This window comes from Azospirillum argentinense (assembly GCF_000632475.1).
Classification (GTDB): Bacteria; Pseudomonadota; Alphaproteobacteria; order Azospirillales; family Azospirillaceae; genus Azospirillum; species Azospirillum baldaniorum.
On the sequence record NZ_CP007794.1, the window covers coordinates 1,472,046 to 1,529,716 of the forward strand.

Sequence of the window (57,671 nt, forward strand, 5' to 3'; positions counted from 1 at the left end):
ACAAGCGGGACGGCTGCATCAAGGTCGTTCTCAAGCCGTAACAGGGAGGCGCACCATGGCGTATTACCGACGGAACTCGTCCGCGGACCGGATGGCCCGTGGTTTGGGCTGGTTCAGCATCGGGCTGGGTGTGGCCGAACTGGTGGCCGGGCGCCGAATCGCCCGCTGGATGGGGATGGAGGAACAGGCCGGGCTGATCCGCTCCTACGGCGCGCGCGAGGTGGCGACCGGCGTCGGCTTGCTGGCGATGGGCGACGCCCGTCCCTGGATGTGGGGACGGATCGCCGGGGACGCGCTGGACCTCGCCACGCTGGCGTCGGCGCACCACGACGGCAACCCGCGCCGGGAGAACGTCGCCACGGCGCTGGGCGCGGTGGCGGCGATGACGGCGCTCGACGTGCTGTGCACGGCGATGCTGCACCGGGAGGAGGCGACGGCCTGGACGCCGCCCCGCGACTACAGCGACCGCAGTGGTCTGCCGCGCCCGCCCGCCGCCATGCGCGGCACCGCCAAGGACGCCCCGATCCCCGCCGACATGCGGACACCGGACATCCTGCGCTTTCAGCTGGCTTGAGCGGCTCGGTCATAGCCCTCTCCCCTCTGGGGAGAGGGTGGCCCGAAGGGCCGGTGAGGGGGTTGCGCGTGACGGTGCGTCCGGCAAAAGCGCAACCCCCTCACCCTAACCCTCTCCCCGGAGGGGAGAGGGGACAACATCCCCTCAACAACACCCCGCCTTGCCGGCGCCGTAACGGGCTTGCAGACGGTTGTCGAGGAACTCGGTGTAGGTCATTGCCGGCTGGTCGGGGTGCCGGGTCCGCATGTGCTCCAGATAGGTGTCGTAATCCGGCACTCCGATCATGAGCTTGGCCGTCTGCTCGAAATAACCGCGGAACCGGCTGAGGTTGCTTTTCAAGCCGCTCATCCGTCGTCCTTTTCCAATAGACCGTACCCTCACTCCCGAAGGGGTGAGGGTACGGTGTGCCCCAACTCAATCCCCGGCCCGCGCGGTGGCGCCGCCGGTCGGGATTTCCCGGGTGGTCGGGCGGTCGCTGCGCAGCGCCTTCAGGCAGGACAGGATGCCGAAGACCAGCACCGCCAGAACCACCAGAACGAACAGCGAGGCCAGCGCCGCGTCCAGGTAATCGTTGAAGATCACCTGCCGCATCTGCTCCATCGAGGTCGCCGGAGCGAGCAGCCGGCCCTCGTTGGCGGCGGTGCTGAACCGCTCGGCGTGGGCGAGGAAGCCGATCGCCGGGTTGCTGTGGAAGACCTTCTGCACGCCCGCGGTCAGGGTGCAGATCAGCAGCCACGCCGCCGGCACCATGGTCACCCAGGCGTAGCGCTCCCGCTTCATCCGGAACAGCACCACCGTCGCCAGGATCAGCGCGATCCCCGCCAGCATCTGGTTGGAGATGCCGAACAGCGGCCAGAAGGTGTTGATGCCACCCAGCGGATCGACCACCCCTTGGTAGAGGATGTAGCCCCAGGCGGCGACGCACAGGCCGGTGGCGATCAGGTTGCCGGCCCAGGACGCCGTGCGCTGCAACGGCTTGAAGAAGACGCCCAGCAGGTCCTGCAGCATGAACCGCCCGGCGCGGGTGCCGGCGTCGACGGCGGTCAGGATGAACAGGGCTTCGAACAGGATGGCGAAATGGTACCAGAAGGCCATCATGCCCTTGCCGCCGAACAGCTCGGAGAAGATCTGCGCCATGCCGACCGCCAGGGTCGGCGCGCCGCCGGCCCGCGACAGGATGCTCACCTCACCGACGTCCTGCGCCGTCTGGGTGATCATCTCCGGCGTGATGACGAAACCCCAGTTGTTGATGACCTGGGCCGCCGACTCCGCCGTGGTGCCGAGCAGCGCGGGCGGGCTGTTCATGGCAAAATAGATGCCCGGCTCGATGCAGGAGGCGGCGACCAGCGCCATGACGGCGACGAAGGACTCCGTCAGCATGCCGCCATAGCCGATGAAGCGGGTGTGAAGTTCGTTCTCCACCATCTTCGGCGTGGTGCCGGAGGAGATCAGGGCGTGGAAGCCCGACACCGCGCCGCAGGCGATGGTGATGAACAGGAACGGGAACAGGCTGCCCGACCACACAGGGCCGGTGCCGTCGATGAAGCGGGTGACGCTGGGCATCTTCATCGGCGGTGCGACGAGCAGGATGCACAGCGCCAGCATCACGATGGTGCCGACCTTGAGGAAGGTCGACAGGTAGTCGCGCGGGGCCAGCAGCAGCCACACCGGCAACACCGACGCCACGAAGCCGTAGCCGATCAGGATCCAGGTGATCTGCACGCCGGTCAGCGTGAAGACCGGCGCCCACGTCTCGCTCTGCGCGACCTGCCCGCCGAGCAGGATGGCGGCGATCAGCAGGAAGAAGCCGATGATGGAGATCTCGCCGATCCGGCCGGGGCGCAGGAAGCGCATGTAGATGCCCATGAACAGGGCGATCGGCACGGTGGCGGCGACCGTGAAGAAGCCCCACGGGCTGTTGGTCAGCGCCTTGACCACGACCAGGGCCAGCACCGCCAGGATGATGACCATGATCATGAAGGTGCCGAACAGCGCGATGACGCCGGGGATGTCCCCCAGCTCGGCCTTGATCAGCTCACCGAGCGACCGCCCGTCGCGGCGCATCGAGACGAACAGGATCATGAAGTCCTGAACCGCCCCGGCGACCACCACGCCGGCCAGAATCCACAGCATGCCCGGCAGATAGCCCATCTGGGCCGCCAGCACCGGGCCGACCAGCGGGCCGGCGCCGGCGATGGCCGCGAAGTGATGGCCGAACAGGACGTACTGGTTGGTCGGAACGTAGTCCAACCCGTCGTTGTGGCGCATCGCCGGAGTCGGGCGCGCCGGGTCCAGCCGCATGACGCGGGTGGCGATGAACAGGCTGTAGTAGCGGTAGGACACCAGATAAGTACAGACGGCGGCCACGACCAGCCAGAGGGCGTTGATGGTCTCGCCGCGCGCCAGGGCGACGGTGCCGAGCGCGAAGGCGCCCAGCACGGCGAGAACCAGCCACGGCGCGTGATTGAGGATGCGGGGCATGCGTACTCCTCCCAAACGATTCGCAATCGTTGAAAAGCACGATGAACCTGATGAAAACGATGGAGAATCATCCTCTCATCACGCCCGAACGGGAAGAGCAAACTCACCGGTCGCGACAAAATGGGTCAAAAATAAGGCGTACCCTCAATTTGGGCGGGCTGCCCACCGCCCTCGGACGATCAGCGCGCCATGGACGACTCCGGCGCCCAGGCTGGTGTGGCCGCTGAACATGACGAGGCCGAGTCCCCAGCCCTGCCACGTCACGAGGAGGCCCAGCGCTCCCAGCAGGGAAGCCGCCCCGCCGACGCGCAGGGCGAGCGTCGCGGGGCCCGGCAGGGACCGTCCGAACAGGTCATGCTGCGGACGGTCCATCGCGACGGCCAGCGCGGCGAACCCGGTCAGGCACAGGATGAAGGACGACAGGTGGATCATGCTCATCCCTCGCGCAGAACGGCGCCACCGGCCGGCTTATTAACGGATTCGCGGGCCGGCTTGCGGGCCGGCCGCGTCTTGGGTTGGTGGCGGAGCGTGCGGACCGCCAGGACGGCGTGGAGCGCCGCCAGCGCCCAGCACATCAGGTCCATGCCGATGAACACCCAATCGCCTTCAGCCAGGCTGCGCCACAGCGGCCGCTGCGTGGTCGCGGCGTTGAGCACGGGCAGCAGCGCCAGCAGCGCCGTGGCCAGCCACAGCTGCTCGATCCAGGCCTTCTTCGCGGGACGCAGCACGCCGTGCAGCAGAGTCAGCGCCCAGACGATGAAGAAGCTGTGGATCTCCCAGTTGGCGCGGTCCGCCAGGGTCTCCGGCAGCAGGCGGTTCGCCCACAGGAAGGCCGCCATGGCGACCGACAGGCCGGCGATGCTGGCGATGTTCAGCCGTTCCACGACGTGGAAGCCGGCATGGGGCCGGGCCGGATCGGGCAGCTTCTGCCGCCGCTTCACCGTCCACATCACCAGACCGGTGCCCACCATGGCGGTGCCGGCGAGGCTGACGAGGAAATACAGCCAGCGCGTCACCGAGTCGCTGAAGCGTCCCAGATGCAGGGCGTAGAGCACGCCGCGGGTCTCCGCCGCCGGCCCCACCCCTTCATGGACGGCCAGCAGTTTGCCGGTGGTCCCTTCGAATTCCAGATACTGCGGGCTCATCGAGACGCGCCCGCCGTCGCCACGCGCCACCGCCACCCGCGCCGCCGCGTCGCCGGGATGCGTGGCGGTGACCCGCCCGACGCCGTCGCGGCCCCAGCGCTCCTGGGCGTGGCGCACCATGTCCTCGATCGAGGCGAGCGGCGCCTTTTCGCCGCTGGGCTTGCCCGGCTGGATGAAGGCGCTGAGTTCGGCGTTCAGCTGCTGGCGATCCGCCGCGGTCTTGATCCCCGCCTGCTGGCCCCAGGGCATGTAGAGCGCCATCAGCGTCACCAGCCCCGTGTAGGTGATCATGGCGTGGAAGGGCAGCCCGAACACCGACAGCGCGTTGTGCGCGTCGAGCCAGGAGCGCTGCCCCTTGCCCCAGCGGAAGGTGAAGAAATCGACGAAGATCTTCTTGTGGGTGATGACCCCGCTGACGATGGCCACCAGCATGAACATGGCCGCGATTCCCGCGATCCAGCGCCCCCATACCACCGGCATGTAATGGAACTGGAAATGGAAGCGGTAGAAGAAGTCGCCGCCCAGCGTCGCGCGCGACGACACCGTCTGACCCGTCGCCGGGTCGAAATTGCCCTCGCCGAAACCGCGCTGGCCGGGGGCCGCCCCGGCGGTGCGCCAGAAGGCGTAGACGCTGTTGTTGCGGGCGTCCGGCAGGCGCAGGCTCCATTGCGGGCTGCCCGGCACCAGGGCGACGAGTTCGTCGGCCACCCGCTGGGCCACCTGGGCCTGATCCGGCACCCCGCTCTGCGCCGGCAGTTCGGGGCGCATCCATTGCGACAGCTCGTCCTTGAAGTAGGACACCGTCCCGGTGAGGAACATCGCGTAGAGCACCCAGCCGAGAAGCAGCCCGACCCACGTGTGCAGGTCGGACATGCTCTGGCGAAGGCCGCGGCCGTCGGGGCGCGCTTGCTGGTCCGTCGTCACGCTCGGCTCCCCATCACCAGACCGACCACGCCGCCAGCAACAGCGGCGCGGCCACGACAAGAAGGCCCGCCCAGGCGCGCAGCGCGCTGCGGACCGCGAAGACCCAGATCACGGCGGCGGCGTAGACGAGGAAACTCGCCATCTCGCCGGTGAGCACCGCCTGCGGCGTGCTCATGGGAAGCGCCAGCACCGCCACGCTGGCGAGTGCGGCCAGCGCATAGCCGCCGAACAGGGCGGCGGCTATGCGCGAGACGAGCGGGCCGACAGAGCGGACCCGTCCGGCCACGGAGGTCATTTGTTGGGCGTCGCCGCCGGGCCGGCGGGAACCGGCGCCAGACCCTCGGGGTGGACGTAGGTCACCGTGGTAACGTAGCTGACACCGTCATACTTCTCGGCGCCGTTGGCGCCCTGGCGCTCGCCGGGGGTGCGCTCGTTCAGGCTGACCTCGGCCACGTAGGTGCCCTTCCACGGCAGGTCGAAGGTGACCAGACCCTGCTCGTCGCTGTGCTCCTCCTTGGCCCAGCCGGACTGGGTGACCAGCATCACCTTGGTCTTGGCCTTGGGCTGGCCCTGGAAGACCAGCTTGAACTGGCCGGGCGTGCCGGTGGGCACCAGATCCAGCGTCAGCTTCGGCGCCTGCTCGGCGAAGCCGGTGATCAGGCGCGCGGCGGGGTGGAACCAGTTGGTGGTCTCCTTATCGCCCTGCTTCCACGTGTAGAGCGGGTAGAGCGTGTCCTCGGCGACGATGCTCTCGCCGTTGGCGGCCTTGAAGGGCAGCGCGAAGCCGTCCGCGGTCTTGGCGGCCTCGGCCTTCTGCTCGCCCTTGGCGGAGAGGAGGGTGCCGGCCGGCTTGCCGAACTTGTCGAGCAGGCCGGGCGAGACCTCACGCAGATTCTCGCCGAACTCCCCGAAGCGGATCGTGGCGTTGCCCTGGTCGGGCTGCTCGATCCAGATCTGGTGGGCCTGGGCGGGCATGGCGAAGCCCAGCGCGGCGATGAAGGCAAGCGACAGTTTGTTCATGACGAAATCCAGGAAGATCGAGAGGTTCAGAAGTCGACGGTGGCGGACAACAGCACCGTCCGCGGCGAACCGACGGTCACGTAGGTGCCGGTGGTCAGCCAGTACTCCTTGTCGAAGAGGTTCTCGACGCTGGCGCGCAGCACGACCGGCCTGCCCGACACGTCGGTGGTGTAGCGGGCACCGATGTCGAAGCGGGTCCAGCCGTCGAAACGCAGCGTGTTGGCGTTGGTCAGGTAGGAGCCGGAGGTGTGGATCACGCGCCCGTTGAGGGCAAGGCCCTCGACCCACGGGGTGTCCCAATCCAGGCTGGCGGAGAAGCTCTTGTCCGGCACGCCGGCGGCGTCGTTGCCCTCTTCCGAGGCGACGGCGGTCTTCGTCAGTTCCGGCTTCAGGAAGGTCGCGCTGGCCATGGCGCGCAGGCCGGGCAGGACCTCGCCGTAGGCGGACAGCTCCAGGCCGCGGTTGCGCTGCTCGCCGTCATAGGCCAGCTCGTTGGACGCGGTACGGATCGAGCTGGGGCGGGTGATCTGGAACACCGCGGCGGTGGTCGTGATGGTCCCCCAGTCGATCTTGACGCCGCCCTCGAGCTGCTTCGACTTGTAGGGTTCGAGCACCGCGCCGGTGTTGGCGTAGCCGGCGCCGACGATGGTGCCGCGCGACAGGCCCTCGGCGTAGTTGCCGTAGACCGCGACGTTCTCCAGCGGCTTGACGACCAGACCGGCGAGCGGCGTCGTGGCGCTGGCGTCGTAATTGCTGGTCTGCGCGCCGGTCGTCGTGCTGAAGCCCTTCACCTTGACCGTCTGGTCGCGCACGCCGAGCGTCAGCAGGACACGGTCGTTGACGAAGGACAGCGTGTCGGCGATGGCGATGCTGCTGAGCGTCGTCTCGGCCGACTTGCGCGGGTCGGTGCGCGGCGCGGTGATGACGGGCAGCGGCGCCGGGTTGTAGATGTTCGACGGGGCCGAGCCGGCGGCCTGGATGTAGGCGTTGCCCTCCTCCCGCTGGAACCCGGTGTAGCCGATGTTGAGTTGGTGGCGGACGGGACCCGTTTCGAAGCGCAGGCGCGCGCCGGCCGTGCCGCTGACCGTCTCGCTGTAGGAATCGTAGTAGGAGTTGCGGACCGTGAAGTTGCCGAGCGCGTTCACGGCGGGGTTGGACTGCGGGAACACCTGATCGTTGGTGCCGTCGCGGTAGCCGATGCCGGCGTAGGCGGTCAGCCACTCCGTGACGTCGAACTCGATGTTCGAGGCGATGGTCTTGTCCTTCTGGACCAGCGTCGTGCCCGGGTACCAGTTGCTCCGCGCGTCGGGCGGCGACGGGATCGCCGTCGTCGTGGACAGGATGCTGATCTGCGGGCGGAAATTGTCGGTGTCGTCGCGCTGGATGATGCCGTCGAGCGACCAGCGCAGCCGCTCGCCCCGGTAATCCACGGCCAGCGAGCCGAGGCCGGTCTTGACGTCTCCGTCCTCGATCGAGGCCTCGCCGCCGCGCAGCAGCCCGTTGAAGCGCACGCCCCAGGCGTTGTTCTCGCCGAAGCGGCGCCCGGTGTCGACATGGACGCCGAAGTTGGCGTCGCTCTGGTACAGCCCGGTCACGCGGGTCAGCGGCTGATCGCCGGCGCGCTTGCTGAGAATGTTGATGCCGCCGCCGATGCTGCCATTGGGGGCGATGCCGTTCATCAGCGCGCCCGGCCCCTTCAGCAGCTCGATCCGCTCGATGATCTGCGACGGCACGCGGTTGGAGGACACCAGCCCGTACATGCCGTTGAAGCCGACGTCACCCGACGGAACGGCGAAGCCGCGGATCTGGAAGGTGTCGTCGAAGCCGTTGCCGCCGGTGGTCGTGCGCACCGACGAATCGTTGATCAGCGTGTCCGCCGCCGTGCGCGCCTGCTGGTTCTCGATCAGTTCGGAGGTGTAGTTCGTCGTGCTGAACGGCGTGTCCAGCGTGTTCTTCGTGCCCAGCAGGCCCAGGGTCCCGCCGCGCGCCACCTGACCGCCGGCGTAGGGCGGCGGCGGCTCGCCCGGCAGCGCGCCGGCGTTGGCCGACACCTGGACGGAGGGCAGCACTGTCGCCCCGGCCGGGGCGTTCACGACCGGCGAAGACCCTTGCGCGACGAGGCCGTACCCCAAGGAGGTGCCCGCGAGCTGATAACCGCTGCCGTCCAGCAGGCGGCGGAAGCCGTCCTCGACCGTCGTCGTTCCGCGCAGCCCCTGGGAGGTCTTGCCCCGGACCTGCGCCGGGTCCACGGCGATGCTCACTCCGGCCTGGGCGGCGAAGCTGCGCAGCGCGGTGTCCAGCGGTCCCGCCGGCACGTTGGCGTCGATCGTGCGCGCCGCCGTCTGGGCCTGCGCGGCCGGCGCGAAGGAAAGGCCGCCCACGAGGACGGCGCTGGCAAAGCAAACGGCCATGGCGACCGGGCGCAGACCCGGTGCGAAGACATCATGCGCGGCGCCGCGGCGGCGGGCGGTCAGGCGCAGAGAGCCCTTGCCGCAAGATTGAGGCATTGTGCCGGTTCCTCTACCAAAAGGTGTATATGTGGCGCAGCGTTAGCGACCGGCACCCTGTCCGTTTCAAAAAAGCCGAACGTCTGCGCTGATCGCCTGAATGCGAATGATTTTCATTCTAAGCATCAGCCGACGGATCGCGCAAGGGGGCAACGTCACCGTTCCGGTGATCGTTTATGTCTTTATGTCCGTGACTTTCTTACGGGAATTCTGGATGCTTCAAGTCCCTTTCCCCCACAGGGGAGAGGGTTATGAAGCCCCCGGCAGGCTTCAGGCGCTGCCCCGTACCAGCAATTCGAACCCCACGTCCTGGGTGCGGTTCTCCACCTCGCCGCCCTGCATCCGCCGCAGCAGGAGGTTGGCGGATTCCATGCCGATCTTGCGGCTGGCGATGGCGATGGTGGTCAGGCCCGGCGTCAGTTGCCCAGCGATGTCGTAATTGCCGAACCCGGTGATCGCCAGATCCTTCGGCACCGAGATCCCTAGGCCGCTGCAGGCCAGCAGGGCGCCCGAGGCCAGCACGTCGCTGACGAACACCACGGCGTCGGTGTCGGGATGCTGCTCCCGGACCAGCTTCAGCAGCTCCACGCCGGTCGCCATCACCATCGGCCCGCTGGCGACGGTGACGACGCGCGGCGTCACGCCCGGGAAATGACGCTCATGGGCGTCCTGGAAGCCCTTCAGACGCTCCTTGGCGCGGTGGTCGCCCGGCTTCATGACGCCCGTGAAGGCCAGCCGGCGATAGCCGCGCCCCACGAGATGGTCGACCACGCTCATCAGGGCGGCGTGGTTGGAGAAGCCGACCAGCATGTCGACGGGGCGGTTCGTCCAACTCCAGCTTTCGACCACCGGAACCCCGGTGCGCTTCAGGAGGGCCGTGGTTTCCTGGGTGTGGCGGGTGCCGATGATGAAGAAGCCGTCGGGGCGCCGCCCGCTGAAGCTGCGGACCAGCGACTCCTCCCGCCCCGCCATGTAGTCGGTGTGGCCGAGGAAGACCTGATAGCCCTCCGGCAACAGGACGTCGGTCAGGCCCTGGATGGTTTCCGCGAAGATCGAGGCGGAGATGGTCGGGATGATCGCCGCCACCGTCATGCTGCGGTTGGAGGCGAGGTGACTCGCCGCCAGATTCTGCACGTAGCGGGTTTCGCGCACCGCCTCCTCGATGCGGGCGAGCGTGTCCGGGCCGACGCTGCGCGGATCGCGGAGCGCGCGCGAGACCGTCTGCGTGGAGACCCCGGCGGCCTGCGCCACATCGGCCATCGTCACCGCGCGGGTCGCGGAGCGCCGCCGTGACTCCGCCTTCCTGAGCGAAAGCTGTCCTTCGTCCGTCACCTGGGATGACCTCTTATCCTGCCTCCGCCGGCCCGCCTTCGGGCACCGACTGGCCGCCTTCTTGTGCATGGCCGCGCCCGCCGTTGCAAGCCGGGCGCGGCCCGTTTCCACAATCCATAGCGCATTTCATGTTAGCGGTCACGTGAACGCTAACGCAATCGCTCACCAAAGATGCTTGATTGCCCCAACCAATCATGTTACCGGTCACGTTAGCGGTCACTCGAAACGAACGCGAAGGCGGACGATCCGGGGGCCGCTGGGAGGGACACCGCGGCGGCCCGATGGCCGCACGGCGGGCAAGCAACAAAGACAAGCAACGAAGCAGGCAAGACATGAGCGTTCTTGCGGACAGCGTCGCCTGGATCACCGGCGGCGGCAGCGGAATCGGGGAGGCCGGCGCGCGGGCGCTGGCGCAGGGCGGCGCCACCGTCGTCCTGTCCGGACGGCGCGAAGACGCGCTCGACCGCGTGGCGGAGTCCATCCGCAACGCCGGCGGCACGGCCGAGACCGCGGTCCTCGACGTGGCCGACGAGGCGGCGGTGCGGCGCGTGGCGGCGGCGATCCTCGACCGCCACGGGCGGATCGACACGCTGGTCGCCAGCGCCGGGATGAACCTGCCCAACCGCAGCTTCCGCGATCTCGGGACGGAGGGCTGGCGGCGGCTGGTCGACGTCAACCTCAACGGCACCATGCACGCCATCCAGGCGGCGCTGCCCGCCATGCGGGAGCGCCGGTCCGGCACCGTCATCATCGTGTCCTCCTGGGTCGGGCGGCACGCGCTCGTCCTCGGCGGCCCCGGATACAACGCGACGAAGCAGGCGCTGGTGACTCTGAGCCACAGCCTGAACATGGAGGAATGGCGCAACGGCCTGCGCTCCTGCGTGGTCATGCCGGGCGAGGTGGCGACCGACCTGCTGGGCCAGCGCCCTTCCCCGCCCCCGGCGGAGGAGATGGCGCGCCTGCTCCAGCCCGAAGACCTGGGCCGCACCATCCGCTTCGTGGCCGAGATGCCGCCCCATGTCTGCGTCAACGAAATCCTCATCAGCCCCGTCTGGAACCGCGCCTTCTTCACCGAAGCCCCGGCGACCAACGGCTGACCATCCATCCCTCCGCCCCATCCTTCCGCGCCATTCCTCCACGTGGCCGGCGGACCCACGGCAACAAGACCCGGACATCATGGACAAGAAACGCAACATCCTCAGCGGTTACCGTGTGCTCGACTGCTCCATCGCCATGGCCGGCCCGCTGGCGGCGCAGCGCCTGGGCGACCTCGGCGCCGACGTGGTGAAGGTGGAGCCGGTGACCGGCGAGTGGCAGCGCCACACGGCGGCCGGCGGCATCACCGGCAACAAGGTGAACGTCTCCTTCCTGTCGCTGAACCGGAACAAGCGCTCCCTCGCTGTCGACCTGAAGAACACCGAGGGCAAGGCCCTGCTGATGGAGCTGGTCAAGACCGCCGACGTCTTCCTCCAGAACTACCGGCCCGGCGTCGCCAAGCGGCTGGGCGTGGACTATGAATCGCTCTCCGCGGTCAACCCGCGCCTGATCTACCTGTCGATTTCCGGCTATGGCGAGACCGGCCCCTACGTCCAGCGTCCGGGCCAGGACCTGCTGTTGCAGGGCATGTCCGGCGCCATGCTGTCGGCGGGCCGCGAGGGCGAGGCCCCGACCCCCGCCGGCCAGTATCTGGTGGACGCGATCACCGGCTACACCGCCTTCGAAGGCGTGCTGGCCGCCCTGCTCCACCGCGAGCGCACCGGCGAAGGGCAGCTCGTCCAGGTCAACATGCTGGACGCCATCACGACGATCCAGATGCAGGAGCTGTCGGTCTTCACGGTCGGCGGCAAGCCGCAGACCCGCTCCGCCGAGCCGCACGCCCACGTCTACATCCGCGCGCCCTACGGCGCCTTCGCGACCAGCGACGGCTTCATCATCGTGGCCTTCCCGCCGCTGAAGCTGCTGGGCGAGCTGATCGGCGAGCCGTCTTTCCTCGACATGGAGGACGAGACCGACAGCTGGTCGCGCCGCGACGAAATCTTCGCCAAGACCCGCGACCGGCTGACCGCGAAGACCTCCGCGGAGTGGCTGGAGCTGTTCAACGCCGCCGGGGTCTGGGCTGGGCCGGTCTACGGCTACGCCGACCTCGTGAACGACCCGCAGATCAAGCACAACGGCACCTTCGTCGAGTACGACCACCCGACCGAGGGCCGCGTCAAGACGCCGGGCTTCCCGATCAAGTTCTCCAAGACCCCCTCGGAGGTCGAGCGCGGTGCCCCCCTGACCGGCGAGCACACCCGCGAGGTTCTGGAGGCCGCCGGCTTCACCGCCGAGGCCGTCGACCGCCTCCTGGCCGCCGGTGTCGTCGCCGCCACCGAGCCGGAGGCGGAGGAAGAGGAGGTTCGGGCATGCGCTACCGCGCGCTGACCTGGGACCACCCGCGCGGCTACAACGCCTTGGCCGCCGCGGCGGCCGGGCTGGACGAGGCGCGCGACGGGCTTGCCCCCGATCTTGCTATCGACTGGGACAAGCAGCCGCTCGAAGGCTTCGAGGCCCATCCGATCGGCGACCTGTGCGCCCGCTACGACCTGATCGTCCTCGACCACCCCCATGTCGGGGAGGCCGTGGCGGAACGCGGCCTGATCCCGCTGGAGGACCTGTTCACCGCCGAGGACATCGCCGGCTGGCAGCGCGACAGCATCGGGCCGAGCCTCGCCAGCTACCGCTTCGCCGACCGGCATTGGGCGCTGCCGCTCGACGCCGCGACGCAGGTCACGGCCTGCCGCGCCGACCTTCTGGACGGGCCGATCCCCGTCACCTGGGCGGAGGTGGCGAGCCTGTCCGAACGGGCGCCGGTCGCCCTGTCGCTGGCCGGGCCGCACGCCTGCCTGACCTTCCTGTCCATGGCGGCGGCCTTCGGCGATCCGCCCGCGGTGGCCGATCCCGACCGGCTGGTCTCGACAGAGGTGGGGACGCAGGTGCTCGACCTCATGGCGACGCTGGCCGGGCGGATGCCGGCGGCGGTGCGCGGGCTGAACCCCATCGGGCTGCTCGGCCACATGGCCCGCACCGACGATGTGGCGCTCTGCCCGCTGGTCTACGGTTACGTCAACTACGCCGCCCCCACCGCTGCGGGCGAGAAACCGGTCACCTTCGCCGACGCGCCGCGCGCCACGGCGGACGGGCGTCCCGGCTCGACGCTGGGCGGCACCGGCATCGGCGTCTCCGTGCGCTGCGAGGTGACGCCCGCCCTGCTCGACCATCTGCGCTGGCTGCTTGGCGCCGAGGCGCAGCGGAGCTTCATCCCGGCCCATGACGGCCAGCCGAGCCGCCGCGACGCCTGGGCGGACGAGGCGGTGAACGCCCGCTGGGGCGGCTTCTACCGCAACACCGCCGCGACGCTGGAGGCCGCCTATGTCCGGCCGCGCCACGCCGGCTACATCGCTTTCCAGGCCGACGCCGCCGCGATGATCCGCGACGCGCTGGCCGACGGCACGCCGCACCCGGCGTTGCTCGACCGTCTGCAACACCGCTACGCCGCCAGCCGCCCGGTTGCCGGCGCCGAACGATAAGGCCCATCCCATGGACTCGCTCAACACCCCCGATCCGGCGCTCGGCGCGGTCACCGTCACGGTGGACGGCTTCGTCGCCACCATCACGCTCGATCGCCCGCAGAAGCTGAACGCGGTAACCCCGGAGATGGCCGCGGAGCTGGTCGCCGCCGTGGCCCGCTGCAACGCCGACGACGACATCCGCTGCGTCGTGCTGACCGGCGCCGGGCCGCGCGCCTTCTGCTGCGGCTCCGACATCCGCGAGCTGGACCGCTACGACACCGCCTGGAACTTCCGCAACCGCGAAGACTATTGCGACGCCATCCGCGGCTTGCGCAAGCCCAGCATCGCCGCGGTCAACGGCTACGCCTTCGGCGGCGGGCTGGAAACGGCGATGAGCTGCGACATCCGCATCGCGTCGGAGAACGCGCAGTTCGGCGCGCCGGAGATCAAGCTCGGCTGGATCGGCGGCGGCGGCGTGGCGGCCTTCCTGTCGCACTCCATCGGCACCTCCAACGCCGCGATGATGATCCTGACCGGCGACCCGATCCCGGCGGACAAGGCACTGGCCTGGGGCCTCGTCAGCGAGGTGGTGCCCGCCGACCGGCTGCTCGCCCGTGCGCAGGAGATCGCCGCCATCGTCGCCAGCCGCGCCCCCATCGCGGCGGAGACGGCGAAGCTGAACCTGAAGGCCGCCCACACCATGCCGGTGGAAAAGGCCATCGAGTACGAGCGCGACCTGCAGACCATCTGCTTCGCCACGGCGGACGCCGCCGAGGGGCGCGCCGCCTTCAAGGAAAAGCGCAGCCCGGTCTTCCGGCGCAAGTAACGACCCGGCGCAAGCAAGAGGAGAGGAAACCATGAGCAAGCGACCCCTTCCCCTCGACCCCGCCGCCGCCCTGCCGGCGGACGAGGGCGCGCTCCTGGTCGGGCGCGCCTGGCGTCCCGGCGTCGGCCCCTCGGTCATCGCCGTGCGCGGCCGGGACGTGTTCGACATCACCAGCCGCGACGCGCCCACCGTGCGCGATCTGGTGGAGACCGGCGCCGCCGCAGCCATCGCCCGCGACCTGCCCGGCGAATGGATCGGCACCGCCGCCGCCATTCTCGCCAATTCCGACGAGGACCGGCGCGACCCGGAGCGGCCCTGGCTGCTGGCCCCCATCGACCTCCAGGCGGTGAAGGCGTCCGGCGTGACCTTCGTGGTCAGCCTGCTGGAGCGCGTCATCGAGGAGCAGGCGCGCGGCGCCCCGAAGAAGGCGCTGGCCATCCGTGCCGACATCGACGCGCTGATCGGGCGCGACCTGTCCAGCCTGAAGCCCGGCTCGCCGGAGGCCATGGAGGTCAAGAAGGCGCTGATCGCCCGCGGGGTGTGGTCGCAGTATCTGGAGGTCGGCATCGGCCCCGACGCCGAGATCTTCACCAAGGGCCAGCCGATGTCGGCGGTCGGCACCGGCGCCCACGTCGGCATCCCGCCCTATTCGGTGTGGAACAACCCGGAGCCGGAAATCGCCGTCCTGGCCTCCAGCCGCGGGGACATCGTCGGCGCCACGCTCGGCAACGACATGAACCTGCGCGACGTCGAGGGGCGCTCCGCCCTGCTGCTCGGCAAGGCCAAGGACAACAACGCCAGCGGCTCCATCGGCCCGTTCATCCGTCTGTTCGACGACCGCTTCACGCTCGACGGTGTGCGCAGCGCCGAGCTTGGGCTGGTGGTCGAGGGCAGCGACGGCTTCCGGCTGGAGGGCTCCAGCTCCATGTCGCAGATCAGCCGCGACCCGGTGGAACTGGTCGAGGCCACCATCGGCGAGAACCACCAGTATCCGGACGGCTTCGTCCTGCTGCTCGGCACTATGTTCGCGCCGGTCGAGGACCGCGACCGTCCGGGCGAGGGCTTCACCCACAAGCTGGACGACGTGGTGACCATCACCGCCCCGGCGCTGGGCAGCCTGACCAACCGGGTCCGCCATTGCGCCGACTGCGCGCCCTGGGACTTCGGCGCCGCCGCGCTGATGCGGAACCTCGCGGGCCGCGGCCTGCTCGGCTGATGCCGCACCAAGACCAAGAGCAGCGCGAACAAGAAAGGACCCGCCCGTGACCCTCACCGGCATGATGCTGATCGGCGCCGAGAGCCACCGCGGCCGCAACGGCGAGATCCACGCCATCGACCCGTCCACCGGGGCAAAGCTGGAACCCGCCTTCGGCGGCGGCGGGACGGCGGAGGTGGACCGCGCCTGCCAGCTCGCCTGGGACGCCTTCGACCGCTTCCGTGAGACCGTACCGGAGGACCGCGCCGTCTTCCTGGAGGCGGTCGCCCGCAACATCCTCGACCTCGGCGACGAGTTGATCGTCCGCGCCATAGCCGAAAGCGGCCTGCCGCGCGCCCGGCTGGAGGGGGAGCGGAGCCGCACCGTCGGCCAGCTCCGCCTGTTCGCCGCGGTGGTGCGGGAAGGAAGCTGGATCGGCGCCCGCATCGATCCGGCCCTGCCGGAGCGGGCTCCCCTGCCCCGCCCCGACCTGCGCCAGCGCCGCATCCCGCTCGGCCCTGTCGCGGTGTTCGGCGCCAGCAACTTCCCACTGGCCTTCTCGGTGGCCGGCGGTGACACCGCCTCGGCCTTCGCCGCCGGCTGCCCGGTGGTGGTCAAGGCCCACTCCGCCCATCCCGGTACGTCGGAGCTGGTCGGCCGCGCCGTCCAGGCGGCCGTCGCCGAATGCGGGCTGCCGGAGGGCGTCTTCTCGCTGATCTTCGGCGCCGGCTCGTCGGTGGGCACGGCGCTGGTCGCCGACCCGCGCATCAAGGCGGTCGGCTTCACCGGGTCGCGCCGCGGCGGCGTGGCGCTGATGGAGGTGGCGGCCAAGCGCCCGGAACCGATCCCCGTCTACGCGGAGATGAGCAGCATCAACCCGGTCTTCCTGCTGCCGGCGGCGCTCGCCGCGCGGGCGGAGGCTCTGGGCCGGGGCTTCGTCGCCTCGCTGACGCTGGGCGCCGGGCAGTTCTGCACCAACCCCGGCATTCTGCTGGCGGTGGACGGGCCGGACCTCGACCGTTTCGTGGCGTCCGCCGTGGAGGCGCTGGGCGGCAGCGCGGCGCCGACCATGCTGACGCCGGGCATCCACGCGGCCTTCGACGCCGGGGTGGCCGCCCTGGCCGACAACGCCCACGTGGCGACGCTGGCCCGCGGGCTGGACGGCGACGGCCCCAACCGGTGCCGGGCGGCGCTGTTCGCCACGACCGCCGACGCCTTCCTCGACGACCCGGCCCTGCGGGAGGAGGTGTTCGGCGCCGCCTCGCTGCTCATCCGCTGCCCGGATCTGGAGTCCTTGCGCGCGGTGGCGGAACGGCTGGACGGCCAGCTCACCGCGACCCTGCAGATGGACGCGGCGGACACCGGAGCGGCGGCGGTCCTGCTGCCGACGCTGGAACGCAAGGCCGGCCGCATCCTGGCCAACGGCTGGCCGACGGGCGTCGAGGTCTGCCACGCCATGGTGCATGGCGGCCCCTTCCCGGCCACGTCGGACGGCCGCACCACCTCGGTCGGCACGGCGGCCATCGAGCGGTTCCTGCGGCCCGTCTGCTACCAGGACATCCCGGCCGACCTGCTGCCGCAAGCCCTGCGCGACGGCAATCCGCTGGGGCTGTGGCGCCGGTTCGACGGAGCGTTGGGCCGGCACTGAACCCCGACCACCGGCCCGCATACTCTGGTATGGTTCCAGGATTGCGGGCCAAACCAACCAAAAAAGACAGTAAACGAACAAATTCAGAGGAGGACGCAGCATGAAGCCGTTTCTGAGCGCAATCACGGGCATCACCCCCCTTCTGGCCGGCGGGCTCGCCGCCGCCTTGGCGCTGGGCACCGCGTCGGTCGCCCTGGCCCAATCGTCGGGCAAGACGGTGGTGACCTTCGCTGCGTCCCACTTCGCCGAGGTCGGCCGCGGCGACCGGCTGAAGGCCTGGGTGGAAAAGTTCAACCAGTCCCAGCCCGACATCGAGGTGAAGCCGGTCACCATCCCCTTCTCCTCCTTCGCCACCACCATCTTCACGCAGATGGGCGGCAACGGCGGCCCCGACGTGATCCGCTTCGACCTGCCGGAGTTCTACGCCGCGGTGGCCGCCAAGTCGGTCCTGCCGATCGACGACATTGTGAAGGACGGCGCCCACAACTTCACCGCCGCCGACCAGTACATGAAGGTCGAGGGCAAGCGCTACGGCTTCGCCTTCGACACCGCCAACTACGCGATGGTCTACAACGCCGCGCTGCTGCCCAACGGCACGCCACCCAAGACCTTCGAGGAGTTCGTGAAGCTCGGCAAGGAGGCGACGAAGGACGGCAACTACGGCTTCGCCTTCCGCGCCACGATGGCCGAGCGCGGCGGCGTCTGGTACGACCTGACCAACTTCGTCTACGGCTTCGGCGGGCGCTGGTCCAAGCCGGACGGCACGCCGACCTTCAACAGCCCGGAGGTCGTGGCGGGCGTCGCCGCCTACAAGACCGTGTACGACGCCGGCATGATCCCCAAGGGCACCGACGCCGCCACCTACCGGCGGATGTTCTGGGAAGGCAAGGTCGCCATGGAGATCGACAACGGCGGCGTCGCCACCATCCTGACCTCGCAGGGCAAGGCGCACCCCATCGCCGCCGCCCCGTCGCCCTTCCCGCACAAGGAACAGGGCATGATCCTGGCTCCGGTGACCATCAACGCCAACACCAAGGTGAAGGACGCCGCCGGCAAGTTCCTGCAATGGGCGCTCCAGCCCCAGCAGCAGCAGGAACTCCAGACCCTGCTCGGCGCCGCCAACGTCGCGACGACGGTGGAGCGCACGCCGGAGGAGCTTCAGGCCATGCCCTGGCTGAAGGTGTACGACGCGCAGACCCCGAACAGCGTGCCGGCCCTGCCGCAGGGGCTTGAGACCAAGGCGCCGGAGATCCAGCAGATCATCGTCCAGCAGCTCCTCAAGGTGCTCCAGGGCGGCGTCGCCCCGCAGACCGCCATGGACGAGGCGCAGCGTCTGATCACCGCCCGCGTGCTCGCCCAAAAGTAACGCCCGCACAATTCCAGGGCGATCGCATTCGTCCATCCTTTTAGCCCTCTCCCCCCTGGGGAGAGGGTGGCCCGAAGGGCCGGTGAGGGGGTTGCGCATAACCGTACGTTCGGCAAAAGCGCAACCCCCTCACCCTAACCCTCTCCCCAGAGGGGAGAGGGAATGTCGGATGCGATCGCCGTGGTCCCAACTCCGGATACCGCATCATGATGAGCAGGACCGTGAGCCAGCCCAGGGCCGCCGCGCGGCGCGCGCCGATCGACCATGGCCGCTGGGTTCCCGCGCTCTTCGTCGCCCCGGTGGCGCTCTACCTCCTGGTCTTCCAGGGCTACCCGCTGGTGCAGGAATTCCTGCTCAGCGTCACCTCCACCTCGCTGCTCTCGCCGGGCCAGCAGACCTACGTCGGGCTGGACAATTACCGCGAACTCGTCTTCGACCCGGAGTTCCATCAGGTCCTGCGCGTCACCGCGGTCTACACGCTGGTCTGCGTGGTCGCCTCCATCGGGCTCGGCCTGCTGGCGGCGCTGCTGCTCGACGGCACCTTCCGGGGGCGCGGCATCGCCCGCGCGCTGGTCACCATTCCGTGGGCCGCCCCGCCGGTCGCCGCGGCGCTGATCTTCGTGTGGATGTTCAACGCGCAGTACGGCCTGTTCAGCCACCTCGCCCAGTTCGTGGGCTTCGCCGAGGGTGGGGTGAACTGGCTGGACGAGCCGTCCTTCGCCCTGCCGGCCATCCTGATCACCACGATCTGGCAGATCTTCCCCTTCTCCTCCGTCGTCATCCTGGCCGCCCTCCAGGGCGTGCCGTCGGAGCTGCGCGAGGCGGCGGTGATCGACGGGGCCGACCGGCTGAGCATCTTCCGCGCCGTCACCTGGCCGACCATCCGCCCGTCGGTGGCCCTGCTGACCCTGCTCATCACCGTGTGGTCGCTGCGCCGCTTCGACGTGATCTGGCTGATGACCCAGGGCGGTCCGCTGGGCGAGACCAACACGCTGGTCATCGACCTCTACCGCCGCGCCTTCGTCTATCTCGACCTCGGCCGGGCGGCGGCGGTGGGCATCATCGGGCTGGTCGTCGCGATCCTGGTGACGCTGGTCTATTTCTGGCTGTCGACGCGGGCGGAAAAGGCCGCCGGGAAACGGTGATCTCATGAAACACAATTCCACGGCCCGCACGCTCGCCGTCCTGGTCCTCCTCGGGGTGGCGGCCTTCCCGCTCTACTGGATGCTGGTGACCTCGCTCACCCCGTCGGAGCGGCTGTTCGACGACACGCCGAACCTGCTGCCGACGCTGTCGCAGATCGGCACCTACGCCGCCGCCTTCACCGAGACCTCGCTGCGCCAATGGCTGGTCAACAGCCTGATCGTCGCGGTCGGCACGACGGTGCTGAGCATCCTTTTGTCGGTGCTGCCGGCCTACGCTCTGTCGCGGCTGACCTTCAACGGCAAGCTGCTGCTCGGCTTCGCGCTGTTCATGACGCAGATGCTGCCGGAAGCGATGCTGGTGGTGCCGCTCTACGACATCTTCACCAAGCTGTCGCTGCTCAACACGCTGCTCGGCCTGATCCTGGCCAACACGGCCTTCACGGTGCCGGTGGTGACCTGGATCCTGAAGGGCGCCATCGACGGCGTGCCGTCGGAGATCGAGGAGGCCGCAAGGGTCGACGGCTGCTCCCGCCTCGGCATCGTGCTGGCGGTGGTGGTGCCGCTGATCGCGCCGACATTGGCCGCCGCGGCGGTGATCGCCTTCTTCCACGGCTGGAACGAGTATGTCTTCGCCCAGACCTTCATCAGCGACGACGCCCTGCGCACCGCCTCGGTCGGCCTCGCCAGCTTCGTGGGCGAGCTGAGCACGCCGGTGCACACGGTCATGGCGGTCGGCTTCATCTACACGCTGCCGGCGGTCGTCTTCTACCTGTTCGTCCAACGCTACGTGGTCGCCGGCATGACGACCGGCGGCGTCAAGGGCTGACCGTGGGCCGATCCCGCCCCCCTTGCACCGACACGCCCGAGAGATAAAAGGGAAAAGCCCATGGCTATCAAACTGCAGAACGTCACGAAGTCCTTCGGTTCGCTGACCGTGATCGACAACGTGAGCCTGGAGGCCGGCGACGACGAGTTCCTGGTGCTGCTCGGCCCGTCGGGCTGCGGCAAGTCCACCATCCTGCGCATGATCGCGGGGCTTGAGACGGTGACCAGCGGCGAGATCCATCTCGGCGGCAAGCGGGTCGACGAACTGCCGCCCAGCGACCGCGACATGGCCTTCGTCTTCCAGTCCTACGCGCTCTACCCGCACATGACGGTGCGGCGGAACATCGCCTTCCCGCTGATCATGCGGCAGTTCCGCTGGTGGTTCCACATCCCCTTCATCGGCGACTACTTCAAGCGCCGCATCGAGAACTCGCCGGAGGTGCGCGAGCTGGTGGAGCGCACCGCCGACACGCTGGCTCTGACCAAGGTGCTGGACCGTCACCCGCGCACCCTGTCGGGCGGCCAGCGCCAGCGCGTGGCGCTCGGCCGCGCCATGGTGCGCGAGCCGTCGGCCTTCCTGATGGACGAACCGCTGTCGAACCTCGACGCCAAGCTGCGCACCGCCATGCGGGCGGAGATCACCCAGCTCCACCAGCGGGTCGGCGGCAACTTCGTCTACGTCACCCACGACCAGATCGAGGCGATGACCATGGGCACCCGCATCGCGCTGATGCGCGACGGGCATCTCCAGCAATACGGCACCCCGCGCGAGATCTACGAGAAGCCGGCCAACACCTACGTCGCCCGTTTCATCGGCACGCCGCCGATGAACCTGATCGACGCCGAGGTCGAGGGCATGACCGTGCGCATCGGCAACAGCGTCCTGCCGCTGCCGGACAAGGCGGAGCGCCCGGGCGGCACCAGCCGCATGAAGGTGTGGCTGGGCCTGCGCCCCGGCGCGCTCGCCGTCGTCCCGCCGGGCCAGGGCAAGAGCCTGCCGGGCACCGTCACCCTGGTCGAGCATGTGGGGGCGGAATCGCTGATCTCGGTGAAGCTGTCCGGAGTCCACACCGCCCACGACGACGACGGCGGCCTGACGGACGAGGTGATGGTCTCCGTCCCCGGCTACAGCGAGCTGCGCGTCGGCGAGGCGGTCGGCATCGACTGCCTGCTGAAGGACTTCTCCCTGTTCGAGAAGGACAGCGGCCTCCGCGTCGGCGGGCGGGCCGCGGAGGACTTCCTGGCCGGCGGGCGCGTCGGCACCATCCGGACGGCCTCCTGACGCGATCCGCACGGACGGCGCCGCCTCTGCATCCCCAGGTGGAATGACAAAGGCGGCGCCGTTCCTGAACACCACTTTTCAGAAAGGCGCCTTCCTCTCTTTTACAACCGAAGTCTCAAATGCATCAATAATCGACAATTTGCTTCTGCATGAGCCAAAATTCATGCAGTAACCATCCCCGCCCTGCGGGGATTTCGTTGTTGTGTGACCACCGATCCGAGAAGAATTAACTTCAGATTGGCCAAAAGACCGGCAGCGTTCAGAATTTCTTTAACAAATCACTTTGTTATTGGCCTTCCCGATACGCGACCGCCGCGATGGCGAGAGGGCCACTATGCCGGACACCCTGGACGCCACCGCCCCGCTCCTGACCATCCCCGATGCCCTGGCGTCCGAAGCGGCGGCGGTGCTGCTGGGTGGCGATCCCGGCGCGCTCAAAGCCGTGCAGGAGAAGCTGGCGGCGGCGCTGACCGGACAGGGCTTGCCGGAAGGCGCCGCGGGCAGCGTGGCGGACGGCTGGATGCGCGACGTCGCGGCGGGGGTCGGCGCCAGCGCCACGCCCGACGACGCCATTGCACAGGCGAGCCGGATCGCCGCCGGCACCGCAGCGCGCATGGCGCAAGCCGCCCAGGAAACCGCGGCTCTGACCGGGGAGCAGCGCTTGGCCGTCGCCCTGGCCCAGGGACAGGGAATCGGGCCGAGCAGCGCGAACGATTCCAAGACGGCGTCCGACCTGTCGGCGGCGCTGTTCAGCGGGGTGATGGACCCGGCGGCCCGCCCGGCGGGCGCCGCCGACCCGATCGCCGCCCTGTCGCAGGCTCTGACCGTTCCCCCCACCGCCCCGGCGATGCCGGACGCCGCTCCCGTCTCGCCGTCCGACAAGCTCGCCGCGGCGCTCGCCTCCGGCGTGGGGGTGCAGGACGCGGTGACGGCGCTCGGCCCTGCTGCGGGCGGTCACTTCGCCGAAGCGCTGGAACACGCCCTGTCCAGCGGCGCCGACGCCGCCGGCGCCATTGCCGAGGCTCAAGCGTTGAGCGCCGCCGGCACGGTCCAGACCAAGTCCGTCGCGGTCGAACAGACCGACGGCGCGCGCCTGCTCGGCGCCCTCGCCGCCGGAAAGACGGACGGTGCAAGCGGCGCTCTGGCCGGCAACCCCGCCTTCACCAGCGTCCTGAACGACGCGCTGGCACAGGGCGCGCAACCCGACGCGGCGCTCGGCGCCTCGGCACGGGCGCAGACGGACATGGCGGCCCGGCAGGAGGCCGCCGCCGTTCCGGCGAAGCCGGCGGACGCGCTGGTCGCCTCGCTGTCGTCCGGCCAGAACGTGGCGGCCACCGTCAAGACCTTCGCCGCCGCCGCCGGGCTCGACGGCGCGGCGGCCGGCGGCTTCGGCGAGGCGCTGGGGCGGGCCCTGTCCAGCGGTCAGGAGATGTCCGGCGCGCTGGGCTCGGCGCGGCAGACCGTGTCCACCGCGCTGGCCCTGTCCGCCGAAACCGCGAAGGGCGTCAAGAGCGACGGGCTGATCGCGGCGCTCGCCAGCGGGCAGAACGTCCAGCAGGCGGTGCAGGCGCTCGGCGGGTCCGGCGCCGCCTTCAACGCCGCGCTCGGGCAGGCGCTGGCGGACGGGCGTGCCCCCGGATCGGCGCTCGCCGCCGCCCGCCAGACGGCGGAGACGGTGCAGCAGAACGCCCAGGGCAGCGAAGTTCCCGTGTCCCCCGAAAACAAGGCGCTGGCCGATCTCGCCAACCCACCACCCGCGGGAGAGACGGCCAAGGACGGCGCCAAAGGAGACGGCGATAAGGGCGGCGACAAGGGCGGCGACAAGGGCGGCGACAAGGGCGGCGGGGAGAAAACCGCCGAGCAGGTTGCCGAAGCCCCGGCCGAGGGCAAGGAGGGCGGCAAGGAAGAGGGCGGCGAGAAGGACGGCGCCAAAGAGGAAGGCACCAAGGAGGACGGGGCCAAGGAGAACGCGAAGGGCGAAGCCGCCGACGCCTCCACCGACGCCTCATCGGCAGAGGGCGAGGCGTCTCCGGCCCCCGCCAAATCCAGCATGGGAAGCGAACCCGCGCTGAAGCCGATCAGCTTCGACGCGGCCGGAACCGCCAAGAGCGCCGACACCGCCGCGCCGAGCGTCACCGCCCCCACGCCCATCACCAGCGCCCCGCCCGCCGCCCCGGCGGTCACCAAGGCGCTGACCAGCGACCCCTTCGCCGTCGCCGCGCAAATCCAGCAGCAGGTGGCCCGCGCCATCGAGGCGGCCGCCGCCACCCTGCCCGCGACGGTGCCGCCGGTGGCGGCCCCCACCCTCTCGGCCGGCTTCGACGCGGCGGCCTTCGCGAAGGCCCTGGCGATCGCCGAGGGCACCGCGGCACCGGCCGGCTTCGCCGTCTTCCACCTGATCGAGGCGATGTTCCGGCCCGGCGAGGCCGGCAGCAGCGTGATCGGCGTCGCCGTGGTGGCGAACCCGGACTCCCCGTCCGGCGTCTGGCAATACAGCGTGGACGGCAGCGTGTGGCTGGCGGTGGGCACGGTCGGCGACGGCTCGGCGCTCGTGCTTCCGGACAGCGCAATGCTGCGCTTCCTGCCGGCCGCCAACTGGAACGGCACCGCACCGTCGCTCGGGCTGCGGGCGGTGAACGGCGAATGGGCCGAAGGCTTCAGCGGCGCCGAGCACCGGCTGTTCACGCTGACCGGCGTCGGCGGCACCACCCCGCTGTCGGGGGATGTCGCCTCCTTGACGCTGGAAGTGACCCCGGTGAACGGCGCCCCGGTGGCGACCGGCGCACAAGCGGTCCTGGCTCCCATCGCGGAAGACAGCGCCGATCCGGCGGGCGCCAGCGTCGCGTCGCTGTTCGGCGGGCTGTTCTCCGACCCCACCGACGCCGTCTTCGGCTCCGCCGGCAACGGCTTCGCCGGTGTGGCGGTGGTCGGCAACGCAGCGACCGCCGCGCAGGGCGTCTGGCAATATTGGACCGGTTCCGCCTGGACCGCCGTGGGCGATGTCGCGGAGGGAACGGCGCTGATCCTCGCCGCCGACGCCAAGCTGCGCTTCCTGCCGGCGGCCAACTGGAACGGCACCACCCCGGCCCTGACCGTCCGGCTGATCGAGGACGGCGGCGCGCCCGTCGTCACCGGTGGCCGCGTCGACCTGACGACCGGCGTCGGCGGCAGCACCGTTTACAGCGCCGGCACCATCGCGCTGACCGGGACCATCACCCCGGTCAACGACGCGCCGGTCGCGACCGGAACGACGACGCTTCTGCCGGCGGTCGCCGAAGACGCCGCCGATCCATCCGGCGCCACCGTCTCCACCCTGTTCGCCCACCTGTTCTCCGACCCGGCGGACGCCGTGGCGGACGGGTCCGCCGCGAACGGCTTCGCCGGCGTGGCGGTGATCGCCAACGGTGCGGACACCGCCCAGGGACAATGGCAATACTGGACCGGCACGGCCTGGACCGCCGTGGGAACGGTGTCGAATGGCGACGCCCTGCTGCTGTCCGCCGGCACCAAGCTGCGCTTCCTGCCCGCCGCCGATTGGAACGGCGTGCCGCCAAGCCTGATGGTCCGCCTGATCGACGATTCGCAAGGCCCGGTCACCAGCGGCGAGCGGGCGGACGTGACGGGCGCCGGCGGGGACAGCCGCTACAGCCTGGGCACCATCGCCCTCAACACAGCGGTCAGCGCGGTCAACGACGCTCCGGTGGCGACCGGCACGACGGCCACCCTGCCGACCATCGCCGAAGACACCGCCAACCCGGCGGGCGCCACGGTCTCCGCCCTGTTCGGTCACCTGTTCTCCGACGCCGCCGACGCGGTCAGCGACGGGTCCACCGCCAACGGCTTCGCCGGCGTCGTGGTGGTCGGCAACGCGGCGACCACGCAAGGCGTCTGGCAGTACTGGACGGGCACCGCCTGGGCCGGCATCGGCTCGGCGAGCGACGCCAACGGGCTGCTGCTGGCCGCCAACACGGCGCTGCGCTTCGTTCCCACCGCCAACTGGAACGGCACCACGCCCGCCCTGACGGTCCGGTTGGTCGAGGACGGCGGCCCGCCGCTGGTCACCGGCACCCGCGTCGACCTGACCGGCGGCGTCGGTGGCAGCACCGTCTACAGCGCTGGGACCATCGCGCTGACCGGAACCGTCACTCCCATCAACGACGCGCCGGTCGCCACCGGAACGACCGCCGTCCTGCCGACGATCGCCGAGGACACCGTCAACCCGGCGGGCGCCACGGTCACCAGCCTGTTCGCCCACCTGTTCTCCGACGCGACGGACGCCGTGAGCGGCGGTTCCGCCGCCAACGGTTTCGCCGGGATTGCCATCGTCGGCAACGCGGCGACCTCGCAAGGCGTCTGGCAGTACTGGACCGGCACGGGCTGGACCGCCGTGGGGGCGACCTCGGACGGCAACGCCCTGCTGCTGGCCGCCAACACGGCGCTGCGCTTCGTTCCCGCGGCCAACTGGAACGGCACCACCCCGGCTTTGACCGTCCGGCTGATCGACGACTCCCAAGGGGCCGTGACCAGCGGTGGGCGGGTCGCCCTGGCGAGTGTGGGCGGCGACAGCCGCTACAGCGCCGGCACCGTCGCCCTGACCACCTCGGTCACCCCCGTCAACGACGCCCCCGTGGCGACGGGCACGGCGGCCACGCTGCCGACCATCGCCGAGGACACCGCCAACCCCACGGGCACCACCGTCGCCAGCCTGTTCGGTCCCCTGTTCTCCGACGCCGCCGACGCGGTGAGCGGCGGGTCGGCGGCCGACACGCTGGCCGGCGTGGTGGTGGTCGGCAACGCCGCCACCCTGGCGCAAGGGGCGTGGCAGTATTGGACCGGGACGGCCTGGGCCGACATCGGCGCGGTCAGCGGCGGCAACGGCCTGCTGCTGGCGGCGAACACGGCGCTGCGCTTCGTTCCCGCCGCCAACTGGAACGGCAACACGCCCGCCCTGACCGTCCGGCTGGTCGACACGTCGCAAGGCCCGATCGCCAGCGGCGCGCGGGTCGACGCGACGAGCGTCGGCGGCAGCACCGCCTACAGCGCCGGCACCATCGCGCTGACGGGCACGGTCATTCCGGTCAACGACGCCCCGGTGGCGACGGGTACGACGGCGACCCTGCCGACGATCGCCGAGGACACCGTCAACCCGGCTGGCACCAGCGTCACCGCCCTGTTCGGCCACCTGTTCTCCGACCCGGCGGACGCCGTGACGGGCGGCTCCTCCGCCAACGGCTTCGCCGGCGTCGCCATCGTCGGCAACACGGCGACCGCCGGGCAGGGCGTCTGGCAGTACTGGTCGGGCTTCGCCTGGATCACCGTAGGCGCGGTGGCGGAAGGCTCGGCCCTGGTCGTCGCCGCCAGCGCAATGCTGCGCTTCCTTCCCGCCGCCGACTGGAACGGTACCACCCCGGCCCTGACCGTCCGGCTGATCGAGGACGGCGGCGCCCCCGTCGTCACCGGCGGCCGCGTGGACCTGACGGCCGGAGTCGGCGGCAGCACCGTCTACAGCGCCGACACCATCGCCCTGACCGGAACCGTCACTCCCGTCAACGACGCGCCGCAGATCACCGCCGGCACGACGGCGCTGGCGACGATGAAGGGCGTGGCGGTGGCGGTCACCGGCCTGTCGGTGTCCGACGTCGACGCCGGCGCGCTGCCGATGCTGGTCACGCTGACCGCCGGCCACGGCACGCTCACTCTGGCCAGCGCCGGGTGGGACGCCGTCATCACCGGCAACGGAACGGACACCGTCACCATCCGCGCGACGCTCGCCACCATCAACGGGCTGCTCGGCGCCGCCAACGGGCTCCTCTACACGGCCAGTACCTACACCGGGGCCGACGCCATCCGGATCGTCGTGAACGATCTCGGCAACGGCGGGGCCGGCGGACCACTGACCGCGACCGTCACCATCGGCGTCACCGTGACGCCGCCGAACGCCTCCCCCGTTCTGATCGACACCAACCTCGACGTGGCCGTGGCGGCGGAGGCCCTGGCCGCCCCCACCGCGGGCACGGTCGGCTTCGCGGTGTCCAAGCTGGTCGGGCTGAACGGCAGCGGCCCCGGCAATGTCACCGACACGGACGCCGGGGCCGTCGTCGGCATCGCCCTGACCGGCACCAACGAGAGCTATGGCCGCTGGTGGTTCTCCACCGACAACGGCGCGACCTGGAGCCTCGTCGGCGCGGTCAACGACAGCGATTCCGCCCTTCTGCTGCGCGCCACCGACCGGCTCTACTTCCAGCCCAACGCCGCGGTGCCGGCCACCGTCAACGGCGCCCTGACCATCCGGGCCTGGGACCAAACCACCGGCAGCGCCGGCTCCAAGGTCGCCGTCACCATCGGCGACGGCAGCGCCTTCTCCACCGCGACGGACACCGTCACCCTGCATCCCGGCGTGCTGATCCCCAACGGCACCTTCGACAAGGGGCTGACCGGCTGGAGCTACACCGGCGGCGCCACGGTGGATGCGACGGGCGACGGGCATGAGGGCACCCTGACCTCCGCGGGCGGCCGGACGCCGACTCAGCTCGAGGACTTCCTCGGCCTTGCCCACGGCTCCATCGCCACGGCGACCGGGACCATTCCGTCCTTCGGCAACGCGATGAAGCTGGCCACCACCGTCACGGTGACGAAGGACACGACGCTGACCTTCGACTGGACCTTCATCTTCTCCGACCCCGGCTATCACGACTTCGCCTTCGTCAGCGTCAACGGCGTGGTCACGCTGCTCGCCAAGGACGCGAGCGCCAGCGGGAAATTCAGCGTCGTCATCCCGGCCAACACCACCCTGTCGCTGGGCTTCGGCACCTCCGACACCAGCGACAACAGCGTCAACCCGATCCTGCGCATCGACAACGTCAAGCTGACCACCGTCGCCAGCGACCCCATCGTGCTGGACATGGCCGGCGACGGGCTGGCGCTGCGGACGCTGACCGACGGCGTCCTGTTCGACGTCAGCGGCGACGGCGTGGCCGACCGGACCGGCTGGGTCGGCAAGGGCAACGCCCTGCTGGTGCGCGACGACAACCACAACGGGCAAATCGACGACGGGCGCGAACTGGTGTCGGAACATTTCGGAAAAGGCTTCAACAGCAGCCTGGAGGCGCTCGCCTCGCTCGACAGCAACCACGACGGGCGCATCGACGCCGCGGACCAGAGCTTCGCCACGCTCCAGGTCTGGCAGGACGCCAACGGCGACGGGGTGAGCCAGCCGGGCGAGCTGCGCACGCTGGCCGACGCCGGCATCCTGTCCATCGCCACCACGGCCACCCCGGCCGGCACGACGCTGGCCGGCAACCACATTCTCGGCACCACCAGCATGTCCATGGCGGACGGCAGCAGCCGCGTGGTAGCCGGCGTCGCCTTCGACGTGCAGGCCACCGTCGCGGCGCAGCTGCACAGCCAGCCGCTGGCCGCGTCGCCAGTGCCAGTGCCAGTGCCTCAGGCCGATCACGGACGCTTCGACTACGCAGCACTTCTCTCCTCCGGCCTGGGCCTGCCGGACACCGTTCCGGTTGTGCAAAACAGTCTTGATGCGCACAGCGGAGACTGGGCTATGGCGCTTCACACCGCGGACACACACCACGCCACAACCCATGCATCGACGATTGTGCCGGTCGCAGAAAATTCATGATCGACCGACAGAATTCGACGCATTTTTAGGTATTTGGATACTGTTTTGTCCTAAATGAGTATGAGAGTTCTCGACTAAGATCATCATCGCTGTAGGCCGAACGGCCTAAACATGCGGCGATCTCCAGGACCCTCATGCACAAGTTTTGTCTTATCGCCACGGTTGCGCTTCCGCTCCTGACCGGAGCGCCACAACCTTCGGTTGCGTCTCCGCGCGACGAGGTGGTGGCGCTGATCGGCAAGGCGACGGAGACCCACGACCGCCTGCGCGGGGCAGAGGCCGCCGCCGACGGGGCGCGCAACGCCCTGCGGGTCAGCCATGGCGGCTGGTTCCCGACGCTGAGCCTGTCGGCCAATGGTGGGCGCGAGAGCACGACCAAGCCGGCGGGCCTGCCCAACACGGACATGAACGCCTCGCAGTTTTCGGCGCGGGCGACGCAGCTGATCTGGGACTTCGACGCGACCAACGCCGACATCCGGCGCGCCCAGGTGACGCTGGTCCGCGCCGACATCGCGGTGGAGCGCACCCGGCAGGAGCTGCTGGTGGAGGGCCTCACCGCCTACGCCAGCCTCGTCCGTGCCCACCAGTTGCTCGCCTTCGCCCGCCAGTCCGAAGACAACATCCGCCGCCAGACCGGGCTTGAGGAGGTGCGGCTTCAGGAGGGCTTCGGCTTCTCCACCGACGTGCTTCAGGCCAAGAGCCAGCTGGCCGGCGCCCAGGCCCGCCGCGTCGCGGCGGAAGAGGCGACGCAGAACGCGCAGAGCCGCTTCCAGGCCTTCTTCGGCCATATCCCCTTCCAAGTCAGCAACGCCCAGGTCCTGGCGATGACGCGCGCCGGCCTGCCCGTCTCGATGGACGCGGCGGTGGAGGAGGCGCGCCGCCACAACCCGCGCCTTCAGGAATTGGCCCTGACCACCGCGGCGGCGCAGGAGGCGGTGACCTCGGTGCGCGGCCGCACCCTCTACCCGCGGATCGATGGCTTCGTGGAACACAACATCAAGCGCGACGTCGCCGGGCAGTCCGGGCGGCAGAACGAGCTGCTGTTCAAGCTCCAGGTCACCTTCTCGCTGAACACCGGCCTGACCGCGCTCAACAGCATCCGGCTGGCCGAGGCCGACCTGCGGGCTGCCGACGCCACCTGGGCCGACCAGGAGCGCACGGTGCTGGAAACCGTCCGCAACAGCTGGAACCGGCTGGAAAGCGCCCGCGCCCAGGTGCAGTTGCTGAACGATCAGGCGAGCCTCGCCGCCGGCTTCCTCGACGTGGCGCGGTCGGAGCGCGAGCTGGGCACGCGGTCGCTGATCGACATCCTGTCGGGGGAGACGACGCTGATCAACGCGCGCAGCGACGCCGCGGCCGCGGAGACGGAGCTGGTGCTGGCCGGCTACCGGCTGCTCGCCGCCATGGGCCGGCTGAACGCCACCGACATCCAGACCAAGCCGATGCCGAAGCTGACCGCGCCGGGCCGCGGCGCTTTCCGCGATCAGGGCCGGCGCGGCACGGGAGACCAGCGATGAGCGGTGGCGCCATCGGTCTGCTGGTGCTTCGGCTGCGCGCCAACCTGCGGCTGACCGCCCGCGTCTTCGCGGCGTCGCTGGCGGCGAACCTGCTGGGGCTGGCCTCCTCCTTCTACACGATGCTGGTGCTGAACCGCTACGTGACGCACGGCGTCGACTCCACGCTGGCGGCGCTGACCGTCGGCGTCGTGCTGTCCATCGCCTTCGAGCATCTGTTCCGCCACGTCCGGCTGGGCATCGCCGGGCGCATCGGGCGGGCCGAGCACGAGCGTCTGACCACCGGGGCTTTCGGCATCCTGATGACCGCGCGCAGCGGCGCCGGATCGGTGGAGGGCGACGCGGCCCGGCGCGAGGCGCTGCGGGCGCCGGAGCAGATCGACTCCGCGCTCGGTTCCGCCAATCTGGCGACGCTGTTCGACCTGCCCTTCGCGCTCGGCTTCATCCTCGTGGTGGCGCTGATCTCCTGGCCGCTGGCGGCGATCTGCCTCGTCTTCACGCTGCTGGCCATCGCCGCCGGGCTGCTCGCCCAGGCGGACATGCGCGCGGTCGGGCGCGACCTCGCCCAGGCCGGCGCCGACGCCCAGGGGCTGGTCACCACCGCCATCGTCGGGCGCGACGCGGTCGCCCTGTTCGGCGGCGCCAAGCCGCTCCTCGGCGACTGGCAGCGCGCGGCCAAGGCCCTGCGCGTGGTCCGCGAGCGCATGTCGATGCGCCAGGGCCGCGCCCAGTCGGCGGCGCAGAGCCTCCAGGCGCTCCAGGGCGTGGCGGTGATCGCCACCGGCGCCGTTCTGGTGGTGCGCGGTGAGCTGGACGTCGGGTCGCTGATCGGCATCAACCTGCTGGTCGGCCGCGCGCTGGCCCCCTTCACCCGGCTGGCCCAGATCGGCGAGTCCCTGGCGATGGCCCGGCAGGCGCAGGCGCGGCTGGAGCAGTTCGCCCGCACCGCGGTCGAGCCGACCGGCGGCACCAGCCTGCCCCGCTACGCCGGCACGCTGGAGCTGCGCGACCTGACCTTCACCCCGCCGGGCGGCGTCACGCCGCTGCTGCGCCGCCTCAGCCTGTCGGTGCCCGCCGGCAACATCCTGGTGCTGAAGGGCCGCAACGGCTCGGGCAAATCGACGCTGATCCGCCTGATCGCCGGACTGGCCGATCCGCAGGAGGGCGCGGTGCTGGCCGACGGGGTGGATATCCGCAAGTTCGCCCCCTCCTGGTGGCGCCAGCAGATCGGGCTGCTGCCGCAGGAGCCGGTGTTCCTCAACCGGACGATCCGCGAGAACCTGCTGCTCGCCAACCCGCGCCTGTCGGAGACGGAGCTTCACGCCGTCCTGCACCGCGCCGGGGCCGACCGCACGGTGGCCGACTGCGCCCAGGGCCTCGACACGCCGCTGCGCAACTTCGGCCACGAGCTGCCGACCGGCCATCGCCGCCGGTTGGCGCTGGCCCGCGCCCTGGCGGTCGGCGGCCGGCTGATCCTGCTCGACGAGCCGACCGACGGGCTGGACTCGGAAGGCACCGCCACCGTCTACCGCACGCTGATCGAGCTGGCACGGAGCGGCCACACGGTGATCATCGCGTCCCACGACCCGCGCATTCTCCAGGGCGCCTCGCTGGTGCTCGACCTCGACCAACCGCCCAATGGACTGTCGACCGGCGCGGCTGTCGTCCGCGAGCCGGCGGGGCTGGTGACGCCATGAAGCCGCTTCCCCTGCTGACCCGCAAGCCCGCCACCGCCACCGCGCCCGTGCCGCCCGCGATTCCGACCGGCATCCCAGCCGCCCTCCCGGCCGCCCTGCTGGGAACACAGGCCGCGGACACGGAAAGCCGCTTCGGCGACGGCCTGTTCGCGGTTAGCATCGCCGCTTTCCTCGCAGCACTCGGCTGGGCGGCCATCGCCGAGCTGAACGTCTCCAGCAGCGCCCCCGGCGACGTGGTGCCGCTGTCCTACAACCAGTCGGTCCAGCATTTCGAAGGCGGCATCGTCCGCGACATCCTGGTGCAGGAAGGCGATTCGGTCACCGCCGGCCAAGCGCTGATCGAGCTGGACCAGACCAAGATCCGCGCCGACCTGGAGGAGCTGAAGCTGCGCCTCGGCTCGCTGTCCGCCGACACCGCGCGGCTGGAGGCGGAGGTCGGGCGCCGCGAGGCCATCGACTTCCCTGAGCGGCTGCTGCGCGAGCGGCCCGATCTGGTGGCGCAGACCCGCGACCTGTTCCGCGCCCGCCGCGACCGGCTGGCCTCCGACCTCGACATCCAGCGCCAGGACATCGCCCAGCGCGAGCAGCAGGTGGCCGCCGTGCGGGCACGCATCGGCGGCTCCCAGGTGGCTCAAGGGTTGATCCGCGAGCAGCTCTCCATCAGCGAGACCCTGCTGAAGCGCGAGATCACCAACCGCATGAAGCATCTGGAGCTGCTGCGCGACGACGCCCGCGTCAGCAGCGCCATCGCCGAGGACCGCGCCACGCTGGCCCAGGCCGAGGCGGCGCTGGCCGAGGCGCGCAGCAAGCTGGTGTGGATCGGCCGCAAATACGAGGAAGAGAGCCGCAACGCCCTCGACGAGGCCCGCCGCAACCACGACGAGCTGTCGCAGCGCCTGACCCGCTACCAGGACAGCCTGGACCGCAGCAGCCTGCGCGCCCCCATGGACGGCATCGTCAAGACGCTGGCCGTCTCCACCAAGGGCGCCGTCGTCAAGGCCGGCGAGACGGTGGTGGAGCTGGTGCCGCGCGACGGCAAGCTGGTGGTGGACGCCCGCCTGCCGGTGCAGGACATCGGCTATGTCCGCCCCGACCAGCCGGTGGTGGTGACGCTGGCCGGCGGCGACGCCTCGCGCTTCGGCCACATCGAGGGGCGGGTGCGGACGATCAGCCCCGACACGCTGCTCGACGCCAACAAGCAGTCCTACTACAAGGTCCGCGTCGAGCTGCCGGTGACCCGTTTCGACTACGGCGGCAAGACCTACGAGCTGTTCCCCGGCGTGCGCGTGACCTGCAGCATCCTGACTGGGCGGCGCACCATCCTCGACTATGTGTTCTCGCCGGTCCTCAACGGCCTCCAGCACGCGATGCAGGAGCAATGAGGATGGCCGGACTGATTGCCGCTTTCCCTCTCCCCTCTGGGGAGAGGGTCAGGGTGAGGGGGTTTGCGCGTGACGATACGTCCGGCAAAAGCGCATCCCCCTCACCGGCCCTCCGGGCCACCCTCTCCCCAGAGGGGAGAGGGTTACATCCCCCTCGCCCTGCTCCACCCCGTCACGGACCGCCCGAGGCCCACCCCATGCTGAGCTCGCTCCAGCCCCGCTCCCGGCCGCCGCTGCGCTGGTCGCACCTGACCAAGAAGGCGCGCTTCGCGCTGATCCTGGCGGCGGCGATGCTCGTCACCGTGCTGGTCTCCCTGGTTGTCCGCGCCGGCTTCCTCGGCGACAGCGCGCGCGAGCCGTTGACCGTCGCCGTCGTCGGACCGCTCAGCGGGCCGGACGCGGCGCTGGGGCTGGCCCTGCGCAAGGGGGCGGCGCTGCGCGCCGATACCATCAACGCGGCGGGCGGCATCGCCGGCCGTCCCGTGGTGGTCAAGCCCTTCGACGACGAGGGCGACAAGGGCAAGTCGCTGGAGATCGCCCGGCGCGTCTCCAACGATCCCTCCGTCCTCGCGGTGATCGGCCACACGCCGGACGCCACCGACAGCGCGACGGCAATCTACGCCCAGAGGCAAATCCCGCTGATCGCGCCGCGCCCGCTGGTCCGCCCGGCCGACGCCGCGCCCAGCCCCTGGTTGTTCAGCATCACGCTGGACCGCACGCACGAGACGCGCTTCCTCGCCAACTACGTGCGCAACGTGGTCGGCGAGCCGACCGTCGCCATCGTCCGCGAGGACAGCGAGCAAGCGGCATCGCAGGCCGGGCAGTTCGACGCCATCCTCCAGCGCTTCGGCACCAAGCTGGTCGGCCAGTGGACTTTCGCGCCGGGCCGCAACGGTGCGTCCGCCCTGCCGGCGCTGGCCCAGGCGGTCAAGGAGAAGATGCCGACCGGCGCCGTCGTCGTCATCGGCTCGGCGGTGGACAGCGCGCGGGTGGTGGTGGCGCTGCGCGACGCCGGGGTGCGCAACCTGATCGCCGGCAGCTCGGAGATGGCCTCGTCGGCCTTCCGCACCGAGATCGTCGCCCAGGCGCAGGCCAACCCCAAGGCGCTGACCCCGGAAGCCTACGGCCACGGCCTGCTGGTGTCCTCGCCCGTGCTGTTCGACACGGCGAACGAGCGGGCGCAGCGCTTCTACGGCCAGTATGTGAAGCGCTTCAACGCGGTGCCCGACTGGGCGGCGGCGCTGGGCGCCGATGGCGTGGACCTCATCGCAGGCGCCATCGCCAAAACGAACACCGCCACCGGTAAGCCGGACGGCGAGGCGCTGCGCCGCGCCATCGCCGACCACGACCGCGCCGAAACCGCCTTCCAGGGCACGGTCGGCACCTGGACCTTCGACAACCGCGGCCAAGCGACCCTGCCGGTGATGATGGCCTCCTACAACGGCCTGAACCCGGTGGCGGCGCTGACCCAGCTCCAGCCGATCCGCGAGGCCGGAGTCTCCAACTTCCTGGAGGAGGTCACCAAGGGCCGGGCGCTCTACGTCAACGACCGCTTCATGTACAAGACGGACGTCATCTACACCGGCGTCCAGCTTCATGAAATCCGCGACCTGAACCCGGACGCCAACGAGGCGACGCTGAACCTGACGATCTGGTTCCGCTACCGCGGCGCCTTCAACCCGGCGGACGTCGTCTTCACCAACGCGGTCAAGCCGGTCGAGCTGGGCAAGCCCTACCGCGAGGAGCGCGGCGAGGTCACCACCTACGTCGCCTACCGGATCGAGGGGCGCTTCGCCCTGAACGTCTTTGACCAGCGCTCGCCCTACGGCAGCCAGACGGTCGGCGTCAGCTTCCGCCACCGGACGCAGAACCGGAACACGGTGATGTTCGTCACCGACGTGCTCGGCATGTCGCTGGTCGACACCAACGACTTCGTGGAGAAGCTGAAGGCGATGGCCGCGGCGGAGACCGCGTCCGCCGCCGACCCCGGCCTCGCCGACCGCTTCCGCCGCGCGCTGGAGGGCGAGAGCGAAAGCTCCACCCTGCTCGACCAGCTCCGCGCCAAGCGGGTGCTGGCGCCGTCGCCCGGCTGGCGGCTGGCGCGCGCCTGGATCTCGCAGGACGTCGCCTCGGTCGGCAGCGAGGGCGATCCCAACTACGTCGGCTTCGGGCGGCCGCAGCCGGACTTCTCGCGCGTCGACTTCGGCGTGGTCGCGGCACCGGACTCCCCGGCGGCGCGCGACTTCATCCATCGCGACTTCTTCGTCTACATCGCCATCTTCAGCGCCGTGCTGGCGGTCTTCGCCGCCTTCATGGACCGCCGCGACCGCGGCCAGTTCTGGAAGATCCAGACGCTGTTCATGCGCATCCTGTCCTGGCCGCTGCTGCTGATGTCCGTCGGCAACATCGCGCTGGACCAGGCGGTGGCGACGCTGCCGCCGAGCGGGATCGCCATGGTGGTGAACGGCGTCAACGTGCTGTGGTGGATCGTCCCGGCCATCCTGGTCGACCGCACGCTGGAGCGCTTCGTCTGGACCCCGCTGGAGATCCGCACCCAGCGCAAGATCCCCGGCATCGTCCGCCGCTTCTCCACCCTGATCGTCTTCGGCTTCGCCGGCTGCGGCATCATCGCCTTCGTCCTGAAGCAGCCGATCACCAGCCTGCTCGCCGCCTCGGGCCTCGTCGGCATGGTCATCGGCCTCGCCATCCAGGCCAACATCGCCAACGTCTTCTCCGGCATCGTCCTGAACATCGAGCGGCCGTTCCAGATCGGCGACAGCATCCAGATCACCGATCTGGTGCGCGGGGTCGTGGTCGACATGACGTGGCGCACGGTGCGGATACGCAACGTCGCCGGCTTCATCGTCGCCATGCCCAACGCCAAGGTGTCGGAGGCGACCGTCATCAATTTCAGCGCGGTCGACCGGGTGTCGATGAAGCTGGAATATTACGCCGACGCCCGCCACGACCCCGGCCAGATGGGCGGCCTGCTGACCACCGCCCTGCAGAACGCCGACAAGGTGATGCCCAGCGCCACCGGCGGCCCGCCCTTCGTCCGCTACGACGGCATCCGCGGCGTCAACGGGCAATGGTTGTGCAAGTACAACCTGTTCTTCTGGGTCGAGGATTACGACGCCAGCTTCGTCGTGCCGGAGCTGGTTTGGCGGTCCGTCTACCGCACGCTGGCCGAAGCCGGCATCGAGCCGACCCCGCCCGACCTGATGGAGGCCGCCGGCCCCGCCGCGGTCGCCACCAACGCCCAGCGCCGGGCGATTCCGGCATGAGCAGGCCCGGCATGAGCAGGAACACCCCGATGATGCGAACCCTGATCGCCGCGACGGCGCTGCTGCCGGTCCTGCTCGCCGGGACGGGCTGCGCGCCGCTCGGCAGCGAGCGTCCCGGCGCGATCCTGGAGAAGGTGGCCGACGGCGACTACGACGTCGGCATCCGCTACCCCGCCAAGCGCGCCCGCTACGTGATGATCGTGGAGGAGGACGAGGACGGCTTCGTCGTGACCAATCGTCCGGCCGCGGGCCGCGAGGTGGACACCGCCCCGGCCCCGGTGGTGGCGCAGCCGCAGCGCAACGACCGCGTGCTCGCCCCCTGCACCGAGGCGACCGGCAACTGGTACCGCCACACCCCGGCGGGCTACGTCTGTGCCGGCCAGTCGGCGCCCGGCGGCGGTGGCTGACATGAAGCGACTCGCGATCATCCTCGCTCTGACGCTCGCCGGCTGCGCCGCCGGTGCGCCCGCGCCTAATGCGGGGCGCGCCGACGCGCCGGTGCTGAGCATCGTCGCCGACCCCGACGCCAACGGGCGCCGCCCGGTCGCGGTCGACGTGGTGCGGGTGGCCGACCCGGCGCTGGCCGGACGGCTGGCCGGGCTCGACGCCGCGGGCTGGTTCCGCGACCGCGAGGCGCTGAGCGCCGAGGCCGGCAACCGCATCGCCATCGCCTCCTGGGAGATGGTGCCGGGCCAGAGCGTGCTCCTGCACAGCCTGCCCCCCTTCGCCACACCCCCGATCCAAACCCTCGTCTACGCGCTGTACGGCGCACCCGGCACCCATCGGCAGGCGCTGGACGGCGCCGGCGCCCTGGATGTGCGGCTGGGACGGGACACCTTCACCGTGGCTCCGCTGACGGAGGGAACGCCGTGACCGCCCAACTCGCCCAGGCCCACCCCGCTGCGGCGCCGAAGATGGCGCCCACGGGGGCCAAGCCCGCCGGCACGCTGGCCCTGTTCCGCGCCTTCCAGGAGGACCTGCTCGTCGGCTGCGCCGACGCGCAGGCGCCGGCGGGAACGGTGGCCGACCGCCTGACCGCTACGCTCCATGGAATGAGCGGCGCCGCCGTCTCCCAGGGGCCGGGCGCGCATGGCACCGTCGTCAAGGCGGTCTTCGCCATGGCCATGCTGGCCGACCGCGCGCTGGCCCAGACGCGGCCCGCCGACGCCGTGGTCTCCAGCCGCCTGTTCGGCGCGAACGCCACGCTGCAAACCCTGTTCGTCCAGGCCGACGACCTGATCCGCCAGGGCGCCAAGGCCGACCGCGGGCTGGCCGCCGTCTATCTCGCGGCGCTGGCGCTGGGCTTTCCCGACGACGCCCAGGCGACCGCCCGGCGCCCCGCCCTGCACCGCATCGTCGTCGGCGAGCGCGCCGCGGCCAACCATCCCAGCCCGCGCGCCTGCGAACCGCCGGAAGGCGCCGTGCCCGGCTATCTCGCACCGTCCGGACGGCGCTGGTGGTGGGCGGTCGGCGGGACCGCCGTGCTGTTCCTCGTAATCTCACATCTGCTGTGGGCCGGCGCCGTCGGCGGCATCCAACGCGATCTGAGCGGCGCCCGCGCCGCGGTCGAGGATATGGGGCTGTCATGGTCCTACTGATGCTCACGCTGGAGCTGGTGCTCTCCACCATCGGCTCCGCAATCTTCTATCTGCTGTCCTTCGCCGTCACGCTGGCGCCCTACGCGCTGCTGGCGCTGCCGCTCTACATCTTCTACCGCCTCGGCCGGATGGTCTGTCCGAAGCTGCGAAGCTGGTGGCGCAAGCCCGTTGCCAAGGGCACCGCCCAAAAGAAGGCCCCCGCGCGCCGGGCCGCCCCGCCGGCGCCGCTGCGCGTCCGCGCCGAGGCGCCACCGCCGAAGAAGGCCGCCGCCAACACGCCGCCCAACGTCCGCGTCTATGGCGAGGGGCTGGACATCCTGACGCGGCAGATGCGCGGCCCCCTGCGCCGCGGCGACATTCCGTGGTTCCTCGCCTTCGGCGTCGGCGGCCCAGCCCTGCTCGCCACCGACCCGACCCATGTCCGCTGGCCCGAGGACGGCAACGGCGAGAACGGCTGCTGGTGGTTCTGCGAAGGTGCCGCGATCCTGCACGCCGGCGCCGACTCCGCCGACGGCTCCCGGCTGGGGGCGTCCTGGCCGGCGCTGGTCGCTGCAATGCGCAAGCGGCCGATGCGCCGCCCGCTGGACGGTGTCCTGCTGATGGTCGGCGCCGACGAGCTGCGCGCCGCCGCCGAGCGCCCCGGTCCACGTGACGCGCTGGCCAAGCGGGGCGCCGCCTTGCGGGAGCGTCTGCGGACCCTGCGCGACGATCTCGGCGTGGTCGGCCCGGTGCATGTGGTCGTGGTCCGCGCCGAGGCGCTGGACGGCTTCACCGATCTCTGCGCCGCCATGCCCTCCGCCCTTCTGGACGGCGTGCTGGGATGGACCAACCCGCAGGACTGGGCCAAGCCCTTCGAGCCGCGCCGCATCGACGAGGCGTTCGAGGCCATCGCCGCCGACATCGCCGTGCTGGAGGCCGACGCCTTCGCCGCCGGCACCGCCGGGGTGCGCCTGCCGCTGCTGCCGGCGTCCCTGGACACGCTGCGCCATCCGCTGGCGCTGTTCCTCGACAGCGCCCTGGGTGGCGCCCTGGGCGGCGACGACCAGGCGGAGCCCTTCCCGCTGCGCGGCATCGCCCTGACCGGCGCCTACGCCCCGGTCACCGGCGGGCGCCGTCCGGTCTTCGCCCGCAACCTGCTGCCGGGCCGGGCCTTCGCCGAGGCTGGCTACGGGCGGCCGTCCGACGCCGCCTACCAGCAGGCCCACAAGCGCCGCCGGATGGCCCAGGCCGCGCTCGCCGCCTCGGTCGCCGGACTGTCGGTCGCCGCGTGGCAGGGCGTGTCCAGCGTGTCCGCCGGCAGCCCGCCGGTCGCCGCCGCCACCGCCGACCTGCGCCGGGCGCTGCTGGCGCGCGACGCCTTCACCGACGGGGCTCTGGCCGGTCGGGTGATCGCCGCCACGGCGGTGATGGAGCGCAGTTCCCTCGCCACGCCGCTGCTGCCGACCTCGCTGTTCAGCACCTTCGACGAGGACAAGAAGCGCCTCGCCTCCGTCACGCTGCGCCGCTCGGTGCTGCGGCCGATCCGCGACGCCCTGCTGCCCAGCGCCACCATGACCGACCTGCCGCCGGTCGCCAACCCGCAGAAGGTTGAGGACCTGCCCGCCTTCCGCCGGCTCGCCGAGCAGCTCGACCGCATCGGCGGGCGGCGCGACGCGCTGGAGCGCTACGACCGCTTCCGCCGCAACAGCGGCTTCGACGAGCTGAACGCGCTGGCCGAGAGCGTCTACGGCGCCGTCCCCCGGTCGCCGATGACGGCGACGGACGGCTACATCACCCGCATCGCGGCGGGCGCCGACCTGCCCAACCTCGACGCCCGGACCATCGCCGCGGCGGTGCGCGCGGAATCGGTGCAGCTCGCCGCCCCGCTGGCCGAGGAGCTGTACGGCCGCAACCCGCTCCGCCAGCGCGCCGAGGCCCTGGCCGAGCGGCTGCGCGGCCTGCCGGAGACGCCGACCGCCGAGGATGTCGACGACGTCCGCCGCCTGACCGGGGCCGTCGCCGAAGCCGTTTCCTGGCCCATCGCCGGCGCCTTGCAGGAGCCCGCGCGCGGCCTGCCCGACGCGATCCGGGTGGCGCTCCAGAAGGCCGCCATCGCCGATTTGCCGGGGCGCGACACCACCGACCGCATCACCGAGGCCCTGTCCACCGCCGCGACCGGCGCCCGCGCCGCCGTCCTGGCGCTGGACGCGCCGCAGACCGGCGCCCTGTTCGCGGTGGCTGACGGCGGAGCGCTGGTTCTCAACCCGGCGGTGACCGCGCTGCCGGACGCCCTGGCCGCCGCCCTGCCCGCGCCGGCTCCCGACGCTCCCCCCGCCGAAGCCGCCAAGCCGGCCGAGCCGAAGCCGGAGCCTGAACCTGAACAAGCCAAGCCCGCTGCATCCAAGCCTACCGAACCAAAGCCCATTGCGCCCGAAGCGGAACCGGCCAAGCCGGTCGCGGCGGCCCCGCCTCCCCCGCCTCCGGTGCGCCCGTCGCCGGAACCCGTGGCTGCGCCGCCCGCCGTCGTGGAGGAGCCCGCCGTCGTCGCGCATCTGCCGGTCCCGCCCAGAATGCCGGTGGAAACCCCGGTTCCGGACAGCGACGTCGCCCTGTCGAAGCTGTCCACCGCCTTCGCACAGACCCTCGCCGGGCGCTTCCCCTTCGTCGACCCCGAGCAAGCGCGCGGCGCGTCCGACGCTGACCCGCAGGACGTCCGCCGCTTCTACCGCCAGCTCGACGAGCACCGGGTGGCGGTGATGCGGACCGCGACCCCCGAGGTCGCCGCCTTCCTGGAACGGATGGAGGCCGCCCGTCCCCTGCTGGAGGCCATCGCGCGCCCGGCCCCCGTCAGCGTCCGTCTCACCTACGGCGCCAACCGCGCGCAGGAGGTCGGGGCGGAGCACATCATCGACTGGTCGGTGCGTTCCGGCGCCAGCGCGGTGGGGGCGACGGCCAATGGCGGGACTCTCGCCTGGACGCCGGGCCAGCCCGTCCTGCTGACCGCCCGCTGGGCCGCCGGGTCGCCCCTCCGTCCGAAAGGTGCGCCGGCGGGCGGAACCGCCGCGGCGACCGGCGACACCATCACCCTGGCCGAGCGTGGGCCGTGGGCGCTGCTGCGCCTGCTGAAAGGCCACGCCCCGTCGTCGTCGCGGGACGGCCTGCTGCTGCGCGTCGCCCTGCCCACGCAGACCATCGAGGGACAGCCGGTGCGCGACACCGTCCTGGTGCTGGGGGCGGCGGTCAGCACGGGCGGGCGCAACGAGCTTCCGGCGCGCGCCCTCGATCTGCCGTCGCGCTTCCCGCAAAGGTAGTCGACGCTGTTATACAAAGAAAAGCTGATGATGAACTTTGTTACAATTCGTAGAAAGATGACGCAGCTTCCAACAAAAACTCCGACGGCGGTCATAGGCATTTAATGCGTTGTTAAGCACTGAAAATGTATCAAGTCGTTGGGACATATTGGATCGTTGGGCAGTCATTCTCTTCTCAACGGCAGTCCCAAGAATCACTGTCTAATTTACCAGCAACAATAGGGGCATTCTTTTACCAATCGCTTAGGCAGCGGTTGATTGGCGATGCTTTGTTTCTTTCGGAATGCCAAATTTGCGACGCATAACGTCTCAAAACGTGTGTCTGAGCTTATCGTTTCCACCTGGAATCAACCTCACCTGTCCCTCGAAAGGTTTCGGATCATGGTAGACCGCAAGAAGCGCGCCCAGGAACTGATCAAGTATCACAGCTACGCCTCGGGCGCCTTCGGACTCATCCCCGTTCCCGGCGCAGACGTCGCCGCGGTCAGCGTGGCCCAGCTCAACCTGATCCATAAGCTCGCCAAGCTCTATGAGATCGAGTTCGCGCAGGAGCGCACCCGCGCGATCATCGGCGCGCTGATGGGCGGCGTCATGCCCGGCGCGCTCAGCTCCAGCGTGCTCGGCTCCGCCGTGAAGGCCGTTCCGTTCATCGGCACCGCCCTGGGCGTCGCCGTCATGCCGGCCCTGTCGCTGGCCGCCACCCAGGCGCTCGGCCGCGTGTTCGCGCAGCACTTCGAGACCGGCGGCACGCTGCTGGACTTCGACGTCGAGGCGATGCGCGAGCATTTCCGCAAGGAGTTCGAGGCCGCCCGCAACGACGCCGCCAAGAGCGAGGCCGGCGAGGCCCCCGCCGCGGCGCCGCAGATGGAAGAGCAGCCGGTCCAGAAGGCCGGCTAAAGCGGATTGTAATCCGCTTTGGACCGCGACGGCGGTCCCGGTCGCACATGCGACCGGAGCCCGCCTCTCGCGGGAACAGAGTTCCCGCTGGCGGCAGGCGGATGCCATCGGCATCCGCTGAGAGCCGGCGAATGAGGCGATAAGAGTCTAAAGCGAACGGAAGTTCGCTTTAAGGGCACGACGCCGGGGCGCCGGGCAAAGAAGGAAGCATCGCCGTGTTCGAGCTGATCTACATCGGTCTCTGCCTGCTGGTCGGGTTTCTGGGGATCGGCCGCCGCGGCGGCTTCCTGCTCTACGCCTTCCTGGCGGTGGTTCTGACCCCGCCCGGCGCCCTTCTCGTGATGATCCTGCTGACCACCCGCAGCAAGAAGCGGGCGAAGGCATGACGGCGGCGACGGCGTCCATCCTCCGCCCGGCCCTGCGGCTCCTGCTGCCGGTCCTGCTGGCGCTGCTCGCCGCGACCCTTCCGGCGCGCGCCGAATACTGGACCATCGCGTCGGAAGACCATTTCCCGCCCTACAACTACTCCTTCAACGGCACCCGCACGGGGATCGACACCGAGATCGTCGTCGCCCTGCTGAAGGAGCTGAACATCACCCCGGTCCACCGGCCGCTGTCCTGGACCGAGGTCGTCCGGTCGATGGACGAGAACACCGCCGACGTCGGGTTCCAGTTCATCGCCTCGCCCGCCCGTTTCGCGCAGTACAACATGATCGGCCCGTTCCGCACCGGCACGACCGTCTTCATGGTGCGCAAGGACTCCCCCATCGCCTTCGAGCGGCTGGAGGATCTGACCCCCTACCGCATCGGCGTGGTCGACGGCTTCGCCTACGCGCCGGACTTCGACGCCGCGACCTATCTGGAAAAGGTCCCGTCGAGCAGCAACGTGGTCAACTTCCGCCGCCTGATCCTGGGCCGGGTGGACGTGATCGTCGGCGACCTGCATGTGCTGAACCACATGGCCAAGCAGGACGGGCGCCTGAAGGACGTGCGCGTCCTGCCCAAGCCGCTGGGCCTGATCCCCCGCTACATCGCCATGCCCAAGGCGCGCAAGGAGAAGGCCGAGCGGTTGCAGGCCGCCTTCGTCAAGCTGCGCGACAACGGCACGATCACCCGCATCCTCGACTCCTGGCTGGCGGAGTGAGGCGGAGCGATGAGCAAGAGCAAGACAACCAAGCGTGTCGCCCCCAGCCGGCCCGTCTCGGCCCTGCTGCCCCTGATCGGGCTGGCCGACCGTGAGATCCTGACCCGGCTGGTGGTGACCGGCTGCGTCGCCGCCACCGCCAACCTCATCAGCCTGATGAGCCTCAGCGCCGAGCTGAACGGCTGGATGCGCGGCGAGGTGCTGGACACGCCCTTCCTGATCTTCTGCCTGTCGCTGCTGGTCTCCTACGCCTTCAGCAAACGCTTCGTCGGGCTGGTGCTGACCACCGGCTTCAGCGCGCTGGCCGGGGTGCGGCGGCGCTTCCTGCAGACCGTCACGCTGGGCAACCACGCCGACATCCTCGACATGCAGGCGCGGCGCTCCTTCGACCTCGGCAACCACCATCTGGAGCGCATCGCGGCGCTGCTGCCCAACCTGTCGATCGCCGCCAACATGATGCTGGTGGCGGTCGTGGCCTACCTCTACCTGTGGACGCTGACCACGGTGGGCGCCACGCTGCTTCTGGTGGCCGGCGCGATGATCGGCGGCTGGTACGTGCGCGAGGCGCAGCGGACCCGCGCCCTGCTGGGCCAGGCCAAGGAGTCCGAGGTGCGGATGCTCCAGGGCTTCTCCGAGATCGTCGGCGGCAACGCCGAGATCAAGCTGGGCAAGGCGCGGCGCGACGAGCTGGCCCAGGCGGTCGAGGCGGACGTCGCCCAATGGGAGGACCTGAAGCGGCGCCACGGGCGCAATCTGGGCGAGCTGTTCTCCTGGATCGCCACCATCGTCATCGGCTTCTCCGCGGTCTTCGTCTTCATCTTCCCGCGCATGGGCGCGCTGTCGGCGGCGGAGCTTCCGCTGGTGACCTCGGTCATCCTGTTCCTCGCCCGGCCGCTGTCGAAGTTCCTCAACGCCGTGCCCGACTACATCGCGGCGGAGGATGCGGCGAACCAGCTCACCACCCTGCTCGCCGCCATGCCGGCGGCGGAATACGCGCCGTCGAAGCTGGCCCGCGCGCCGCGCCGCTTCTCCGCCATCGAGCTGCGCGGCGTGCGCTTCGCCTACCGCGCCGGGCTGCGGCCAGAGCCCTTCGTGATCGGTCCCATCGACATGACCATCCCGGCGGGCAGCGTCGTCGGCATCGTCGGCGCCAACGGGTCGGGCAAGTCCACCCTGCTGCGCGTCATCCCGCTGCTGTTCCGCCCGGACGAGGGTCAGGTGCTGCTCGACGGGCAGGAAGTGGAGGGCGACCGGCTGGAGTCCTACCGCGACCTGTTCTGCGCGGTGTTCCAGGACCACCACCTGTTCACCCGCCTGCCGCAGGGGCCGACCTTCGACGCGGAGCTGTTCCGCGAGATGCTGGCCTATCTGAAGATCGACCATCTGGTTCCGGAGACCGGCGACGGCCTGCTGAACCGTGACCTCTCCAAGGGCCAGCGGCGCCGCGTCGCCCTGGCCGTCGCGGTCGCGGAGGGGCGTCCGATCATCATCCTCGACGAATGGACGTCCGACCAGGACGCCGAGTTCCGCACCCGCTTCACCAACGAGATCATCGGCAAGCTGCGGGCGCTCGGCCGCACCGTGATCTTCGTGTCGCACGACGGCAACGCCGCGTCGGTCTGCGACGTGACCATTCACATGACCAACGGCCACATGACGAACGGGCAGACGGACACGCCGGCCGACAAGGCCGCGTCCCGCCCCGCCACGGCTTTGCTCCAGGAGACCGCGTGACATGGCTGACCAGGCCTTCACCTACGACGACGCCGACGCGACGCCGCAGCCGAAGTCGCGCCTGCGCGCGTTGCTCGGCAACTGGTACGACGAGCACCGCCGGTCGCTGCTGTGCACGCTGCTGGTCGGTATCCTGATCTTCCTCTACTTCGCGCCGTCGATCGTCGTCTTCATCCCCGCCGGCCACGGCGGTGTGCTGTGGAAGCGCTTCCACCAGGGCACCCAGATGGGCCCGGCCCTGGCCGAGGGCGTGCACGTCATCTTCCCCTGGGACAAGATCGAGGTCTACGACCTGCGCCTGCAGGAGGACACCCGGTCCTACTCGGCGATCGCCAACGACGGCCTGAACGTCAGCATCGAGATCACGGTGCGCTACCGCCCCTACGCGGAGATGCTGGCCGCCCTGCACAAGAACGTCGGGCCGAACTACCTGGAAGTGCTGCTGGTGCCGGAGGTCGGGTCGGTCTCGCGCGAAATCGTGTCGCGCTTCAAGGCCGACGAGCTTTACGCCCATCGCCGCCTGCGCGTTCAGACCGAGACCTTCGAGCAGGTCGCCGACCGCGTGATGTACGCCCAGATCATCGGGGCCGAGGACACGCCGAAGCCCGACGGGCGGACCAAGACCGGCTACCTGCTGATCCAGGACATCCTGATCCGCAACGTCTCCTTGCCCGAAGCGATCATGGTGTCGATCGAGCGCAAGATCCAGCAGGACCAGGCCGCTCAGGAATACCAGTTCCGCCTGCAGCGCGAGCTGTTCGAGAGCCAGCGCAAGCAGCTCGAAGGCCAGGGCATCCGCGCCTTCCAGGAAACGGTCCAGGCCAACCTGACCGAGAACTACCTGCGCTGGCGCGGCATCGAGGCGACGCTGGAACTGGCCCATTCGCCCAACGCCAAGATCGTCGTCATCGGCAACGCCGCCAGCGGCGGGCTGCCGCTGATCCTCGACGCCGCCTCGGGCCAGGGCGCCACCCTCCCGATGCCGGGCGCCCCCGCCCCGGGCGCGCCGCACGCGGGGGCCGCGACGGTCACCATGCCGAGCGGCCTGCCGGTGCCGCCCGCCGCGCAGCTCCCCTCGCTGAGCGGCGAGGGCGAACCGGCGGCGTCCGCGGCGGGCCACGCGCCGACGGCGCCGGTCCCCGGCGTCAAGCCCCAGGCGGCGGGTGGTGCCGCGGGGGCCGCCAGCGGACCGGCCAAGGACGGAAAGGCCGCCGCGGCCCCCATCCTGTCGAACATGTCGCCGTCCCGCCTGCTCGACCTCATCCAGTCCAAGTGAGCCGGCGATGGATCTCTGGCGCATCCTGAGACGCGACGCCCTGCGCAACATGCAGCCGCTGATGCTGCTGGCGGTGCTGGCGGCGGCCCTCAACCTCGCCCTGCTGACCTCGCTCAACAGCGCGCTGGTCATCATGGACGATCCGGAGGGGTTGCAGCGTCTGCTGTTCATCTTCCTGCTGTCCGCCTTCTCCTGGCGGTTCGCGCAGGGCTGGATGATGAGCGCGGCGTCCAAGCGGATGCAGGCGGCGCTGGCGATCCTGCGCGTCGACCTGCTGCGCCGCGCGGTGGCCGCCGACCTGCCCGACGCCATGGCGGTCGGGTCCACCCGCCTCGCCCAGGTCGCCGGGCCGGAGCTGCAGCTTCTCGCCCAGGCGGTGCCGACGCTGGTCATCAGCTTCCAGTCGGTCGCGGCGATCCTCCTCTGCCTGCTCTACCTCGCCACCCTGTCGAACGCCGCGGTGCTGATCGTGCTGGCCTTCCTGACGGTCGGCGGCGTCCTGATCACCCGCTCGGTCCTGCGGCTGGAGCGGCTGTCGGAGACGATCCACGAGGCCGAGGGCGCGCTGTCGGAGCGGTCGGACCACATCCTGCAGACCCTGCGCGAGTGCAAGCTGAACCGCCGCCGCGCCGCCAACGCGCTGTCCGACGCCACCGCCTGTGCCGAGGCGCTGCGGACCGAGCGCCACCGCTTCGGCGCCGAGTACAGCCACTACTTCACGCTGAGCGAGCTGACCTACTACGCGGCGCTGGCCGGGATCATCTTCCTGCTGCCGGCGGTGTCCAGCACCGACATCACGACCGTCGTGCTGGCCGGCCACGCCGCCGCCTTCATCGCCTACCCGGTCATCACCATCGTCGCCTCCTACCCCTCCTACATCAGCGCCGAGACCGCCGCCCGCTCCTATCTGGCGGTGGAGGCGGAGCTGAAGGCGCCGCCGCGTCCTGCGCAGCGCCGGGCCAAGGACGCGCCGCCGACCGGCTTCGCCGACTTCGCCACCATCGCGCTCGACGGAGCGTCCTACCGCCACCCCGGGCGCGACGGCACCGGCTCCTTCACCGTCGGTCCCATCGACCTGTCGGTGGAGCGCGGCGACGTCGTCTTCGTCACCGGCCACAACGGCGCCGGCAAAAGCACGCTGATCCACATGCTGCTCGGCCTCTACCCGGCGCAGCGCGGCAGCCTGACGGTGGACGGCGCGGTGGTGACGGCAGACACGCTGGGCTCCTACCGCGACCTGTTCTCCGTCGTCTTCTCCGACAACCACGTCACCCGCCAGCTCTACGGCGCGGTGTCGCTGGAGGACGGCTTCGCCGACGAGCTGCTCGACCTGCTGGAGATGTCCGACAAGGTGGCGGTCGAGGACCGCGCCTTCACGACGGTGGACCTGTCGCAGGGGCAGAAGAAGCGCCTCGCGCTGGCCGCCGCCCTGCTGGAGCGCAAGCCCGTGCTGGTGCTCGACGAATGGGCCGCCGACCAGTCCCCCTATTTCCGGCGGAAATTCTACCGCGAGATCATTCCCTGGATGAAGGCCCGCGGCATCACCGTGATCGCCGTGACCCACGACGACGCGTATTTCGACGCCGCCGACGTGCAGATCCAGGTGGAGCAGGGCGGTATCCGCCGGCTCGACACCCCTGCCCTTCCGGCCCCCGACCTGCTGCCCGCCTGATCCAGACCAGCGGATCGGGGCCAGCGGATCGGAGCCACCGACCGAACCCTCCCCTCCCCCAGACGCGAGACCGAGGCACACCATGATCCTTCTCACCGGCGGCACCGGCTTTCTCGGTGGTTCCTTCTACCTCGACGCCGTCAAGAACGGGACCGCGGCGGACTGCCTGCTGCTGATCCGCGGCGCCGACGAGGCCGCCTGCCGCGCCCGTCTCGCCACCAACCTGATGCGCTGCGTCGACCGCGCCACGGCCCAGGCCTACGCCGATCTCTGCCAGATCATTCCGGGCGACCTGCAGTCGCTGGCGACCAGCGCCGACCCGCGGCTGGACGCGGTGACCCACATCGTCCACGTCGCCGCCGACACCTCCTTCGACAGCCGGCATTCGGTCTGGCAGATCAACGTCGACGGCACGCTGGCGCTGGCCGCCCGCGCCCGTCGCATGAAGCACCTTCAGCGCTTCCTGCACATCGGAACCGCCTTCTGCTGCGGCGAGACGCCGTGGCTGGAGATGGTCGAGGAGGCCCCGGCCCCCGGCCACGACACGCCGCACATCGTCGAATACACCCGCAGCAAGGCGGCGGCGGAGCGCGCCCTGGCCGCCGGCTTCCCCGACCTGCCGATCGTCGTCTGCCGCCCGTCCATCGTCGTCGGCCACACCGCGATGGGCGTGCGCCCGAGCGCCAGCATCTTCTGGTTCTTCCGGCTGGTCGACCGCACCGGCGTCCTGCCCTGCTCGCCGGACGGCTTCATCGACATCGTTCCGGTGGACTGGGCCTCGGCACGGCTGCACGACCTGCTGCGCAAGCCCGAGCTGAAGCACAATCTCTACCACCTCTCCGCCGGCCTCGGCAGCCGGACGACCTGGAGCGACTTCCAGGCCGCCTTCGCCGCGCACGGCCATGAGGGCACCCGCCCCTACAGCTTCTTCGACCCGAAGGGTCCGGAAGGCTGGAAGCCCTTCGACCGGGCCTTCCGCCTGGCCTTCCCGCAGCGCGACATCCTGCACCGGACGATGATGGCGGGCGGGCGCAAGTACCACCGCTTCACCGCGCAGGACATCGCCTTCGACAACAGCCGCCTGCTCGCCGAGGGCTTCACCCCGCCGCCGCGCTTCGCCGACTACATCGGCGTCTGCCTGACCAACCCCGGCACGACCATCGCCGAGCAGTTCGTCGACGACGCCGCCAGCTTCGAGTTCGACGAATCGCTGGCCCCGGCCGGGTCGCCGGCCACCGCCGCCGCCTGAGCCCCATCGCCGGAGAAGGACGCCATGCCGCTCCTCATCGCCACCCGCCTCGCCTCCAGCCCGATTCACGGGCTGGGGCTCTTCGCCGAGGAGGCGGTCGCCGCCGGCACGCCGGTGTGGGCGTTCGACGCCCGCATCGACCGCCTGCTGGAGCCCGACGACGCCGTGCTGGCGGAGTTTCCGCAGGTCGCCCGGCTGATCGACTTCCACGGCTGCGTGATCGAGGGGGTCGGCGTCCTTCTGCCGGGGGACGACGCCCGGTTCCTCAACCACGCCGACGGTCCGTCCATCGGGCGGGCCGATCCCGGCGACTGGCGGCGCTTCGTCGCCCGCCGCGACATCGCCGCCGGGGAGGAGATCACCTGCAACTATGAGGACATCTGCGCCGACGTGCGCGAGGCCGGGGCGGCGCTCTATCTGACCGGGGCCGGGGCCGGGGCCGGAGCAGAGGGATGACCACGCCCGCGGCGCGTCCTCCCCTGCGGACCAGCTTCGTCGAGCCGGCGGCTCTGACGCCGGAGCGCCGGGCGGCGATGTTCGCCCTGCTCAGCGTCTGGTTCGAAGGCTACGGCGAGGACTATTTCAACGAGGAGCTGGAAGACCTCGACCATTGCGTGCTCCAGGAGGACGCCGGGACCGGGGAGCTGGTCGGCTTCGCCACCGTCTACCGGCAGGCGGTGGAAATCGACGGCACCGCCGTTGGCGCCTTCCACACCGCCCATTGCATCCTGGAGCGCCGCTTCTGGGGGTCGAACGAACTTGTGCGCTCGATGGTTGCCGAAATGGTCGCCCGCGCCCGCGCCGACCGTTCGGGACGGCTGTGGTACTGGAGCTACAGCGCGGTCGGCTACCGCTCCTACCGCTACATGCCGATGCTGTTCGTCCGCCACACGCCGCATCCGGACCAGCCTCCCAACGACCTCGACCGGGCGTTCCGCGACCACATCGGGCGGGAGTGCTTCGCCCATTACTACGACGCCGGCACCGGCACCGTGGACTGGCAGTGGCAGGGCTACGGCCTGACCGAGGAGGCCCGCGCCATCAGCGAGGCCAAGCTGGACAGCCCGGCCGTCGCCCAGTTCAGCCGCATCAACCCGCGCTGGGCCGACAGCGTGGAGATCCTCTGCCTCGCCCGGCTGCAGGACGACAACCTCACCGCCTTCGGCCGCCGCTGGTTCTGTACCAACCCTCTCCCCTCTGGGGAGAGGGTGGCCCGAAGGGCCGGTGAGGGGGTTGTGCTTGTGCCGAACGGTCCGACACGCGCAACCCCCTCACCCTAACCCTCTCCCCGGAGGGGAGAGGGGATTTTAAAACATCGCTCCCGCAAGCCTCGACCCTGGAATGACGACGCCCATGAACACCTTGTCCCTTCGCGCCGCCGCTCTCGCCGGCACCGCCTTCGCCGCCCTGACGTCGGCCCCGGCCCTGGCCGAGCCGAGCTTCGACCTGATCCTCGGCGGCGACGCCTATTTCCAGGGCGCCTACATCCGCCAGCAGCAGGACGAGGGCCTGCGCCCGCGCGAGTTCGCCAACCGCTACCGTCTGGTCGTCACCCCGACGGCCACCGCCGACAACGGCCTGACCTACGGCGCGCGGCTGCGCATCGTGGCGGGCAACGGCGATCCGACCGTCTCGACCCGCAACATCGAGAACGACCGCGCCTTCCTCTTCGCCAACGGCGCCTTCGGCACGATCCAGGCCGGCGTCATCAACGGCCTGTCGGACGAATACGGGATGATCGGCCCGAACGTCGAGGGCGTGGCCGGCAGCCCGGACAGCAACGGCATCCTGTTCCTCAACGGCTCCTCGACCTTCGGCGCCCTACCGCTGGCTGCCACCAGCCTGCGCACGCTGATCGCCTACGACACCGGCACCAAGCTGGTCTACATCACGCCGAGCTTCGGCGGCCTGTCGGCGGCGGTGTCCTACATGCCGCGCAGCGGCGACTCCAACACCTCGGTCAACCGCCGCACGACCGACGCGCTGGGCGACCTGCTGTCCTTCCGCGACGTGGTCGAGGCCGGCGGCGCCTTCCAGACCGCGGTCGGCGACTTCAGCATCGAGGGCAGCGCCTTCTACGCGACCGGCAAGGCGGTGCGCCAGACCGACGGCGTCGTCAGCCAGTCCTTCGAGGACCTGAACTCCGTCCATGTCGGTGCCAACGTCGGCTACGGGCCGGTGAAGGTCGGCGCCAGCTACGCCTACAGCGGCGACAGCGGCTATGCCGAGGGCCTCGCCCAGACGCGGGCGCAGCAGAATTGGATCTTCGGCGCGCAGTACACCGCCGGACCGCTGCTGTTTGCCGCCAACTACCTGCGGGCGCTGGGCAACGACAGCGCGACCATGTCCACGCCGAGCAAGGCGGACATCTGGCAGGGCGGCGTCACCTGGACCGTCGCCCCCGGCTTCACCGCCGGGCTGGAGTACGACTACGTGCAGTCCGCCCTGCAGGCGGCCCGTCCCGACGGCGGCGACCTGAAGGACCGCGCGCACATCGTGATGCTCGACACTCGTCTGGCGTTCTGATCACGCTGACCGCTGCGGCCTTTGGAAAGCTCCAGGGGCCGCAGCGTTTTCGCGCCATCGACCTTCGCTTAAATCGTTTGTTGGCACCACGGAGCGCGGTCTACCCTGGCCGTCCGAACCAACGTCAGAAGGGTGCGCCGGTGTTCGCGTTTCATCTCGCCTTTCCCATCCGGGACATCGAGGAAACCCGCCGTTTCTACGTCAATGTCCTGGGCTGCCGCGAAGGGCGCTCCACCGAGCGGTGGATCGATTTCGACTTCTTCGGCAACCAGATTTCCGCCCACCGCTCGTCCGAGCCGCGCTCGACCGAGACCAGCATGGTCGACGGCAAGGCGGTGCCGCTGCATCATTTCGGGGCGGTGCTGCCGCGCCCGGTCTGGGACGCGCTGAGGGAACGGCTGGAGGCCGCCGGCGCGACCTTCCTCTTGGAGCCGCAGATCCGCTACCCCGGCAAGCCGTCGGAGCAGGGGACCTTCTTCATCCTCGACCCCTCGGGCAACGGGCTGGAGTTCAAGAGCTTCACCGACGACTCCGGCATGTTCGCCCAGGTCGAAGCGACCTGACGTACTGAAGGAAAGTCTACACCGGCGGAGCGGCGTCCGGGGCCGGCGGCGCGGCGGTCTGGACCGGAGGCGCCGCCGGCACGTCGTCGCTGCCCTCGCTGCGGTCGCGGTAGAGGGCGGCGCGGGCGAGCAGCATCAGCGTGATCGGCGTGGTCACCACCATGAAGACGGCGATCAGGATCTCGTGCAGAACCAGCCGCGACTGCAGCACGGTGAAGCACAGCATCGAGGCCAGCAGCACGGAGCCGATGCCCATGGTGGTCCCCAGCGTCGGGGCGTGGACGCGCTCGTAGAAGCTGCGCAGCCGCACGAACCCGATGGACCCGATCAGCGCCAGCGAAGCGCCGAGCAGGAGGAGCAGCGCCACCGGGATCGCCGCCCAGACCGGCAGGTCGGCCAGATGCGTCATTCGATCACCTCTCCGCGCATGAGGAACTTCGCCAGCGCCGCCGTCGCGACGAAGCCGAGCAGCGCGATGATCAGCGCGGCTTCGAAATAGAGCGTGCTGCCGGTGCGGATGCCGAAGGTCAGCAGCAGCATTGTGGCGTTGACGTACAGCGTGTCGAGCCCGAGCACCCGGTCCTGCGCCCGCGGACCGCGCAGCACGCGGATGGTCGCGCAGGCCATGGCGGCAACCAGCAGGATCTGCGCCAGGAAGATCGACCAGAGCAGCAGCGTGGCGGTCATTCGAAGATCTCCATCAGGCGCTTCTCGTACCGTCCCTTGATGGTGTCGATCCAGGTGCTCTCATCGACCAGATCGAGGATGTGGAGAAGGATGGTGTTGTTCGCGGAATTGTACTCCACCCAGATCGTCCCCGGCGTCGCCGTGATGATGCAGGCCAGCGTCGCCAGACCGTAGGGCGCGCGCATGTCGAGCGGGATGTGGAGGAAGCCGGACACCCGCTCCGTCTTCCGCGGGTTGAGGATGATCTTGACGACCGCGAGGTTGGAGCGGGCGATGTCGGCCATCACCAGCGCGGCCAGCGCGAAGACGGCGCGCGGCCGCTTCAGCCGTCCGCCCGGCGGGTCGAGCGCCGCAAATCCCCAGACCGCGACGGTCGCCAGGATGCCCCCCATCAGGATGGAGCCCAGCGCCACGCTCTCGGTCAGCAGCAGCCACATCGCCACAAGCGCGGCGGTCAGCAGCGGGTACGGCCACCAGCGCTTCATGGCGCGACCCCCTTGCCGGTCCCCGGCGCGGCGGTGGTCATCACCCCCTGGACATAGCGTTCCGGCCCGTGAAGCGAGCGGGCGGTGTCCTCCATGTAGCGCATCACCGGACCGGCCTGGACGGTCAGCGCCACGCAGAGCGCCAGGAGCATCATCACCGGACCGAGTTCCACGAGCCGCACGCGCGGCAGATCACCGGCGGGCGACGCCCAGAAGACGTCGATGCCGGTGCGGCTCATCGCGACCACCGTCGCCAGACCGGACAGGATCAGCGCCGCCATCAGCGCCCAGGTGGTGAAGGGCAGCCCCTCCGCCCCCTGCGCCAGCATCGGCGCCAGGATGGCGAACTTGGCGAGGAAGCCGGACAGCGGCGGCAATCCTGCGAGCAGCAGCGCGCAGGCCATGAAGGCGATGCCGAGGATCGCCATGATCGCTGGGATCGACACGCCGATGGCGTCGTCGTCGTCCGACTCCTCGTCCTCGCCCTCGCCGAAGGCCTCGCGCGTCACGGCCAGCACGTCGGCGCCGACCATGCGGCCGCGCTCGACCAGCTCGATCAACAGGAACAGGCCGGCGATCGCCAGGACGGAGCTGGTCATGTAGAACAGCGCGCCCCCGGTCACCGCCACCTGCCCGGCGCCGACAGCGGCCAGCAGCGTGCCGGACGACACCAGCACGCTGCCCCCGGCCAGCCGCGCCAGATTCTGCGTCGCCAGCACCGCGATGGAGCCGAAGGCAATGGTCAGGACCCCGCCGATCAGCAGCCAGTGCCCGCCGAACCCCGCCGAGGTGCCGGCGCTGTCGCCGAAGACCAGCAGCCAGATCCGGATGATGGCGTAGATGCCGACCTTGCTGAGGATCGAGATGATCGCCGCGGACGGCGCACCGACCGTTGTGTAGGTGTTCGGCAGCCAGAAGCCTAGCGGCCACATGCCCGCCTTGATCAGGAAGGCGACGCCGAGGATCGCCGCCCCGGCCTCCAGCAGCCCACGGTCCTCCGGCGCGACCCCGGCGATGCGCACGGCCAGCTCGGCCATGTTCAGCGTGCCGGACACGCCATAGATCATGCTCACCCCGATCAGGAAGAGCAGGGACGCCGCCAGATTGATGGCGATGTAATGCAGCCCGGCGCGGACGCGGGCGAGGCCGGAGCCGTGCAGCGCCAGCCCGTAGGAGGCGGCCAGCATGATCTCGAAGAAGACGAAGAGGTTGAACAGGTCGCCGGTCAGGAAGGCGCCGTTCAGCCCCATCAGCTGGAACTGGAACAGCGAATGGAAATGCGCCCCCGCCTTCTGCCAGCGCGCCAGCGCGAAGACCAGGGCGGACAGCCCCAGGATGCCGGTCAGCACCAGCATCATCGCCGACAGCCGGTCGAGCACCAGGACGATGCCGAACAGCGACGGCCAGTCGCCCAGCCGGTAGACGCGCACGGTGGCGTCCGCCCCGGTGGCGGTGTGGTCCGTCAGATAGAGCAGCAGCACCGCCAGCGCCAGCAGCGCCGACGCCGACGCCACGCCGAGCGTGGCCTTCAGCGCCCGCCGCCGCTCGTCGATCAGCATCAGCAGCGCGCCGACCAGCAGCGGGATGATGATCGGCGCGATCACCAGATGATTCATCCAAGCGCTCATTGGCCACCCGTTCACCGGGACTTCTCCTTACCGTCCACATGGTCGGTTCCCGTCAGGCCTCGCGCGGCGAGGAGCAGGACGAGGAACAGCGCCGTCGTCGCGAAGCTGATGACGATGGCCGTGAGGACCAGGGCCTGCGGCACCGGGTCGGCGTGGGTGGCGAGGCTGCCGGCCATGCCGCGCTCCAGCACCGGGGCCGCCCCCGTGCGCAGGCCGCCGGTCGAGAAGATGAAAAGGTTGACGGCGTAGGAGAGCAGCGACAGGCCGATGATGACCTGGAAGGTGCGGGGACGCAGCAGCAGCCAGACGCCGGAGCCCGTCAGCACCCCGATCCCAAGGGCGAGGATAAGTTCCATCAGTCGTCTCCGGTTGCGGCGGTCGGGGCGCCGGTCGGGGCAGTGGTCGCGATCGGAGCGGACGCAGGCGGCGCGCTCGCCGCCGGTGCGCGCGGCGCCGCGGCGCGATGGCCGCGGACCGACTGGCGGGCCAGCGCGATCAGGGTCAGCATGGTGGCGCCGATGACCAGCGCGAACACGCCGATGTCGAACAGCAGCGCGCTGGCCGTCGGAATCTCGCCGATGAGCGGCAGGTCCGCGTAGGCGAAATAGGTGGTCAGGAAGGGCCGCCCGAACAGCAGGGCACCCAGGCCCGTGCCGGCGGCCAGCAGAAGCCCGAGGCCCATCCAGCGCAGCGGCAGAACGCGCAGCCGAGCCTCCACCCACTGCGTGCCGCCCAGCATGTATTGCAGGATCATCGCGATCGAGCCCATCAGCCCCGCGGCGAAGCCGCCGCCGGGCAGGTCGTGGCCGCGCAGCAGCAGGAACAGCGCGACCATGCCGACCACCGGGAACAGCAGACGCGCGATCACCGACGGAACCAGCAGCCAGTCGGCCACCGTGTCGCCCTCCCGCCGCTCGGGCCGGGCGATGTCATAGGCGCTCTGGTCGCGCTGCTGTTCCGGCACGTCCACGCTGTCGGGGGCCGGGCGGAAGCGGCGCAGCAGCGCGTAGGCGGTCAGCGCCACCACGCCCAGCACGGCGATCTCGCCCAGCGTGTCGAATCCGCGGAAGTCGACCAGGATCACGTTGACGACGTTGGTGCCGCCGCCCTCGGTGTAGGCGCGCTCCAGGAAATGCTGCGCCAGGATTTCCGGCGGGAAGCGGGTCATCACGCCGAAGGCCAGCCCGGCCATGCCGAGCCCGGCGGTGATGGCGATGGCGAGGTCGCGCAGGCGGCGGCCCGTCCGCATCACTTCCGACGTGCCCGTGCCGGGAAGCCGCTTGGGCAGCCAGCGCAGGCCAAGCAGCAGCAGGATGGTGGTGACGATCTCGACCAGCAGCTGGGTCAGCGCGAGGTCGGGGGCGGAGAACCAGACGAAGGTGACGCAGGTGACCAGACCGGTGCCGCCGAGCAGGATCAGCGCGGCGAGGCGGTGGAACTTGGCCTGCCACGCGGCCCCGAGCGCGCAGGCCGCGCCGATCGCCCAGATCAGGGCAAGCACGGGGTCGATGCCCTGCGGCACCAGATTGCCCGGACCGAGCCCGCGCCGGTAGACCGCCCAGCCCGCGGCCAGGATGGCGACGCAGAC

General features: G+C 70.4%; 46 protein-coding genes (2 of these 46 cut by a window edge). 32 read left to right on the plus strand and 14 right to left on the minus strand.

Annotated features, from left to right (window positions below):
• Window positions 1–41, plus strand: partial view of a zinc-dependent alcohol dehydrogenase gene (locus ABAZ39_RS20785; RefSeq protein WP_014197886.1) — the 3' end only. The gene continues 1,132 nt to the left of window position 1, outside the view; 41 of the gene's 1,173 nt are visible here — the last part of the coding sequence; its start codon lies off the left edge, out of view; it ends in the stop codon at window positions 39–41.
• Window positions 42–55: 14 nt separating this feature from the next.
• Complete coding sequence (locus ABAZ39_RS20790; protein ID WP_040134630.1) at window positions 56–574, plus strand: hypothetical protein; 519 nt, start codon at window positions 56–58, stop codon at window positions 572–574.
• A gap of 144 nt (window positions 575–718) precedes the next feature.
• Here ABAZ39_RS20790 and ABAZ39_RS20795 read toward each other — a convergent pair whose 3' ends face one another.
• The 8 genes from ABAZ39_RS20795 to ABAZ39_RS20830 all read right to left on the minus strand — a co-directional run bounded on the left by ABAZ39_RS20795 (window position 719) and on the right by ABAZ39_RS20830 (window position 9,983).
• Entirely contained in the window at window positions 719–922 is a 204-nt protein-coding gene (locus ABAZ39_RS20795; RefSeq protein WP_014197888.1) for a YbdD/YjiX family protein, read from the minus strand.
• A 66-nt stretch (window positions 923–988) separates the two neighbouring features.
• A complete protein-coding gene (locus tag ABAZ39_RS20800) occupies window positions 989–3,055 on the minus strand; it encodes a carbon starvation CstA family protein (RefSeq protein WP_040134631.1) in 2,067 nt (688 codons plus the stop codon).
• A 144-nt stretch (window positions 3,056–3,199) separates the two neighbouring features.
• Window positions 3,200–3,487: a DUF3325 domain-containing protein gene (locus tag ABAZ39_RS20805; protein ID WP_040134632.1), complete on the minus strand. Its 288-nt coding sequence runs from the start codon at window positions 3,485–3,487 to the stop codon at window positions 3,200–3,202.
• Window positions 3,488–3,489: 2 nt separating this feature from the next.
• Complete coding sequence (locus ABAZ39_RS20810; protein WP_051658410.1) at window positions 3,490–5,073, minus strand: PepSY-associated TM helix domain-containing protein; 1,584 nt, start codon at window positions 5,071–5,073, stop codon at window positions 3,490–3,492.
• Between the two features lie 64 nt (window positions 5,074–5,137).
• A complete protein-coding gene (locus ABAZ39_RS20815; protein WP_014197892.1) occupies window positions 5,138–5,419 on the minus strand; it encodes a DUF3649 domain-containing protein in 282 nt (93 codons plus the stop codon).
• Window positions 5,416–6,144 carry a cobalt ABC transporter substrate-binding protein gene (locus tag ABAZ39_RS20820; protein ID WP_040134634.1) on the minus strand — a complete coding sequence of 243 codons (729 nt, stop codon included), beginning with the start codon at window positions 6,142–6,144 and terminating at the stop codon, window positions 5,416–5,418. The genes ABAZ39_RS20815 and ABAZ39_RS20820 overlap by 4 nt, the downstream gene beginning before the upstream one ends.
• Before the next feature lie 26 nt (window positions 6,145–6,170).
• On the minus strand, window positions 6,171–8,651 hold the full coding sequence (locus ABAZ39_RS20825; protein ID WP_247874663.1) for a TonB-dependent receptor: 2,481 nt from the start codon (window positions 8,649–8,651) through the stop codon (window positions 6,171–6,173).
• A gap of 270 nt (window positions 8,652–8,921) precedes the next feature.
• Entirely contained in the window at window positions 8,922–9,983 is a 1,062-nt protein-coding gene (locus ABAZ39_RS20830; protein ID WP_040134635.1) for a LacI family DNA-binding transcriptional regulator, read from the minus strand.
• A gap of 332 nt (window positions 9,984–10,315) precedes the next feature.
• Here ABAZ39_RS20830 and ABAZ39_RS20835 point away from each other — a divergent pair, with 332 nt between their 5' ends.
• From ABAZ39_RS20835 to ABAZ39_RS20980, 30 genes are all read left to right on the plus strand, one after another.
• Window positions 10,316–11,080, plus strand: a complete 765-nt coding sequence (locus ABAZ39_RS20835) for an SDR family oxidoreductase (protein WP_040134637.1) — start codon at window positions 10,316–10,318, stop codon at window positions 11,078–11,080.
• Between the two features lie 79 nt (window positions 11,081–11,159).
• A complete protein-coding gene (locus ABAZ39_RS20840) occupies window positions 11,160–12,407 on the plus strand; it encodes a CaiB/BaiF CoA transferase family protein (protein WP_040134638.1) in 1,248 nt (415 codons plus the stop codon).
• Window positions 12,389–13,552, plus strand: a complete 1,164-nt coding sequence (locus ABAZ39_RS20845) for an ABC transporter substrate-binding protein (protein ID WP_040134641.1) — start codon at window positions 12,389–12,391, stop codon at window positions 13,550–13,552. Before ABAZ39_RS20840 ends, ABAZ39_RS20845 begins: the two co-directional genes overlap by 19 nt.
• Before the next feature lie 10 nt (window positions 13,553–13,562).
• On the plus strand, window positions 13,563–14,360 hold the full coding sequence (locus ABAZ39_RS20850) for an enoyl-CoA hydratase/isomerase family protein (RefSeq protein WP_051140522.1): 798 nt from the start codon (window positions 13,563–13,565) through the stop codon (window positions 14,358–14,360).
• Window positions 14,361–14,391: 31 nt separating this feature from the next.
• A complete protein-coding gene (locus ABAZ39_RS20855) occupies window positions 14,392–15,576 on the plus strand; it encodes a fumarylacetoacetate hydrolase family protein (protein WP_051658307.1) in 1,185 nt (394 codons plus the stop codon).
• 46 nt (window positions 15,577–15,622) lie between these two features.
• Window positions 15,623–17,203, plus strand: coding sequence for an aldehyde dehydrogenase (NADP(+)) (locus ABAZ39_RS20860; protein ID WP_040134643.1), 1,581 nt, complete (start codon window positions 15,623–15,625; stop codon window positions 17,201–17,203).
• A gap of 100 nt (window positions 17,204–17,303) precedes the next feature.
• Window positions 17,304–18,569, plus strand: a complete 1,266-nt coding sequence (locus ABAZ39_RS20865) for an ABC transporter substrate-binding protein (protein ID WP_051658308.1) — start codon at window positions 17,304–17,306, stop codon at window positions 18,567–18,569.
• Window positions 18,570–18,775: 206 nt separating this feature from the next.
• Window positions 18,776–19,714 carry a carbohydrate ABC transporter permease gene (locus ABAZ39_RS20870; protein WP_144243601.1) on the plus strand — a complete coding sequence of 313 codons (939 nt, stop codon included), beginning with the start codon at window positions 18,776–18,778 and terminating at the stop codon, window positions 19,712–19,714.
• A 4-nt stretch (window positions 19,715–19,718) separates the two neighbouring features.
• A complete protein-coding gene (locus ABAZ39_RS20875; protein WP_035677626.1) occupies window positions 19,719–20,540 on the plus strand; it encodes a carbohydrate ABC transporter permease in 822 nt (273 codons plus the stop codon).
• Between the two features lie 60 nt (window positions 20,541–20,600).
• The gene (locus ABAZ39_RS20880; protein ID WP_051658309.1) at window positions 20,601–21,821 is read left to right on the plus strand and encodes an ABC transporter ATP-binding protein; all 1,221 of its coding nucleotides are present in this window, start codon (window positions 20,601–20,603) and stop codon (window positions 21,819–21,821) included.
• Between the two features lie 334 nt (window positions 21,822–22,155).
• Window positions 22,156–29,457, plus strand: a complete 7,302-nt coding sequence (locus ABAZ39_RS20885; RefSeq protein WP_040134646.1) for an SPM autocatalytic domain-containing protein — start codon at window positions 22,156–22,158, stop codon at window positions 29,455–29,457.
• 224 nt (window positions 29,458–29,681) lie between these two features.
• Window positions 29,682–30,974 carry a TolC family protein gene (locus tag ABAZ39_RS20890; RefSeq protein ID WP_247881670.1) on the plus strand — a complete coding sequence of 431 codons (1,293 nt, stop codon included), beginning with the start codon at window positions 29,682–29,684 and terminating at the stop codon, window positions 30,972–30,974.
• Window positions 30,971–32,668 carry an ATP-binding cassette domain-containing protein gene (locus ABAZ39_RS20895; protein ID WP_040134652.1) on the plus strand — a complete coding sequence of 566 codons (1,698 nt, stop codon included), beginning with the start codon at window positions 30,971–30,973 and terminating at the stop codon, window positions 32,666–32,668. The genes ABAZ39_RS20890 and ABAZ39_RS20895 overlap by 4 nt, the downstream gene beginning before the upstream one ends.
• Entirely contained in the window at window positions 32,665–34,050 is a 1,386-nt protein-coding gene (locus ABAZ39_RS20900; protein ID WP_051658310.1) for an HlyD family type I secretion periplasmic adaptor subunit, read from the plus strand. Before ABAZ39_RS20895 ends, ABAZ39_RS20900 begins: the two co-directional genes overlap by 4 nt.
• 197 nt (window positions 34,051–34,247) lie before the next feature.
• Window positions 34,248–37,334, plus strand: coding sequence for an ABC transporter substrate-binding protein (locus tag ABAZ39_RS20905; protein WP_040134654.1), 3,087 nt, complete (start codon window positions 34,248–34,250; stop codon window positions 37,332–37,334).
• Between the two features lie 11 nt (window positions 37,335–37,345).
• Window positions 37,346–37,741, plus strand: a complete 396-nt coding sequence (locus tag ABAZ39_RS20910; protein WP_144243602.1) for a hypothetical protein — start codon at window positions 37,346–37,348, stop codon at window positions 37,739–37,741.
• Window position 37,742: 1 nt separating this feature from the next.
• Window positions 37,743–38,207 (plus strand): hypothetical protein, encoded by a 465-nt coding sequence (locus ABAZ39_RS33230; protein WP_051658311.1) that lies wholly within the window; start codon window positions 37,743–37,745, stop codon window positions 38,205–38,207.
• Window positions 38,204–38,932 carry a hypothetical protein gene (locus ABAZ39_RS20925; RefSeq protein WP_040134658.1) on the plus strand — a complete coding sequence of 243 codons (729 nt, stop codon included), beginning with the start codon at window positions 38,204–38,206 and terminating at the stop codon, window positions 38,930–38,932. Before ABAZ39_RS33230 ends, ABAZ39_RS20925 begins: the two co-directional genes overlap by 4 nt.
• Window positions 38,920–42,222: a type VI secretion protein IcmF/TssM N-terminal domain-containing protein gene (locus ABAZ39_RS20930; RefSeq protein WP_247881671.1), complete on the plus strand. Its 3,303-nt coding sequence runs from the start codon at window positions 38,920–38,922 to the stop codon at window positions 42,220–42,222. The genes ABAZ39_RS20925 and ABAZ39_RS20930 overlap by 13 nt, the downstream gene beginning before the upstream one ends.
• 381 nt (window positions 42,223–42,603) lie before the next feature.
• Window positions 42,604–43,119 (plus strand): YcjF family protein, encoded by a 516-nt coding sequence (locus ABAZ39_RS20935; protein WP_051658312.1) that lies wholly within the window; start codon window positions 42,604–42,606, stop codon window positions 43,117–43,119.
• A 215-nt stretch (window positions 43,120–43,334) separates the two neighbouring features.
• Window positions 43,335–43,505, plus strand: coding sequence for a hypothetical protein (locus tag ABAZ39_RS36585; RefSeq protein ID WP_172428501.1), 171 nt, complete (start codon window positions 43,335–43,337; stop codon window positions 43,503–43,505).
• Entirely contained in the window at window positions 43,502–44,263 is a 762-nt protein-coding gene (locus ABAZ39_RS20940) for a substrate-binding periplasmic protein (RefSeq protein WP_040134662.1), read from the plus strand. Before ABAZ39_RS36585 ends, ABAZ39_RS20940 begins: the two co-directional genes overlap by 4 nt.
• Before the next feature lie 9 nt (window positions 44,264–44,272).
• Entirely contained in the window at window positions 44,273–45,997 is a 1,725-nt protein-coding gene (locus ABAZ39_RS20945) for an ATP-binding cassette domain-containing protein (protein WP_040134664.1), read from the plus strand.
• A 1-nt stretch (window position 45,998) separates the two neighbouring features.
• Window positions 45,999–47,273, plus strand: a complete 1,275-nt coding sequence (locus ABAZ39_RS20950) for a prohibitin family protein (RefSeq protein WP_051658313.1) — start codon at window positions 45,999–46,001, stop codon at window positions 47,271–47,273.
• A gap of 7 nt (window positions 47,274–47,280) precedes the next feature.
• Window positions 47,281–48,945 carry an ATP-binding cassette domain-containing protein gene (locus tag ABAZ39_RS20955; protein ID WP_040134666.1) on the plus strand — a complete coding sequence of 555 codons (1,665 nt, stop codon included), beginning with the start codon at window positions 47,281–47,283 and terminating at the stop codon, window positions 48,943–48,945.
• A gap of 82 nt (window positions 48,946–49,027) precedes the next feature.
• Complete coding sequence (locus ABAZ39_RS20960) at window positions 49,028–50,194, plus strand: SDR family oxidoreductase (RefSeq protein WP_051658314.1); 1,167 nt, start codon at window positions 49,028–49,030, stop codon at window positions 50,192–50,194.
• 24 nt (window positions 50,195–50,218) lie between these two features.
• Window positions 50,219–50,650: an SET domain-containing protein gene (locus ABAZ39_RS20965; protein WP_051658315.1), complete on the plus strand. Its 432-nt coding sequence runs from the start codon at window positions 50,219–50,221 to the stop codon at window positions 50,648–50,650.
• Complete coding sequence (locus tag ABAZ39_RS20970) at window positions 50,647–51,474, plus strand: hypothetical protein (protein WP_040134667.1); 828 nt, start codon at window positions 50,647–50,649, stop codon at window positions 51,472–51,474. Before ABAZ39_RS20965 ends, ABAZ39_RS20970 begins: the two co-directional genes overlap by 4 nt.
• Window positions 51,475–51,547: 73 nt before the next feature.
• On the plus strand, window positions 51,548–52,720 hold the full coding sequence (locus tag ABAZ39_RS20975; protein ID WP_040134669.1) for a porin: 1,173 nt from the start codon (window positions 51,548–51,550) through the stop codon (window positions 52,718–52,720).
• 140 nt (window positions 52,721–52,860) lie between these two features.
• A complete protein-coding gene (locus ABAZ39_RS20980; protein ID WP_040134672.1) occupies window positions 52,861–53,283 on the plus strand; it encodes a VOC family protein in 423 nt (140 codons plus the stop codon).
• 16 nt (window positions 53,284–53,299) lie between these two features.
• Here ABAZ39_RS20980 and mnhG read toward each other — a convergent pair whose 3' ends face one another.
• The 6 genes in view from mnhG to ABAZ39_RS21010 are tightly spaced (at most 23 nt apart) and all read right to left on the minus strand, a layout consistent with a single transcriptional unit that may run on beyond the window.
• The gene (mnhG, locus tag ABAZ39_RS20985; RefSeq protein ID WP_040134674.1) at window positions 53,300–53,692 is read right to left on the minus strand and encodes a monovalent cation/H(+) antiporter subunit G; all 393 of its coding nucleotides are present in this window, start codon (window positions 53,690–53,692) and stop codon (window positions 53,300–53,302) included.
• Complete coding sequence (locus ABAZ39_RS20990) at window positions 53,689–53,970, minus strand: K+/H+ antiporter subunit F (RefSeq protein ID WP_014197930.1); 282 nt, start codon at window positions 53,968–53,970, stop codon at window positions 53,689–53,691. The genes mnhG and ABAZ39_RS20990 overlap by 4 nt, the downstream gene beginning before the upstream one ends.
• Window positions 53,967–54,455, minus strand: coding sequence for a Na+/H+ antiporter subunit E (locus ABAZ39_RS20995; RefSeq protein WP_040134676.1), 489 nt, complete (start codon window positions 54,453–54,455; stop codon window positions 53,967–53,969). Before ABAZ39_RS20995 ends, ABAZ39_RS20990 begins: the two co-directional genes overlap by 4 nt.
• On the minus strand, window positions 54,452–56,071 hold the full coding sequence (locus ABAZ39_RS21000; protein WP_081863188.1) for a monovalent cation/H+ antiporter subunit D: 1,620 nt from the start codon (window positions 56,069–56,071) through the stop codon (window positions 54,452–54,454). Before ABAZ39_RS21000 ends, ABAZ39_RS20995 begins: the two co-directional genes overlap by 4 nt.
• Window positions 56,072–56,094: 23 nt before the next feature.
• A complete protein-coding gene (locus ABAZ39_RS21005) occupies window positions 56,095–56,439 on the minus strand; it encodes a Na+/H+ antiporter subunit C (protein ID WP_014197933.1) in 345 nt (114 codons plus the stop codon).
• Window positions 56,439–57,671 carry the 3' portion of a monovalent cation/H+ antiporter subunit A gene (locus ABAZ39_RS21010; protein WP_051658316.1) on the minus strand. 1,746 nt of this gene lie beyond the right edge of the window, so the window shows 1,233 of its 2,979 coding nt (coding positions 1,747–2,979); the start codon falls outside the window, past its right edge; the stop codon is at window positions 56,439–56,441. The genes ABAZ39_RS21005 and ABAZ39_RS21010 overlap by 1 nt, the downstream gene beginning before the upstream one ends.

What these genes read in the sequence shown, in the direction of transcription:
- ABAZ39_RS20790 (WP_040134630.1), top strand. Translation starts at nt 56, where the DNA reads ATGGCGTATTACCGACGGAACTCGTCCGCGGACCGGATGGCCCGTGGT.
- ABAZ39_RS20795 (WP_014197888.1), bottom strand. Translation starts at nt 922, where the DNA reads ATGAGCGGCTTGAAAAGCAACCTCAGCCGGTTCCGCGGTTATTTCGAG.
- ABAZ39_RS20800 (WP_040134631.1), bottom strand. Translation starts at nt 3,055, where the DNA reads ATGCCCCGCATCCTCAATCACGCGCCGTGGCTGGTTCTCGCCGTGCTG.
- ABAZ39_RS20805 (WP_040134632.1), bottom strand. Translation starts at nt 3,487, where the DNA reads ATGATCCACCTGTCGTCCTTCATCCTGTGCCTGACCGGGTTCGCCGCG.
- ABAZ39_RS20810 (WP_051658410.1), bottom strand. Translation starts at nt 5,073, where the DNA reads ATGTCCGACCTGCACACGTGGGTCGGGCTGCTTCTCGGCTGGGTGCTC.
- ABAZ39_RS20815 (WP_014197892.1), bottom strand. Translation starts at nt 5,419, where the DNA reads ATGACCTCCGTGGCCGGACGGGTCCGCTCTGTCGGCCCGCTCGTCTCG.
- ABAZ39_RS20820 (WP_040134634.1), bottom strand. Translation starts at nt 6,144, where the DNA reads ATGAACAAACTGTCGCTTGCCTTCATCGCCGCGCTGGGCTTCGCCATG.
- ABAZ39_RS20825 (WP_247874663.1), bottom strand. Translation starts at nt 8,651, where the DNA reads ATGCCTCAATCTTGCGGCAAGGGCTCTCTGCGCCTGACCGCCCGCCGC.
- ABAZ39_RS20835 (WP_040134637.1), top strand. Translation starts at nt 10,316, where the DNA reads ATGAGCGTTCTTGCGGACAGCGTCGCCTGGATCACCGGCGGCGGCAGC.
- ABAZ39_RS20840 (WP_040134638.1), top strand. Translation starts at nt 11,160, where the DNA reads ATGGACAAGAAACGCAACATCCTCAGCGGTTACCGTGTGCTCGACTGC.
- ABAZ39_RS20845 (WP_040134641.1), top strand. Translation starts at nt 12,389, where the DNA reads ATGCGCTACCGCGCGCTGACCTGGGACCACCCGCGCGGCTACAACGCC.
- ABAZ39_RS20850 (WP_051140522.1), top strand. Translation starts at nt 13,563, where the DNA reads ATGGACTCGCTCAACACCCCCGATCCGGCGCTCGGCGCGGTCACCGTC.
- ABAZ39_RS20855 (WP_051658307.1), top strand. Translation starts at nt 14,392, where the DNA reads ATGAGCAAGCGACCCCTTCCCCTCGACCCCGCCGCCGCCCTGCCGGCG.
- ABAZ39_RS20865 (WP_051658308.1), top strand. Translation starts at nt 17,304, where the DNA reads ATGAAGCCGTTTCTGAGCGCAATCACGGGCATCACCCCCCTTCTGGCC.
- ABAZ39_RS20870 (WP_144243601.1), top strand. Translation starts at nt 18,776, where the DNA reads ATGATGAGCAGGACCGTGAGCCAGCCCAGGGCCGCCGCGCGGCGCGCG.
- ABAZ39_RS20875 (WP_035677626.1), top strand. Translation starts at nt 19,719, where the DNA reads ATGAAACACAATTCCACGGCCCGCACGCTCGCCGTCCTGGTCCTCCTC.
- ABAZ39_RS20880 (WP_051658309.1), top strand. Translation starts at nt 20,601, where the DNA reads ATGGCTATCAAACTGCAGAACGTCACGAAGTCCTTCGGTTCGCTGACC.
- ABAZ39_RS20885 (WP_040134646.1), top strand. Translation starts at nt 22,156, where the DNA reads ATGCCGGACACCCTGGACGCCACCGCCCCGCTCCTGACCATCCCCGAT.
- ABAZ39_RS20895 (WP_040134652.1), top strand. Translation starts at nt 30,971, where the DNA reads ATGAGCGGTGGCGCCATCGGTCTGCTGGTGCTTCGGCTGCGCGCCAAC.
- ABAZ39_RS20900 (WP_051658310.1), top strand. Translation starts at nt 32,665, where the DNA reads ATGAAGCCGCTTCCCCTGCTGACCCGCAAGCCCGCCACCGCCACCGCG.
- ABAZ39_RS20905 (WP_040134654.1), top strand. Translation starts at nt 34,248, where the DNA reads ATGCTGAGCTCGCTCCAGCCCCGCTCCCGGCCGCCGCTGCGCTGGTCG.
- ABAZ39_RS20910 (WP_144243602.1), top strand. Translation starts at nt 37,346, where the DNA reads ATGAGCAGGAACACCCCGATGATGCGAACCCTGATCGCCGCGACGGCG.
- ABAZ39_RS33230 (WP_051658311.1), top strand. Translation starts at nt 37,743, where the DNA reads ATGAAGCGACTCGCGATCATCCTCGCTCTGACGCTCGCCGGCTGCGCC.
- ABAZ39_RS20930 (WP_247881671.1), top strand. Translation starts at nt 38,920, where the DNA reads ATGGTCCTACTGATGCTCACGCTGGAGCTGGTGCTCTCCACCATCGGC.
- ABAZ39_RS20935 (WP_051658312.1), top strand. Translation starts at nt 42,604, where the DNA reads ATGGTAGACCGCAAGAAGCGCGCCCAGGAACTGATCAAGTATCACAGC.
- ABAZ39_RS20940 (WP_040134662.1), top strand. Translation starts at nt 43,502, where the DNA reads ATGACGGCGGCGACGGCGTCCATCCTCCGCCCGGCCCTGCGGCTCCTG.
- ABAZ39_RS20945 (WP_040134664.1), top strand. Translation starts at nt 44,273, where the DNA reads ATGAGCAAGAGCAAGACAACCAAGCGTGTCGCCCCCAGCCGGCCCGTC.
- ABAZ39_RS20950 (WP_051658313.1), top strand. Translation starts at nt 45,999, where the DNA reads ATGGCTGACCAGGCCTTCACCTACGACGACGCCGACGCGACGCCGCAG.
- ABAZ39_RS20955 (WP_040134666.1), top strand. Translation starts at nt 47,281, where the DNA reads ATGGATCTCTGGCGCATCCTGAGACGCGACGCCCTGCGCAACATGCAG.
- ABAZ39_RS20960 (WP_051658314.1), top strand. Translation starts at nt 49,028, where the DNA reads ATGATCCTTCTCACCGGCGGCACCGGCTTTCTCGGTGGTTCCTTCTAC.
- ABAZ39_RS20965 (WP_051658315.1), top strand. Translation starts at nt 50,219, where the DNA reads ATGCCGCTCCTCATCGCCACCCGCCTCGCCTCCAGCCCGATTCACGGG.
- ABAZ39_RS20970 (WP_040134667.1), top strand. Translation starts at nt 50,647, where the DNA reads ATGACCACGCCCGCGGCGCGTCCTCCCCTGCGGACCAGCTTCGTCGAG.
- ABAZ39_RS20975 (WP_040134669.1), top strand. Translation starts at nt 51,548, where the DNA reads ATGAACACCTTGTCCCTTCGCGCCGCCGCTCTCGCCGGCACCGCCTTC.
- mnhG (WP_040134674.1), bottom strand. Translation starts at nt 53,692, where the DNA reads ATGACGCATCTGGCCGACCTGCCGGTCTGGGCGGCGATCCCGGTGGCG.
- ABAZ39_RS20990 (WP_014197930.1), bottom strand. Translation starts at nt 53,970, where the DNA reads ATGACCGCCACGCTGCTGCTCTGGTCGATCTTCCTGGCGCAGATCCTG.
- ABAZ39_RS20995 (WP_040134676.1), bottom strand. Translation starts at nt 54,455, where the DNA reads ATGAAGCGCTGGTGGCCGTACCCGCTGCTGACCGCCGCGCTTGTGGCG.
- ABAZ39_RS21000 (WP_081863188.1), bottom strand. Translation starts at nt 56,071, where the DNA reads ATGAATCATCTGGTGATCGCGCCGATCATCATCCCGCTGCTGGTCGGC.
- ABAZ39_RS21005 (WP_014197933.1), bottom strand. Translation starts at nt 56,439, where the DNA reads ATGGAACTTATCCTCGCCCTTGGGATCGGGGTGCTGACGGGCTCCGGC.